Annotated in this window: 60 protein-coding genes and 2 pseudogenes (2 of these 62 running past the window's edge); 32 read left to right on the top strand and 30 right to left on the bottom strand. The window is 73.9% G+C overall.

Annotated elements, in window-relative coordinates:
- Both ACWEPF_RS06835 and ACWEPF_RS06830 read left to right on the top strand, forming a co-directional pair.
- On the top strand, positions 1–167 hold the 3' end of the coding sequence (locus tag ACWEPF_RS06835) for a TetR family transcriptional regulator (RefSeq protein WP_452171715.1). 424 nt of this gene lie to the left of the window's left edge; only the last 167 of its 591 coding nucleotides appear in the window; its start codon lies beyond the left edge, outside the window; its stop codon occupies positions 165–167.
- Between the two features lie 114 nt (positions 168–281).
- Entirely contained in the window at positions 282–1,169 is an 888-nt protein-coding gene (locus ACWEPF_RS06830) for an ADP-ribosylglycohydrolase family protein (protein WP_449794617.1), read from the top strand.
- A gap of 72 nt (positions 1,170–1,241) precedes the next feature.
- Here ACWEPF_RS06830 and ACWEPF_RS06825 read toward each other — a convergent pair whose 3' ends face one another.
- On the bottom strand, positions 1,242–1,508 hold the full coding sequence (locus tag ACWEPF_RS06825; protein ID WP_345279203.1) for a GlsB/YeaQ/YmgE family stress response membrane protein: 267 nt from the start codon (positions 1,506–1,508) through the stop codon (positions 1,242–1,244).
- A 170-nt stretch (positions 1,509–1,678) separates the two neighbouring features.
- Here ACWEPF_RS06825 and ACWEPF_RS06820 point away from each other — a divergent pair, with 170 nt between their 5' ends.
- The 7 genes and pseudogenes from ACWEPF_RS06820 to ACWEPF_RS06790 all read left to right on the top strand — a co-directional run bounded on the left by ACWEPF_RS06820 (position 1,679) and on the right by ACWEPF_RS06790 (position 7,268).
- Entirely contained in the window at positions 1,679–2,395 is a 717-nt protein-coding gene (locus tag ACWEPF_RS06820) for a hypothetical protein (RefSeq protein WP_452171714.1), read from the top strand.
- 322 nt (positions 2,396–2,717) lie between these two features.
- Positions 2,718–3,215 (top strand): cysteine dioxygenase, encoded by a 498-nt coding sequence (locus tag ACWEPF_RS06815; RefSeq protein ID WP_345279207.1) that lies wholly within the window; start codon positions 2,718–2,720, stop codon positions 3,213–3,215.
- A pseudogene (locus tag ACWEPF_RS06810) lies at positions 3,212–3,598 on the top strand (rhodanese-like domain-containing protein); the annotation flags it as partial. The gene ACWEPF_RS06815 and the pseudogene ACWEPF_RS06810, both read left to right, overlap by 4 nt.
- 239 nt (positions 3,599–3,837) lie before the next feature.
- The gene (locus ACWEPF_RS06805; protein WP_452171713.1) at positions 3,838–4,914 is read left to right on the top strand and encodes an ABC transporter ATP-binding protein; all 1,077 of its coding nucleotides are present in this window, start codon (positions 3,838–3,840) and stop codon (positions 4,912–4,914) included.
- Entirely contained in the window at positions 4,904–5,575 is a 672-nt protein-coding gene (locus ACWEPF_RS06800; protein WP_345279213.1) for an ABC transporter permease, read from the top strand. Before ACWEPF_RS06805 ends, ACWEPF_RS06800 begins: the two co-directional genes overlap by 11 nt.
- A complete protein-coding gene (locus ACWEPF_RS06795; RefSeq protein WP_452171712.1) occupies positions 5,572–6,252 on the top strand; it encodes an ABC transporter permease in 681 nt (226 codons plus the stop codon). Before ACWEPF_RS06800 ends, ACWEPF_RS06795 begins: the two co-directional genes overlap by 4 nt.
- A 77-nt stretch (positions 6,253–6,329) precedes the next feature.
- Entirely contained in the window at positions 6,330–7,268 is a 939-nt protein-coding gene (locus ACWEPF_RS06790; RefSeq protein WP_345279215.1) for an ABC transporter substrate-binding protein, read from the top strand.
- Positions 7,269–7,345: 77 nt separating this feature from the next.
- Here the strand turns inward: ACWEPF_RS06790 and ACWEPF_RS06785 are convergent, their stop codons facing one another.
- Entirely contained in the window at positions 7,346–7,942 is a 597-nt protein-coding gene (locus tag ACWEPF_RS06785; protein ID WP_452171711.1) for an aggregation-promoting factor C-terminal-like domain-containing protein, read from the bottom strand.
- A gap of 446 nt (positions 7,943–8,388) precedes the next feature.
- Here ACWEPF_RS06785 and ACWEPF_RS06780 point away from each other — a divergent pair, with 446 nt between their 5' ends.
- Entirely contained in the window at positions 8,389–9,444 is a 1,056-nt protein-coding gene (locus tag ACWEPF_RS06780) for a hypothetical protein (RefSeq protein WP_452171710.1), read from the top strand.
- Between the two features lie 168 nt (positions 9,445–9,612).
- On the opposite strand, the gene ACWEPF_RS06775 is transcribed toward ACWEPF_RS06780, so the two are convergent.
- From ACWEPF_RS06775 to ACWEPF_RS06745, 7 genes are all read right to left on the bottom strand, one after another.
- Positions 9,613–9,789, bottom strand: a complete 177-nt coding sequence (locus tag ACWEPF_RS06775) for a hypothetical protein (RefSeq protein ID WP_452171709.1) — start codon at positions 9,787–9,789, stop codon at positions 9,613–9,615.
- Entirely contained in the window at positions 9,786–10,283 is a 498-nt protein-coding gene (locus ACWEPF_RS06770) for an SsgA family sporulation/cell division regulator (protein ID WP_452171708.1), read from the bottom strand. The genes ACWEPF_RS06775 and ACWEPF_RS06770 overlap by 4 nt, the downstream gene beginning before the upstream one ends.
- Positions 10,280–10,531, bottom strand: coding sequence for a hypothetical protein (locus ACWEPF_RS06765; RefSeq protein ID WP_452171707.1), 252 nt, complete (start codon positions 10,529–10,531; stop codon positions 10,280–10,282). Before ACWEPF_RS06765 ends, ACWEPF_RS06770 begins: the two co-directional genes overlap by 4 nt.
- Before the next feature lie 115 nt (positions 10,532–10,646).
- Positions 10,647–11,894 carry a multidrug effflux MFS transporter gene (locus tag ACWEPF_RS06760; RefSeq protein WP_452171706.1) on the bottom strand — a complete coding sequence of 416 codons (1,248 nt, stop codon included), beginning with the start codon at positions 11,892–11,894 and terminating at the stop codon, positions 10,647–10,649.
- Positions 11,895–12,013: 119 nt separating this feature from the next.
- Positions 12,014–12,475: a hypothetical protein gene (locus tag ACWEPF_RS06755; protein WP_345279224.1), complete on the bottom strand. Its 462-nt coding sequence runs from the start codon at positions 12,473–12,475 to the stop codon at positions 12,014–12,016.
- A 177-nt stretch (positions 12,476–12,652) separates the two neighbouring features.
- The gene (locus ACWEPF_RS06750; RefSeq protein WP_452171705.1) at positions 12,653–13,033 is read right to left on the bottom strand and encodes a hypothetical protein; all 381 of its coding nucleotides are present in this window, start codon (positions 13,031–13,033) and stop codon (positions 12,653–12,655) included.
- A gap of 87 nt (positions 13,034–13,120) precedes the next feature.
- Positions 13,121–14,296 carry an acyl-CoA dehydrogenase family protein gene (locus ACWEPF_RS06745; protein WP_452171704.1) on the bottom strand — a complete coding sequence of 392 codons (1,176 nt, stop codon included), beginning with the start codon at positions 14,294–14,296 and terminating at the stop codon, positions 13,121–13,123.
- Between the two features lie 121 nt (positions 14,297–14,417).
- On the opposite strand from ACWEPF_RS06745, the gene ACWEPF_RS06740 reads away from it, so the two are divergent.
- Entirely contained in the window at positions 14,418–14,945 is a 528-nt protein-coding gene (locus ACWEPF_RS06740) for a GNAT family N-acetyltransferase (RefSeq protein WP_452171703.1), read from the top strand.
- Between the two features lie 16 nt (positions 14,946–14,961).
- Here the strand turns inward: ACWEPF_RS06740 and ACWEPF_RS06735 are convergent, their stop codons facing one another.
- Entirely contained in the window at positions 14,962–15,276 is a 315-nt protein-coding gene (locus ACWEPF_RS06735; protein ID WP_452171702.1) for a hypothetical protein, read from the bottom strand.
- A gap of 184 nt (positions 15,277–15,460) precedes the next feature.
- The gene (locus ACWEPF_RS06730; RefSeq protein ID WP_452171701.1) at positions 15,461–15,892 is read right to left on the bottom strand and encodes a YybH family protein; all 432 of its coding nucleotides are present in this window, start codon (positions 15,890–15,892) and stop codon (positions 15,461–15,463) included.
- Between the two features lie 72 nt (positions 15,893–15,964).
- Here ACWEPF_RS06730 and ACWEPF_RS06725 point away from each other — a divergent pair, with 72 nt between their 5' ends.
- Complete coding sequence (locus tag ACWEPF_RS06725; protein ID WP_452171700.1) at positions 15,965–16,324, top strand: winged helix-turn-helix transcriptional regulator; 360 nt, start codon at positions 15,965–15,967, stop codon at positions 16,322–16,324.
- Here the strand turns inward: ACWEPF_RS06725 and ACWEPF_RS06720 are convergent.
- The gene (locus ACWEPF_RS06720) at positions 16,267–17,589 is read right to left on the bottom strand and encodes an MFS transporter (protein ID WP_452171699.1); all 1,323 of its coding nucleotides are present in this window, start codon (positions 17,587–17,589) and stop codon (positions 16,267–16,269) included. The two genes, ACWEPF_RS06725 and ACWEPF_RS06720, sit on opposite strands and share 58 nt — an antisense overlap.
- A gap of 218 nt (positions 17,590–17,807) precedes the next feature.
- Between ACWEPF_RS06720 and ACWEPF_RS06715 the strand changes: the two genes are divergently transcribed.
- Positions 17,808–18,305, top strand: coding sequence for an iron chaperone (locus ACWEPF_RS06715; RefSeq protein WP_345279237.1), 498 nt, complete (start codon positions 17,808–17,810; stop codon positions 18,303–18,305).
- A 22-nt stretch (positions 18,306–18,327) separates the two neighbouring features.
- Here the strand turns inward: ACWEPF_RS06715 and ACWEPF_RS06710 are convergent, their stop codons facing one another.
- Entirely contained in the window at positions 18,328–19,173 is an 846-nt protein-coding gene (locus ACWEPF_RS06710; protein WP_452171698.1) for an NmrA family NAD(P)-binding protein, read from the bottom strand.
- Between the two features lie 48 nt (positions 19,174–19,221).
- On the bottom strand, positions 19,222–20,148 hold the full coding sequence (locus ACWEPF_RS06705) for a helix-turn-helix transcriptional regulator (protein ID WP_452171697.1): 927 nt from the start codon (positions 20,146–20,148) through the stop codon (positions 19,222–19,224).
- 65 nt (positions 20,149–20,213) lie between these two features.
- On the opposite strand from ACWEPF_RS06705, the gene ACWEPF_RS06700 reads away from it, so the two are divergent.
- Both ACWEPF_RS06700 and ACWEPF_RS06695 read left to right on the top strand, forming a co-directional pair.
- The gene (locus tag ACWEPF_RS06700) at positions 20,214–20,936 is read left to right on the top strand and encodes an SDR family NAD(P)-dependent oxidoreductase (RefSeq protein ID WP_452171696.1); all 723 of its coding nucleotides are present in this window, start codon (positions 20,214–20,216) and stop codon (positions 20,934–20,936) included.
- A gap of 77 nt (positions 20,937–21,013) precedes the next feature.
- Positions 21,014–21,397: a ribosomal maturation YjgA family protein gene (locus tag ACWEPF_RS06695; RefSeq protein ID WP_452171695.1), complete on the top strand. Its 384-nt coding sequence runs from the start codon at positions 21,014–21,016 to the stop codon at positions 21,395–21,397.
- On the opposite strand, the gene ACWEPF_RS06690 is transcribed toward ACWEPF_RS06695, so the two are convergent.
- The 3 genes from ACWEPF_RS06690 to ACWEPF_RS06680 are packed head-to-tail and all read right to left on the bottom strand — an operon-like array spanning position 21,349 to position 22,972.
- Positions 21,349–22,320, bottom strand: a complete 972-nt coding sequence (locus ACWEPF_RS06690; protein WP_452171694.1) for an NAD(P)-dependent alcohol dehydrogenase — start codon at positions 22,318–22,320, stop codon at positions 21,349–21,351. The two genes, ACWEPF_RS06695 and ACWEPF_RS06690, sit on opposite strands and share 49 nt — an antisense overlap.
- A complete protein-coding gene (locus tag ACWEPF_RS06685) occupies positions 22,317–22,643 on the bottom strand; it encodes a helix-turn-helix transcriptional regulator (protein WP_452171781.1) in 327 nt (108 codons plus the stop codon). The genes ACWEPF_RS06690 and ACWEPF_RS06685 overlap by 4 nt, the downstream gene beginning before the upstream one ends.
- Complete coding sequence (locus tag ACWEPF_RS06680) at positions 22,544–22,972, bottom strand: hypothetical protein (RefSeq protein ID WP_452171693.1); 429 nt, start codon at positions 22,970–22,972, stop codon at positions 22,544–22,546. Before ACWEPF_RS06680 ends, ACWEPF_RS06685 begins: the two co-directional genes overlap by 100 nt.
- Positions 22,973–23,094: 122 nt before the next feature.
- Between ACWEPF_RS06680 and ACWEPF_RS06675 the strand changes: the two genes are divergently transcribed.
- Both ACWEPF_RS06675 and ACWEPF_RS06670 read left to right on the top strand, forming a co-directional pair.
- Positions 23,095–23,274 carry a hypothetical protein gene (locus ACWEPF_RS06675; RefSeq protein WP_345279251.1) on the top strand — a complete coding sequence of 60 codons (180 nt, stop codon included), beginning with the start codon at positions 23,095–23,097 and terminating at the stop codon, positions 23,272–23,274.
- A gap of 52 nt (positions 23,275–23,326) precedes the next feature.
- A complete protein-coding gene (locus ACWEPF_RS06670; protein ID WP_452171692.1) occupies positions 23,327–24,712 on the top strand; it encodes a class II fumarate hydratase in 1,386 nt (461 codons plus the stop codon).
- A 63-nt stretch (positions 24,713–24,775) separates the two neighbouring features.
- On the opposite strand, the gene ACWEPF_RS06665 is transcribed toward ACWEPF_RS06670, so the two are convergent.
- Entirely contained in the window at positions 24,776–25,228 is a 453-nt protein-coding gene (locus tag ACWEPF_RS06665; RefSeq protein ID WP_345279254.1) for an SPW repeat protein, read from the bottom strand.
- An 83-nt stretch (positions 25,229–25,311) separates the two neighbouring features.
- Positions 25,312–26,301, bottom strand: coding sequence for a winged helix DNA-binding domain-containing protein (locus ACWEPF_RS06660; protein ID WP_452171691.1), 990 nt, complete (start codon positions 26,299–26,301; stop codon positions 25,312–25,314).
- Positions 26,302–26,427: 126 nt separating this feature from the next.
- Between ACWEPF_RS06660 and ACWEPF_RS06655 the strand changes: the two genes are divergently transcribed.
- The 7 genes from ACWEPF_RS06655 (at position 26,428) to ACWEPF_RS06625 (ending at position 36,149) form a co-directional block, all read left to right on the top strand.
- Positions 26,428–27,732, top strand: a complete 1,305-nt coding sequence (locus tag ACWEPF_RS06655; RefSeq protein WP_452171690.1) for a hypothetical protein — start codon at positions 26,428–26,430, stop codon at positions 27,730–27,732.
- 74 nt (positions 27,733–27,806) lie between these two features.
- Complete coding sequence (locus ACWEPF_RS06650; RefSeq protein WP_452171689.1) at positions 27,807–29,090, top strand: ALF repeat-containing protein; 1,284 nt, start codon at positions 27,807–27,809, stop codon at positions 29,088–29,090.
- A gap of 91 nt (positions 29,091–29,181) precedes the next feature.
- A complete protein-coding gene (locus ACWEPF_RS06645; protein WP_452171688.1) occupies positions 29,182–30,765 on the top strand; it encodes an ALF repeat-containing protein in 1,584 nt (527 codons plus the stop codon).
- A gap of 99 nt (positions 30,766–30,864) precedes the next feature.
- Positions 30,865–32,172 carry a cytochrome P450 gene (locus ACWEPF_RS06640; protein WP_452171687.1) on the top strand — a complete coding sequence of 436 codons (1,308 nt, stop codon included), beginning with the start codon at positions 30,865–30,867 and terminating at the stop codon, positions 32,170–32,172.
- Positions 32,173–32,249: 77 nt separating this feature from the next.
- Complete coding sequence (locus ACWEPF_RS06635) at positions 32,250–33,758, top strand: DUF4246 domain-containing protein (protein ID WP_452171686.1); 1,509 nt, start codon at positions 32,250–32,252, stop codon at positions 33,756–33,758.
- Positions 33,759–33,880: 122 nt separating this feature from the next.
- Positions 33,881–34,426 carry a PadR family transcriptional regulator gene (locus ACWEPF_RS06630; RefSeq protein ID WP_452171685.1) on the top strand — a complete coding sequence of 182 codons (546 nt, stop codon included), beginning with the start codon at positions 33,881–33,883 and terminating at the stop codon, positions 34,424–34,426.
- A 22-nt stretch (positions 34,427–34,448) separates the two neighbouring features.
- On the top strand, positions 34,449–36,149 hold the full coding sequence (locus ACWEPF_RS06625; RefSeq protein WP_452171684.1) for an acyl-CoA dehydrogenase family protein: 1,701 nt from the start codon (positions 34,449–34,451) through the stop codon (positions 36,147–36,149).
- Between the two features lie 105 nt (positions 36,150–36,254).
- Here the strand turns inward: ACWEPF_RS06625 and ACWEPF_RS06620 are convergent, their stop codons facing one another.
- Positions 36,255–37,613, bottom strand: coding sequence for a M28 family metallopeptidase (locus ACWEPF_RS06620; protein ID WP_452171683.1), 1,359 nt, complete (start codon positions 37,611–37,613; stop codon positions 36,255–36,257).
- A 307-nt stretch (positions 37,614–37,920) separates the two neighbouring features.
- Here ACWEPF_RS06620 and ACWEPF_RS06615 point away from each other — a divergent pair, with 307 nt between their 5' ends.
- Complete coding sequence (locus ACWEPF_RS06615; RefSeq protein ID WP_452171682.1) at positions 37,921–39,723, top strand: multicopper oxidase family protein; 1,803 nt, start codon at positions 37,921–37,923, stop codon at positions 39,721–39,723.
- Positions 39,724–39,804: 81 nt separating this feature from the next.
- Positions 39,805–40,611 (top strand): alpha/beta fold hydrolase, encoded by an 807-nt coding sequence (locus ACWEPF_RS06610; RefSeq protein WP_452171681.1) that lies wholly within the window; start codon positions 39,805–39,807, stop codon positions 40,609–40,611.
- Positions 40,612–40,687: 76 nt separating this feature from the next.
- Here the strand turns inward: ACWEPF_RS06610 and ACWEPF_RS06605 are convergent, their stop codons facing one another.
- The 10 genes from ACWEPF_RS06605 to ACWEPF_RS06560 all read right to left on the bottom strand — a co-directional run bounded on the left by ACWEPF_RS06605 (position 40,688) and on the right by ACWEPF_RS06560 (position 48,658).
- The gene (locus ACWEPF_RS06605; RefSeq protein ID WP_452171680.1) at positions 40,688–40,879 is read right to left on the bottom strand and encodes a hypothetical protein; all 192 of its coding nucleotides are present in this window, start codon (positions 40,877–40,879) and stop codon (positions 40,688–40,690) included.
- Positions 40,880–41,000: 121 nt separating this feature from the next.
- The gene (locus ACWEPF_RS06600; RefSeq protein ID WP_452171679.1) at positions 41,001–43,013 is read right to left on the bottom strand and encodes a sensor histidine kinase; all 2,013 of its coding nucleotides are present in this window, start codon (positions 43,011–43,013) and stop codon (positions 41,001–41,003) included.
- Between the two features lie 118 nt (positions 43,014–43,131).
- Complete coding sequence (locus ACWEPF_RS06595) at positions 43,132–43,773, bottom strand: response regulator (protein WP_452171678.1); 642 nt, start codon at positions 43,771–43,773, stop codon at positions 43,132–43,134.
- Positions 43,774–43,877: 104 nt separating this feature from the next.
- Positions 43,878–44,990 carry an NAD(P)-dependent alcohol dehydrogenase gene (locus ACWEPF_RS06590; protein ID WP_452171677.1) on the bottom strand — a complete coding sequence of 371 codons (1,113 nt, stop codon included), beginning with the start codon at positions 44,988–44,990 and terminating at the stop codon, positions 43,878–43,880.
- A gap of 3 nt (positions 44,991–44,993) precedes the next feature.
- Positions 44,994–45,527, bottom strand: coding sequence for a VOC family protein (locus ACWEPF_RS06585; RefSeq protein ID WP_452171676.1), 534 nt, complete (start codon positions 45,525–45,527; stop codon positions 44,994–44,996).
- Positions 45,524–45,916: a hypothetical protein gene (locus ACWEPF_RS06580; protein ID WP_452171675.1), complete on the bottom strand. Its 393-nt coding sequence runs from the start codon at positions 45,914–45,916 to the stop codon at positions 45,524–45,526. Before ACWEPF_RS06580 ends, ACWEPF_RS06585 begins: the two co-directional genes overlap by 4 nt.
- The gene (locus ACWEPF_RS06575) at positions 45,913–46,242 is read right to left on the bottom strand and encodes a hypothetical protein (protein ID WP_452171674.1); all 330 of its coding nucleotides are present in this window, start codon (positions 46,240–46,242) and stop codon (positions 45,913–45,915) included. The genes ACWEPF_RS06580 and ACWEPF_RS06575 overlap by 4 nt, the downstream gene beginning before the upstream one ends.
- Positions 46,243–46,356: 114 nt before the next feature.
- Complete coding sequence (locus ACWEPF_RS06570) at positions 46,357–46,755, bottom strand: hypothetical protein (protein ID WP_452171673.1); 399 nt, start codon at positions 46,753–46,755, stop codon at positions 46,357–46,359.
- The gene (locus tag ACWEPF_RS06565) at positions 46,752–47,501 is read right to left on the bottom strand and encodes a cupin domain-containing protein (RefSeq protein ID WP_452171672.1); all 750 of its coding nucleotides are present in this window, start codon (positions 47,499–47,501) and stop codon (positions 46,752–46,754) included. The genes ACWEPF_RS06570 and ACWEPF_RS06565 overlap by 4 nt, the downstream gene beginning before the upstream one ends.
- Positions 47,486–48,658 (bottom strand): sedoheptulose 7-phosphate cyclase, encoded by a 1,173-nt coding sequence (locus ACWEPF_RS06560; RefSeq protein ID WP_452171671.1) that lies wholly within the window; start codon positions 48,656–48,658, stop codon positions 47,486–47,488. Before ACWEPF_RS06560 ends, ACWEPF_RS06565 begins: the two co-directional genes overlap by 16 nt.
- Before the next feature lie 188 nt (positions 48,659–48,846).
- On the opposite strand from ACWEPF_RS06560, the pseudogene ACWEPF_RS06555 reads away from it, so the two are divergent.
- The 6 genes and pseudogenes from ACWEPF_RS06555 to ACWEPF_RS06530 all read left to right on the top strand — a co-directional run.
- Positions 48,847–49,470, top strand: a pseudogene (locus tag ACWEPF_RS06555) (phosphoribosyltransferase); the annotation flags it as partial.
- A gap of 224 nt (positions 49,471–49,694) precedes the next feature.
- Entirely contained in the window at positions 49,695–50,831 is a 1,137-nt protein-coding gene (gene hppD / locus ACWEPF_RS06550) for a 4-hydroxyphenylpyruvate dioxygenase (protein ID WP_380150549.1), read from the top strand.
- 24 nt (positions 50,832–50,855) lie between these two features.
- On the top strand, positions 50,856–52,052 hold the full coding sequence (locus tag ACWEPF_RS06545; protein ID WP_452171670.1) for a cupin domain-containing protein: 1,197 nt from the start codon (positions 50,856–50,858) through the stop codon (positions 52,050–52,052).
- Positions 52,049–52,813: a hypothetical protein gene (locus ACWEPF_RS06540; RefSeq protein WP_452171669.1), complete on the top strand. Its 765-nt coding sequence runs from the start codon at positions 52,049–52,051 to the stop codon at positions 52,811–52,813. The genes ACWEPF_RS06545 and ACWEPF_RS06540 overlap by 4 nt, the downstream gene beginning before the upstream one ends.
- Positions 52,810–54,021 (top strand): fumarylacetoacetase, encoded by a 1,212-nt coding sequence (fahA, locus tag ACWEPF_RS06535; RefSeq protein WP_449794588.1) that lies wholly within the window; start codon positions 52,810–52,812, stop codon positions 54,019–54,021. Before ACWEPF_RS06540 ends, fahA begins: the two co-directional genes overlap by 4 nt.
- 275 nt (positions 54,022–54,296) lie before the next feature.
- On the top strand, positions 54,297–55,011 hold the 5' portion of the coding sequence (locus ACWEPF_RS06530) for an enoyl-CoA hydratase/isomerase family protein (protein WP_452171668.1). It continues 329 nt past the right edge of the window; the window shows 715 of its 1,044 coding nt (coding positions 1–715); the start codon lies at positions 54,297–54,299; its stop codon lies beyond the right edge, outside the window.

Raw genomic sequence — 55,011 nt, 5'->3', positions numbered from 1 at the left:
GCACCGGCGAGTTCCGTCCGATGGACACCGACGCCACCGCCCGGGCGGTCTTCCAGGCCACCGCCCACTTCCACGACCCGGTGTTCGCGGGCGAGTGGTCCGACCCGCGCTGCGAGGCCGACTTCGAGTCGGTCTGGGCGCTGCTGCTCTCCGGTCTGGCGGCCTGACGGGCCGTCACGGCGGGCGCCCGGCCGCCACGGCGGATATTCGGTCGCCGGGCGGTGCCCCGGACCGGGACGATGGTGGCTCCTGACCACCGCGTCCCGAAGGAGAGCCGCACCATGTCCGTACCCCTGGAGAGCCTGCACGCCCTGGCCCTCGGCGACGCCTTCGGCGACCGCTGGTTCCAGGTGATCGCGGACGAGGCCGCCGCCGAACTGACGTCCCGTCGGATCCGCCCGGCGCCCTGGCACTGGACCGACGACACCGCGCAGGCCGTGGTGCTGTACCGGCACCTCGTGGAGTACGGCGAGGTCGAGCCGGACGCGCTGGCGGCCGCTTTCGCCGCCGAGTACACCGCGTACCCGGGTCGGAAGTACGGCGGGTCCATGCACCAGGTGCTCCGGGCGATCCACGAGGGCGCCGACTGGCGGAGCGTCACCTCGGGGATGTTCGAGGGCCAGGGCTCCTGGGGGAACGGCGCCGCGATGCGGGTCGCCCCGCTGGGGGCCTGGTTCGCCGGGGACCTGGCGGTCGCCGCCGAGCAGGCCCGGCGCTCCGCGCTGGTCACCCACTTCCACCCGGAGGCGGTGGCCGGGGCGGTCGCCGTGGCGGTGGCGACGGCGCTGGCCGTGCGCTCCCGCGGCGGTGCGGCGCCGGAGCCGGCCGACTTCCTCACCGAGGTGGCCGGCCACCTGCCGGAGAGCGACGTGCGCTCCGGTCTGCTGATCGCCGCCCGGCTCCCGGACGGGACCTCGGTGCGGCACGCCTCCGTGGTGCTCGGCTCGGGCCGGCAGATGTCCGGGCCGGACACGGTGCCCTTCGCCCTCTGGTCGGCGGCCCGCTGGCTGGACCGGCTGCCGGAGGCGATCTGGTGCACCTTGGAGGGCTGGGGCGACATGGACACCACCTGCGCCATCACCGCCGGGGTGGTGGCCGGGCGCACCGGCCTGGACCAGGTGCCCGGGCCGTGGTGGGACGCCCGCGAGGCACTGCCGGACGGCCTCTGACGGTCCGTGAACGACGCCGCGCCCCGGCACCGGAACGATCCGGTGCCGGGGCGCGGTGCTGCCGGGGCGCGTTCAGTCCCGGGAGTTGCCGAACAGGATGCGGTAGGCGACCAGGAGCACGAAGGAGCCCGCTATCGCGGCAATCCAGGTGGCCGGGTCGTAGAAGCTGGTGGCCACCGGCCGGTCCAGGACGGCGCTGGAGAGCCAGCCGCCCACGAAGGAGCCGGCGATGCCGATCAGCGTGGTGACGACGATCCCACCCGGGTCCCGCCCCGGCAGGATGAACTTGGCGATGGCCCCGGCCACCAGGCCGAGGATGATCCAACTGATGATGCCCATGGTGTGGTCCTGCCCTTCCCCGTCACCGCCCATGCGCGGCGGTCCGTGGAAGAGGACGCGCCAACCGCCGCGCGGGTTCCCGGAGCTGACCGGAGATCAGTTTGAACGTGTTCAACTCCTCTGTCATGCTGGTGACCTGACACCGTCCCAGCTTTCCGGGGGGAAGCACCGTGGCACCGTTCCGTCTCCGCGCACTGCCGGCCGTCCTCGTCCTGGCGGCCACCGCCTGCACCCAGGCCGCCCCGTCGCCGGCGCCGCCCGCCGCTCCGACCGTCTCCGCCACCGCCGGGCTCTCCGCCCCGGAACTGGCGAGCCTCGCGGGACGGAACGCGGCGGCCCGGGGCACCGTCACGGCCCGCCTCGACGCCATGGTGACGGGCCGACGGGTGACCGGCACGGTCTCGGTCAAGCTGGACGGCAGCCGGTGCACCCACGACCTCGAGACGGACGACGGCGGTCGGATGGTGCTGATCCAGATCGCCGACCGCTACTGGACGAAGGGCACCACCGGCAGCACGCCCCCGGCTGACCTGCGCCTGGCGGAGGCCTACGTCCGCTTCACGGCGGACGAGTACCCCTCCGCCGGCTTCTTCTGCCGCTCCGTCATCGGGCAGGCCACGCTGGCTCGTGCCCTGGAGGATCCCGGGCAGCTGCGCCGGGACGGCGGGAGCGAGGGCCGGATCCGGCTGACCGACCGGCACGGCGCCCTGGTGGAGCTCTCCGACACCGCCACCCCCGTGCCGCTGCTGGCCCGATCGGGAAACAACTCGGAGTACTACGAGCTCACCTTCTCCACGTACGGCTTCCCGGTCGAGCCGGTCGAGCCGTCGCCCGCGTGGACGGTGGACCTCGCCGACCTCGACCTCGACGGGGAAGGCGCCGCCTGAGCTTCCGGGCCGCCGGACCGTCCTCCCAGGCGGTCCGGCGCCGCTCTCAGCAGGCGGGACGTGCTTGACTCCGTCGCCGACCGCCGTCAGGATCACTTCCATGGACACCGGCACCACCCTGGTCTGCCGCCTGCACGTCGATCTGCGACGCCAGGCGAGCGACATGTGTGCCTGCTGACGCGTTCCGCCCCGTCGCGTCACCCTTCCCCCGCCCTGTGAAGACCCCCAGGGCCGCGGCACGCCCCGCAGCACCCGCACACCGCTCCGCCTTCACGGCCGGCCACCGCATGGGCCGGCCGCATTCGGCTACCCGAGGACCGCCATGACCGTCGAGCTCGACCACGCCCCGCACGGCACCGCCAAGCCGCTCTCCCTCACCGAACTGCGCACCATCGTCAGCGAGTTGGCCGAACGCCCGGCCGGCTGGCTGCCCCGGGTGCGGCTCTCCGCCGAGCAGCGCTGGTACGAGCGGCTCGCGCTCACCGAGGACCACGAGGTCTGGCTGATCAGCTGGCTGCCCGGCCAGTCCACCGGCTTCCACGGCCACGGCGGCTCGCGCGGGGCGTTCACCGTGGCGCTCGGCGAGCTGGCCGAGCTCTCCCTCTCCGGGCCCGAACACGACCTCCAGGTGCGGAACCTGAGCGCCGGGACGGTGCGCTCCTTCGGCCCGGACTTCCTGCACGACGTGCGCAACACCGGCAACGGCCCGGCGGTCACCATCCACGCCTACTCGCCCCCGCTGAGCGAGATGGCCCGCTACGAGCTCCGGGCCGGCGGCCTGGTGCAGACGGCGTACGAGCGCAAGGAGGAGTGGGCATGAGCGAGGACCTCCCCACCAGCGGCATCGACGCCCTGCTGGCGCGCAGCCGCGAGGGCGTGCACCGCCCCGGCCCGGCCGAGGCGTCGGCGGCGCAGCGGCGCGGAGCGCTGCTGGTCGACATCCGGCCGCAGGCCCAGCGGGCCCGGGAGGGCGAGATCCCGGGCGTGCTGCTGATCGAGCGGAACGTGCTGGAGTGGCGGCTCGACCCGGCCGGCAGCCACCGGATCCCGGAGGCCACCGGGCCGGAGCTGGAGGTGATCGTGCTCTGCTCGGAGGGGTACACCTCCAGCCTGGCGGCGGCCGCGCTGCGCGAGATCGGGCTGCCCCGGGCCACCGACCTGGACGGCGGCTTCCGGGCCTGGGCCGCCGCCGGACTGCCCACCGTCCGGGGCGGCAACCCGTCCCTGGACGAGGCCCGGCTGCTCGCCGAGGAGGCCTCGGGACCTGACGGAGTGGCACCCGACCGATCCCCTTCGACCTGACGGGACGCCAGCTGACCAGCCATGCTCTGTCCGACTGCGGGGTTTACCTCCCGGACGGGCAGGGCAAGGGTCAGTGTCCTCATGATCGACAGACAGCCGGCGCCCGACGGCCGGGCGCCACGACTAGGAACTGCAACCCCGTGATCAGATTCGACGGCGCGGCCAAGCGCCACCCCGACGGCACCCTTGCCGTCGAGGGCCTGGACCTGGAAGTGCCCGCCGGCCGGATCACCGTGCTGGTGGGCCCGTCCGGCTGCGGCAAGACGACCATCCTGCGGATGGTGAACCGGATGGTCGAGCCGACCGGCGGCCGGGTGCTGCTGGACGGCGCCGACGTGGCCGGGCTGGACGCCGCGAAGCTGCGCCGGGGCATCGGCTACGTGATCCAGCAGGCGGGGCTCTTCCCGCACCGCCGGGTGATCGACAACGTGGCCACCGTGCCGTACCTGCTCGGCTGGGACCGCAAGCGGGCCCGGGCCCGGGCGGCCGAGCTGCTGGAGCTGGTCGGCCTCCCGCCGGAGACCGCCAGACGCTACCCGCACCAGCTCTCCGGCGGGCAGCAGCAGCGCGTGGGCGTGGCCCGGGCGTTGGCGGCCGACCCGCCGGTGCTGTTGATGGACGAGCCCTTCAGTGCGGTCGACCCGGTGGTGCGGGCCGGGCTGCAGGAGGAACTGCTGCGCCTGCAGGGCGAGTTGCACAAGACCGTGCTGTTCGTCACGCACGACATCGAGGAGGCCGTCCGGCTGGGCGACCAGGTGGTGGTGCTGCGCGAGCACGGCCGAATAGCCCAACTCGCCGACCCGCACACCCTGTTGACCGCCCCGGCGGACGCGGGCGTGGCCGCCTTCCTGGGCCGCGACCGGGGCCTGCGCGGCCTGGGCCTGCGCCCGGCCGGCCAGGTGGCCACCGTCCCCCTCGCCGAGCGTCGCGGCGCGGACGGCTGGCTGCTCGCACTCGACGCCGACGGACGCCCGTCGCAGTGGCGGCACCCCGAGCACGCGGCCCACTCCGCCTTCGGCTTCCACCCCGCCGCCGACACCCTGCGCACCGCGCTGGACGCCGCCGTCCTCTCCCCCGCCGGGCTGGCCGTGGTGCTGGACGCCGAGGGCCGCGCCACCGGCACCGCCGACCGGGCCGCCGTGCTGGACGCGCTCGGCCCGGCCGTGGGGCCCGCCGTGGCGCCCGCCGCGCCGGGAGGTGACGGCGGTGCCCGATGACGAACCGCTGATCCGCTGGGGCTGGCTGGCCGACCACCTCGGCTACCTGGCGCAACTCACCCTGGACCACGCACTGTTGGCGCTGCCGCCGGTGCTGGTCGGCCTGCTGCTGGCGGTGCCGCTCGGCCTGTTCTGCGCCCGCCACCCGCGGATCTACCAGCCGGTGGCGGTGGTGCTGAACGCCGTGTACGCGCTGCCCGCCCTGGCGCTCTTCGTGATCCTGGTGGCGTACACCGGGCCGGCCGAGACCAGCGCGGTGACGATCCCGCTCACCTGCTACGTGGTGGCCCTGATGCTGCCCACCACCGTCGAGGGGCTGCGGGCCACCCCGGACTCCGTCCGGCAGGCCGCCACCGCGATGGGCTACGGCCCGTGGCGCCGGCTGACCGCCGTCGAACTCCCCGCCTCCGTCCCGTACCTGGTCGCCGGGCTGCGGGTCGCCGCGGTCTCCTCCATCTCGATGGCGGCGGTCGGCGCGCTGATCGGCCGGGGCGCGCTGGGCTACCTGTTCATCGACGGATTCCAGCGGACCTTCACCACCCCGATCCTGGCCGGGATCGTCCTGGTGGTGCTGCTGGCCCTGCTGGTCGACGGCCTGCTGCTGCTGGCCCGCAGGCTGCTCGCGCCCTGGGCCACCGGGCCGGAAGGCGGGCTGCGGTGAACTGGATCGACTGGCTGCGCGCCTTCTTCACCGACCCGGCCCAGCAGAGCGGGCCGGACGCCATCACCCACCGGCTCGCCGAGCACCTCGCCTTCACCGCCGAATCGCTGGCCTGGGCCGTCCTGCTGGCCGTCCCGCTCGGACTGCTGCTCGGCTACCTGGGCCGCGGCGCCGTCCTGGTGACGGTGCTGGCCGGCACCGCCCGCGCCCTGCCCACCCTCGGCCTGGTCACCCTGGTCGTCCTGCTGGTCGGCGTCGGCAAGGCCTCCACCATCGTCCCGCTGGTGGTGCTGGCCATCCCGCCGCTCCTGGTCGGCGCGGTCGAGGGCGTGCGCGGCACCGACCCCCAACTGCGGGACGCGGCGCGGGGGATCGGCCTGACGCACCCCCAGGTGCTGCGCCAGGTCTGCATCCCCGCCGCCCTGCCCAGCCTGCTGGCCGGGCTGCGCACCGCCACCATCCAGGTGATCGCCACCGCCACCGTGGCCGCGTACGTCGGCCTGGGCGGCCTGGGCCGCTACGTCATCGACGGACTGGCGCTGCGCAAGTACTACGTGGTGGCCGGCGGCGCGGTGCTGGTGGTGGCGCTGGCGCTGGCCGCCCAACTGCTCTTCGCCCTGCTGATCCGGTACTCGCTGCCACCCGGCATCCGCCCCGTCCGCCGCCCCGCCGGCTGACCGCCCGGCCGCCCCGGGCCCCTCGACCGCACCACCGGCACGTCAACCCCAACTCACCTGCCAAGAAGGAACCTTCGATGACCACCCGTCTGCTCCGCACCGTCACGGCCACCGCGCTCCTGCTGGGCGCGGCGGCCTGCGGCTCCTCCGGCGGCAGCGACCCGCTGGCCGCCTCCAGTCCGAGCGCCGGAGGCTCCGCCGCGGCGTCCTCCGCGGCCTCGGGCAAGACCGTCGTGGTCGGCTCGGCCAACTTCCCGGAGAACGTGCTGCTCGCCTCCATCTACTCGCAGGCCCTCAAGGCCAAGGGCGTGAAGGTGGAGGAGAAGTTCAACGTCGGCAGCCGGGAGATCCTCTACGGCCAGCTGAAGAGCGGCGGCCTGACCGTGCTGCCGGAGTACAACGGCGCCCTGCTCGGCTACCTCGACCCCAAGAGCACGGCCCTGACCGGCGGCACCGAGGCGGTCAACGCCGCCCTGCACACCACCCTGCCGGCCGAGCTGACGGTGCTCGACTCCTCCGCCGCCCAGGACAACGACTCGCTGACGGTCAGCCAGGAGACCGCCGACAAGCTCGGCCTCAAGTCCATCGCGGACCTGGCCGGCAAGTCCGCGGACTTCGTGATCGGCGGCCCGCCGGAGTTCAAGAGCCGCCGCGAGCAGCAGTTCAAGGACGTCTACGGGCTGACGTTCAAGGAGTGGAAGCCGACCGGCGAGACCACCGCCAACGCCATCAAGGACGGCAGCATCCAGATCGGCAACGTCTTCACCACCGACCCCAAGGTCGTCACCCTGAAGCTCGTCCCGCTGGCCGACCCCAAGTCGGTGTTCTCCAGCCAGAACGTGCTGCCGCTGGTGAACAAGGCGGGCGTGGACGCCACCTCGACGGCCGCGCTCAACGCCGTCTCCGCCAAGCTCGACACCCCCGGCCTCACCGCGCTGATGAAGCGCGTCGCGGTCGACAAGGAGGACCCGTCGGCGGTGGCGAAGGACTGGCTGAAGGCCAACGGCCTGGTCTGACCTGACCTGATCTGCACTGACCATGCGTCGGCCCCGCACCCCTTCGAGGGGGTGCGGGGCTGACGCGTCCGCGCTGCTCAGTACCAGTGGTGGTTCTGCCAGAACGCCCAGGCGGCGTTCGGGCTGCCGTAGCGGTCGTTCATGTACGCCAGGGCCCACTTGATCTGGGTGGCCGGGTTGGTCTTCCAGTCGGCACCGGCCGAGGCCATCTTGGAGCCCGGCAGGGCCTGGGCCAGGCCGTAGGCGCCGGAGGAGGCGTTGGTGGCCTTGAAGTTCCAGCCGCTCTCGTGGCTGATGATGCTGCTGAACGCGGCGAACTGGGCGGCCGGGACGAGGTCGCGGGCCAGCTCCTTGACCGCGCTCGGCGAGGTGGCGCGGGTGGCCGCGGAGAGGTCGGAGCGCTGCTCGGACCGGGAGGCGGCCGCCTCCTGCTGCTCCTGCTTCGGCTGCTCGCCGACGGCCTGCCGGGCCTCGGGCCGGGCCTGCTGGGCCTGGGGCTGGACCTCGACCTGGACCTGGGCCTGCGCGGCCTGCTGCTCGGGCGCCGGGACGTGCGTGACCTCGACCGCCGCGGCGGCGGCCTTCTCCTCCGGGAGCGCCACGGCCACCACGGAGGCGGCACAGGCGGTCGCCAGACCGGCGGAGGCCACCACGAGGGTGGTACGACGGCGCATGACGGCAAGGAGGGAACTACGCATGGAGAGGACGACCTCAATCGTGTGGACCGACTCGGGGCACTCCGCCGCCCGGTCGGCCGATCGCCGTTCCCCTGGGCAGCCGCGCCACCGGCCGTGAGCGCCCCGGTCTGCACCGGACGCCGGACGGTGCGCTCCCCCCGGACCGGCCCGGACCCTGGGGTGGCCGGTGCGACGGGCGGGAGCGCCTTGCGACTCCACCAGTCTTAACGCGGCCCCTACCTGCCTTCAAGGGCTCCACCGACGACGCCGGGTCGTAGTGGCGCCTGCACCTTCGACCGCCGACCGCCTCACCGCACGGCGAACCCGTCCTCCTCCACCCCTCCCGCCTTCGATTCCACTGTGGCCCGCCTCACGCGCCCTGCCACGCTCCGTACCCGGACGGGTACGCGCACCGACGTTCGAATGCCCTAGGATCACGGCCCATGAGCGACGGGGTGACGGGACGGCAGCCGCAGCAGACACCGGGACCGGACACGTCCGCCCCGGCACCGTCCGCCCTCCCCTCCTTCGGCCCACCGGCCACCGGCACCGCCACCCACGGGTGGGCCCGGCCGGACGCCACCGAGCCCGACTGGTCCGCCCTCGCAGACCGGCACGAGCAGCGCCAGCGCCGCCGCCGGCAGCTCCGCAACGGCGGCGCCGTCGCCGGGGCCGTCCTCCTGGTCGGCGCCATCACCACCACGGCGATCCTCCTGGGCCGGGGAGCCGAGCCCACCGCTCCCCCGGCCGCCGCCCCGGACGCCCCGTCCGTCTCCGCCCCCGCTCCGGCTGACACTCCGTCACCCGGGACCCCGGCCCCGTCGGGCCCCTCGCCTTCGGCATCCCCCTCCCCCTCCCTCTCGGCATCCGCATCGGTCTCGGCTCCGACCACCGCCTCCGCCAAGCCCTCCGCCGCCCCTTCCGCCAAGGGCACCGCCACCGCGAGCGCCGCGGCTCCCCCCGCCCCGCCGAGCAGCACCACCCCGCCGGACCCGCTGACGGTGATCTCCTCGGCCACCACCGACACGGCCCCGCTCGACGCCAACTCCCTCTTCCCCGCCACCACCCTCGGCATCGGCGGCAGGACCTGGACCCGCCTCACCACCGCCGCCACCTCGCCCTGCTGGAACGGCACCACCGGCGGCCTGGGCAACGTCATCTCCCCCCAGGGCTGCCAGACCCTCCTGCGCGCCACCTACACCTCCGGCAACAGCGCCGTCACCATCGGCGTCGCCGTCTTCGCCGAACGCGCCAAGGCCGACGCCGCCACGGCCGCTCACACCGGCCAGATCCAGGGCCTCGTGCCCGCCGGCGCCGCCTCCTTCTGCACCTCCGCCGGCTGTACCAACACCCACGCCGCCGTGGGCCGCTACACCTACTACACGGTCTCCGGCACCGTGAAGCCCGGCGGCACCGCCGCCGACCCCACCGCCACCGCCGCCGGCCCCGACTTCGCCGCCCACGCCCGCGCCCGCCTCCTCGCCCGCGGCACCCGCTGAGGCACCCGGCCTGACGGCCGGTCAGTCGGGGCCGTCCGACGGACGCCACCCTCACAACGCCCGACGACGCGTCACTCCGGGTCGGCGAGCCCCTCACGCCAGCCGAGGCCGGGAGCAGGGCCGTCCAACACCCGCCCCCACCCACCAAGCCCCGCACCCGACGACGCGTCACTCCGGGTCGGCGAGCCCCTCACGCCAGCCGAGGCCGGGAGCAGGGCCGTCCAAGAGGCGGGTGCGGAGGGTGTCGAGGTCGACGTGGCGGGCCTCGGTGCCGGGCGGGACGAGGCGGTCGGTGTGGGCGAGGAAGGTGGTGACGGCGGGGGTGGGGCCCCGACGACGCGTCACTCCGGGTCGGCGAGCCCCTCACGCCAGCCGAGGCCAGGAGCAGGGCCGTCCAGGAGGCGGGTGAGGAGGGTGTCGAGGTCGACGTGGCGGGCCTCGGTGCCGGGCGGGACCAGGCGGTCGGTGTGGGCGAGGAAGGTGGTGACGGCGGGGGTGGGGGCGAGGAGGAGGACGGTGCCGGTGTCGCCTTCGAGGGAGAGGCAGGTGTGCCGGACGTCCTGGTCGGTGCCCGGGAAGACCGAGACGTCGCCGGTGCCGGCCCAGCCGTGCAGGCCGGTGGCGAGCAGCTCGCGGGCGAAGGTCCAGCGGACGGGCATGCCCTGCCCGAGGTGGAAGTCGAGGTGGACCGCGTACGGGTCGAGGGCCGAGTAGCGCAGGCAGGCGGCGACGGGGACGCGCAGGCCGGGTCCGGCGACCAGGGAGAGGTCGAGCGGCATGACGCAGCCGCCGGCGCTGGTGCGCTGGGCCGGGACGCGCGGAGCGCTGCGGTGGGTCATCGCCGTACCGCTCCCGCGTAGCCGGGACCGCCCGGCCCGACCGCCCACGGCCCCGGGCCGACCGGAAGGACCGGGCCGACCGGGAGGACCGGGAGGACCGACGGGTCCTGGCCCGGTGGGCGGGGCGGGCGGGCGCGGGCGGCCGGAGGGGCGGTCAGGGAGTCCCACTCGCGGTCGAGTTCGCCCGGCACCGCCCGTCCGGCCCGCCGCCACCGACCCACCAGGTCGGCGAAGATCGGGCACTCCACGAGCAGAATCGTTTCTTCACTGCTGCCGCCCACACCCCGGTTCACACTCACAACCGGAACAACGATCTCCGCCTACCCCAGGACACTCACTCGATCGTGGCTTCCTGACAGACCGTCACGCAGCCTGCCGCCAGGGCCGGCACAGCAGTGCGAAGGACAGCAGGCCCGCCACCCCGCAGCCGAGCACGACCACGCCCAGCAGCGCCACCGACGGCCGCTCGCCCAGGCTGCTGAGCGGAGCGACCACCGCACCGCAGGTGAACGTCCCGACCCCGAGCAGGGCCGAGGCCGAACCCGCCGCGTGCGGAGCCAGGGTGAGCGCCTGGACCGAGGAGTTCGGGAGCGCGATGCCCATGCCCGCCATCAGCACGAACAGCGCGGGCCAGACCGCCGGCAGGCCGAGGTGCCAGACCGTGGTGAAGAGGATCAAGGCGGTGCCGGCCAGCGCCGCCGCCGCCATGCCGGTCACCAGCAGGAGGTTCATCGACACCCGGTGCACCAGCACCCGCCCGTTGAGCTGCCCGGCGCCCACCACCGCCAGGGAGTTGACCGCGAAGATCAGGCTGTAGGTCTGCGGGGAGACCTGGTAGACGTCCTGGATCACCACCGAGGAGCCGCCGACGTAGGCGAACAGCGCGCCGAAGCTGAAGGTGCTCGTCAGCACGTAGCCGACGAAGCGCGCGTCGCGGAGCAGGCCGCCGATCGCCCGGAAGGTGCTGCCCAGGCCGTCCCGGTGCCGGCGCTCGGGCGGCAGCGACTCGGCGAGCAGGAACATCGCGGCGAGGGTGCCGACGGTGCCGTAGACCACCAGGACCGCGAAGGTGCCCCGCCAGTCGGTGAGCTTCAGCAGCAGGGCGCCCAGAGCGGGGGCGAAGATCGGGGCCAGTCCGCTGATCAGTCCGAGCGAGGCCATGAAGCGGACCATCGCCACGCCCTCGTAGCGGTCCCGGGCGATGGCACGGGCGATCACCAGGCCGGCCGCACCGGCCATCCCCTGGAGGAAGCGTCCGGCCACCAGGACGGGGATCGACGGGGCCAGCGCGCAGATCACGGTGGCCACCGTGTAGAGCGCCATCCCGGTCAGCAGCGGGCGGCGGCGCCCGTGCCGGTCGCTCAGCGTGCCGAACAGCAGCTGACCGAGCGCCAGGCCGAACAGCGAGGCGGTCATGGTGAGTTGGACGGCCGGGAAGGTGGTGCCGAGGTCCTCCCGCAACGACGGGAGGGCGGGCAGGTAGAGGTCGGTGGTCAGCGGACCGAGCGCGCTCAGGCTGCCGAGCACGACGATGGTGGCCTTGCCGGGCGCCGCCGTGGGTGTGGCGTCGTCGGTCGTGGTCCCGGGTATGGAACCGGTGCCGGTGGTCAATGGGGCTCCTTGCGAGGTGAGCGGGTGCCACCTGTCCTATCGCACCCGAACCCTCGACCGGTACCCGCCCCCACCGACTACTCCCGATCGCTCCCCGCGGCGCCCGTCCCGACCGGCCCTCACTCGGTGGTGGTCCCGGCCTTGCGGGCGGCGACCACCACGGCGTCGTCCTGCCAGCCGTAGAGCTGGTCGCCGATCAGCGCGACGTTGTAGAGCCCGCACCGCCAGTCGGCCCGGGCCACCGCCTCGTCCGGGAACCAGGAGGCCCGCAGCTTGACCGGGCCATCCGGCAGTCCCTTCTGACACTCCGCCGGCGCGGCCCCGCCCGGCACGGTGGCCCGGATCAGCCGGTCGCCGCCGGTGGTGGACATCAGGTACGAGACCCCGGTCGCCCCGTCCGGCAGCCAGCGCGGGACCGAGGCGCGGTCCTGCTTGGCGGCCGTCCCGCTGTCGTACGCGGCCTGCTGCTGGTGCCGGCCCTCGGCCCAGTCCCGCGCCATCGGCGCCGCGACCACCACTCCGGCGGTCACCACCGCTCCCGCCGCCACGATCCCGGCCGTCACCTTGCCCGCGCCACCCATGCCGCCGCTCCTCACGCTCGTCCGTCCGCCTGCGCTCTCCATCCTGTCCGGCCGCATCCGCCGGACCGTCGGCACGAGGTACCGCTCCCGCCTCCACCCCGGGACGTACGCGACCCCGCCGACCCTCAGGGGTCGACGGGGTCACGTACGGGACGAAGGTCCCGCGTCAGCGCTCGTTCAGCCGCGCGGGACCTCACCTCCGGGGCGGAACTCCCGCACCACCTCGATCCGCCCGACGATGTGGCGGTTGAACTCGTCCAGCTCCTCGGCGGGGACCCAGAGCTCCAGGATGGTCCGGCCGCCGGCCTGCTGGACGGGGTAGCGGGCCAGGAAGTCCGTCTCCACCTCGAAGCGGGTCACGTATCCGACTCCGGAGGCGGGCACGTTCCAGTCCCGGGCGATCCGGACGGCGTAGTCCTCGTTCATCACCGGGTAGAAGATCGGCTGGTCCGGCAGGCGGGGCGGCCAGGCACGCCGGCCGGCGGCCTCGACGAGCGCCAGCTCCTCGGGTCCGGTGGGGCGCCACAGCGTGGTGGTGGGCGTGGTGGTCCCGGTCATCGTTCCGCTCCTCTCCTGCTCGGGTCCGTGTGCGGCCCTCACCGTAGGCGCGGGCCACGGCGGCCGCCAGCGATTTCCGAGGGGCCGTCAGCGGTAGGCGGCCTCGCCCGTGATGGTCTCGCCGAGGACGAGGGTGTGGATCTCGGAGGTGCCCTCGTAGGTGAGCACCGACTCCAGGTTGTTGGCGTGCCGCAGCACCGGGTACTCCACCGTGATGCCGTTGGCCGCCAGGACCGTGCGGGCCGAGCGGGCCACCTCGATGGCGGTGCGGACGTTGTTGAGCTTGCCGAAGCTGATGTGGGCGGGGCGGCACTGGCCGGCGTCCTTCAGCCGCCCGATCCGGTGGGCCACCAGGTAGGCCTTCTCCACCTCCAGCATCATCTCCACCAGCTTCTGCTGCGTCAGCTGGAAGGCGGCGATGGGCCGGTCGAACTGGATCCGGGTCTTGGCGTACTCCAGCGCGGTGGTGTAGCAGTCCCGGGCCGCGCCGACGGTGCCCCAGAGGATGCCGTAGCGCGCCTCGCCCAGCGAGGAGAGCGGGCCGCGCAGACCGGTCACGCCGGGCAGCACCGCGTCGGCCGGGAGGACCACCTCGTCGAGGACCAGCTCGCTGGTGACGGAGGCGCGCAGCGAGAGCTTGCCGTGCACGTCGTTGGCGGTGAAGCCGGGGGTGCCGCGCTCCACCAGGAAGCCGCGCACGCCCTCCTCGGTCTGCGCCCACACCACGGCGACGTCCGAGATGGAGCCGTTGGTGATCCACATCTTGCTGCCGTTGAGCACCCAGTCCGTGCCCTTGCGGCGGGCCCGGGTGCGCATGTTGGCCGGGTCGGAGCCGAAGTCCGGCTCGGTCAGGCCGAAGCAGCCGATCGCCCGGCCGGCCGCCATCTCGGGCAGCCAGCGCTGCTTCTGCTCCTCCGAGCCGAAGGCGTGGATCGAGCGCATGGCCAGCGAGCCCTGAACCGAGACGAAGCTGCGCAGGCCGGAGTCGGCCGCCTCCAGCTCCATGCAGGCGACGCCGTACTCGACGGCCGTCGAGCCGGCGCAGCCGTAGCCCTCCAGGTGCATGCCGAGCACCCCGAGCTTCCCCAGTTCGGGCGCCAACTCCTTGGCGGGGAACACCCCTTGGTCGAACCACTGGCCGACGTACGGGCGGATGCGGTCGTCCGCGAACTTCCGTACGGTGTCGCGGATCAGCCGCTCCTCGTCGGTGAGCAGCTCGCCGACCGCGAGCAGGTCGGCCGGGTCGAGGGGGGTGCCTGCCATGGTGTCTCCTCGCGTACGCGTCAGGGCGTCAGGGTGCGCACGCAGTATCGCGTAACACCGGCGCAACAGGGACCTGGCAGGGTGCGAGACACTGACCACACCCCCGGAAGGCCGCCGCACCGTGCACATCACCGCCCTGACCGCCGAGCAGCTCACCGACCACGCCCAGGCCCTGGGCGGGCTGCTGGCCGACGCGGTCGAGGGCGGCGCCTCGGTCGGGTTCGAGGCCGGGCTCGGCGCGGACGCGGCGGCCGAGTGGTGGCGCGGGCTGGCCGGGCCGCTGGCGGAGGGTCAACTCCTGCTCTGGGCCGCCTTCGAGGAGGAGGACGGGGGCCGACCGCTCGGGACCGTCCAGCTCCGGCTGACCTCCTACCCCAACGGGCGACACCGGGCCGAGCTGGCCAAGCTCCTGGTGCACCGCGCCGCCCGGGGCCGGGGCGCCGGGCGGCTGCTGCTGGCCCACGCCGAAGCGGCGGCCACCGCGCGCGGGCTGACCCTGCTGCTGCTCGACACGGAGACCGACAGCCCCGCCGAGCACCTCTACCGCTCGGCCGGCTGGACCGCCCTCGGCACCGTCCCCGGCCACGCCACCAACCCGGCCGGGGAGCTGCGCCCGACCACCTTCTACTTCAAGACGCTCGCCGGATGAGCCCGTTCGGGGCGGCTCAGGAAGCCTGCTGCGCCAGCGAGTCGGAGAGCGGACTGCCGGTGCGGACGGCGGCCACCGTGTAGCCGAAGGCGTGCAGCGGGGCGTGCGCCACGGCGAGCAGGGCCCGGACGCTGATCAGGGCGCGCACCTCGGTCGCGGCGCGGACGAAGACCACCACCCCGATGCCCTCGGGAGCCGGCCGCACCCGCAGCCGCTCGACCCCGTGCTCGGGCACGGCGTGCGAGCGCAGCAGTTCGTCCACCAGGTGTGCCTCGCCATCGGTGCCGGCACCACCGCCGCGGCGGAGCAGGACGACCGTGACCATGCGCATGTGAATCTCCCGACGGGCCGATGGCAGCTTGGTACCGAGCCTGCCGTTCACGGGCCTCCAGTGGAAGGCCGGACGGCTGGCAGCATGTGGGTCCGTCACCTTGCGGCCAGCACTGGGCGACCTCGCGGCGCCCGGGGCGGCGGCAGCCGGCCCTCCGGCGGTTCCGCGTCGACCCCCGACGGAGTCAGGATGCTCCGCCGACCGCACCGAACGGGTTGTCGATGACGTACCGCCAGAAGCCGTCCGGGCCGCGGCGCGCCACGTCGGTGGCGGTGCCCTCGATGTGGACGTGGGCACCGTCCGGGCCCGCCCCGACGATGACCCAGTCCACGATCAGCAGGGCGAGCTCCCCCACCGCGTAGCAGTGCCGCAGGCTCACCGTGATCGGCACGCCCAGCGACTGGAACTCGGCACCGGCGGCCAGCAGTTCGTCACCGGTCACGGCCCGGCCGGGGCTGGGCACGAAGACGGCTCCCGGTTCGTAGACGGCGGCGAGCAGCTGGGGGCTGCCGGAGTTGAAGGCGGCCGCGAAGGCCGCGGGGTGCTGCGCCGGGTCGGTGACCAGGCCGGCGGGGATAGGGTCGTGGTCATGCGCGAGATCCATGGTGGTGTTCACGGCGGCAGTCAATCGGGCGCCGGAGTGGGTCACCAAACGGAAAGCGACGGCGGGAGTTGGGACGCCGAACTCGTGCCCTCACCGACCGGCCGCACGCTGCGGCCGGAGGCCGACTGCCCGGTGGAGACGGCGCTGGCGGCGGTCTCCGGCCGTTGGACCACCCTGGTCCTGCGCGAACTCCTGCACGCGGACCACTCCTTCGGCACCCTGCGGGAGCGCCTCCCCGAGATCAGCCCCAAGGTGCTCACCGAGCGGCTGGACGAGCTCCGCGGCCGCGGCCTGGTCGAGCGGGAGCGCCTCCCCGGCTTCCCGGTGCGCACCCGCTACGCCCTCACCGACACCGGCCGGGCCCTGCGCCCGCTGCTGATCGAGCTCTACCGCACGGGCGAGGTGCTCCGGGCCGGATCGCCCGGCGCCGCGGCGACGCCCTGAGGCTGCCGAAGCTCGGTCAACCGCCGTTCGCAGCCGCGCCGTTGGAGCACCGAGAGCCCGAGGACACCGCCGCCCAGGGCGAGCCAGCCGAGCGGGCCGGTGGTGATCACCGCTCCGGTGAGCAGCAGCGGACCGAGCGCCTTCTGCGCGGACTGGGCGATGCCGGCCACCCCGAGGTAGGAGGCCCGTGAGCGCTCGGGCGCGAGGGCGACGGCCAGCTCCCAGGAGCTGACGGAGCGCATCAGCTCGGCCCCGGAGACCAGCAGGGCGGAGAGCAGCAGCACGATCGAGGCGCTCCAGGCTCCGCCTCCGGTGCCGAGGGCCAGCAGTGCGCAGCCGGCCAGCATCGCCAGGCCGTTCAGGGTGACCGCGGCCGCCGCCCGGCGGGGGCCCTCGGCCCAGGCGGAGACGCGGAGTTGGAGCAGCACCACGAGCAGGGTGTTGAGCACCAGGAAGGCCGGGGCGAGAGCGGGCGGGGCCTCGGTGCGGGTGATCAGCCAGAGCGGCAGGCCGACGCAGAGCACGGAGTCGTCCAGGCTCATCGGGATGTCGAGCAGCACGAAGCGCAGGTAGCCCCGGTCCCGCCACGGGCTCGGGCCGGGCGCCGGTTCCTCCGCTGCCGCCTTGACGGGCATCTCGACGGCCCGGTGCTCGCCGGCCCGGTGCTCGCCGGTGCGGCGGACCAGTGCGGCCGTCACCGCGAAGGACAACGCGTTGGCCAGCACCAGGGACTGGTACGCGGGCACCGTGCCGATCGCCAGGCCGATCGCGGCGAGGCCGGCGCCGACCGCGTAGCCCGCGTTCATCGCGGTGCGGGCGAGCGCCCGGTAGGTGGAGCGCTGCCCGTCCGTGGCCCGGGTGGCGAACAGGATCTCCAGGGTCTTGGCGCCCCGCTCCGCCAGGCAGGTCACGGCCATCACCGCGAGCAGCGCGGCGAAGTCGCGGGAGACCAGCAGCAGGAGCATGGTGCCGAGCCGGAGCAGGTGACACCACATCAGCAGGGTGCGGGCCGAGTACCGCTCGGCGAGCTGCCCGGCGATCGGCGAGCCGACGATGCCGGCCACCGCCGCGACGCCCAGCAGCAGGCCGACCTGCCCGGCGTCCAGGCGGGAGACGAAGGTGAAGTAGAGCACCGAGGCCGCCGCCCACACCCCCGTCCCGAGCCGGTCCAGGAACTGCACGAGCAGCATGATCCGCCCGTCCCGCCCACCCGGCGGCCGCCGCAGCTGCGCCACCAGCCCTCCGCCGCCCCGTCCTCCGCGCATGCTCACGCCCCTGTCATCCGGTCCGTACGGAAGCAGCCTGGCGTACATTTATCTCGACGTCAAGATACTTGATATCGACAGACCTGGCGGGCCGAGGGGTGACCCTCATGGTGGTGGCCTCGGTCGAGGGTCGGTCAGTTTCGGAGAAGCGCGGAGGGGGTGCTCCTTCCTAAGGTTGGTGACAGCCCAGCCGGGACCGCGAGACCGAGGAGCACACCATGACCGCCACCGCCCGCAAGACCGCCGCCACCACCGCCGCCGCCAAGTCCTTCGACGGATTCTCCGAGGAGGAGCGGGCCGCGATGCGCGAGCACTCCAAGGACCTCAAGGCCGCCGCCCGCCGGGGCGGGAAGGCCACCAAGGCGGACGGCGAGGCCGACGTGCTGGCGAAGATCGCCGAGATGGAGGAGGCGGACCGCCTGCTCGCCGAGCGGGTGCACGCGATCGTCGCGGCCAACGCCCCCGGGCTGGCGCCCAAGACCTGGTACGGGATGCCCGCCTACGCCCGGGACGGCAAGGTGGTCTGCTTCTTCCAGAGCGCCCAGAAGTTCAAGACCCGTTACGCCACCCTCGGGTTCAGCGACCAGGCCTTCCTCGACGAGGGCGAGCTGTGGCCGGTCACCTACGCCCTCACCACCCTGAGCCCCGCCGTCGAGGCCAAGCTCGCCGAGCTGGTCCGCCGGGCCGCGGACACCTCGAACGCCGACGCCGCCTGACGGTGACGCCCCGTCAGGGGGATCAGCCCTCCCAGATCCCGGTCGCGGCGGTGGCCCGGGCGTACGCGGCGAAGTCGCGCGGCTCGCGGCCGAGGGCCCGCTGGACGCCGTCGGCCAGCGTGGCGAAGCGGTTGTCGGCGATCCAGCCGTAGAGCATCTCCAGCATCCCGGCGAAGTCCGCCGGGAGGCCCTGCGCGATGGCGTAGGCCATGAACTCCGCCGGGGAGACCGCCCGGTGGACCAGCGGGCGCCCGGTGGCCCGGCTGATCTCCTCGGCCACCTGGGCCAGGCTCAGCAGCCGTGGCCCGGAGAGCTCGTAGGCCTCCCCCGCGTGGCCGTCCTCGGTGAGCGCGGCGACCGCCACGTCGGCGATGTCGTCCGCGTCCACGAAGGGCTCCAGCCCGGCGCCGGTCGACATCACCAGTGCGCCGTCCAGCACCTGCTCCAGCCAGAACGCCTCCTCGTCGAAGTTCTGCGCGAACCAGGCCGGCTTCAGCAGGGTCCACTCGGCGCCGGACTCGCGCACCGCCCGCTCGCAGGGCAGCTTCTCCTCCCCCTCGGCCGCCACCCAGTCGCGGTGCGAGAGCAGCACCAGCCGCTCCACCCCACTGGCCGCGGCCAGCTTCGCGAAGTCCGTCATCGAGGCCCCGGCATCCGGGAGTTGGGAGTCGACCAGGTACGCGGCGCGGGCGCCGTCGAGCGCGGGCTCCCAGGTGGAGCGGTCGCTCCAGTCGAAGCGGGTGGTGCCGTTGCGCGAGGCCACGCGCACCTCATGGCCGCGCTGCCGCAGGCGGGAGACCACACGGCGGCCGGTCTTGCCGGTGCCGCCGAGGACCAGGAACGGGTGGTTCTGCTTCGTCGTCGTCATGTGTTCAGTACACCGGCGCGGGACCACCCGGGAGAATGGTCCACACGCTCACCGGGATGTCCGAGCGTCCAACCCCGTCCACCCACTCCGCTCCCCCGCCAGCCGGTAGGCCCCCGGGGGGAGGCCGTACCGTTCGCCGAAGCGCCGCGTCAGGTGCGGGTGGTCCGTGAAGCCGCTCGCCGCCGCGATGTCGGCCAGCGGAAGCGTGCTGCGGCGGATCAGCTGGGCCGCCGACTCCAGCCGTACGGCGAGCAGTTCGTCCCGGAAGGCGGTCCCCTCCGCGGTCAGCAGGCGCTGGAGCGTGCGGGAGGAGAGCCCGAGGGCCGCCGCCGCGTCCGGCAGGCGCCAGGGACGGGCCGGGTCCAGAGCGATCCGGGCGCGCAGTTCCGGGAGGGTCGCCGCGGGCGGCCCCGGTTCGGGCCAGCACAGCCGCCAACCGGCGAGCACCGGACCGGAGTCGGCGCACGCGGCCTCCGGTGTGGTGGCGCCCGAAGCGGTGAGCAGGGTCAGGGCCGGCTCGCGTCCGGCCACCAGCCCGGTCGCCACCTGGTACGCCGCCGCCACGAAGAGCGTCTCGGCGCTCGACGGCGGACCGCCGAGGTGCGGGAGGTGACGGACGGTCAGGCGGCCGGGCCCGTCGTACGCGGCGGCGGTGGTGTGCCCGACGTGGAACCAGCGCTCCAGCAGCCGTGAGCGCGCCAGGAAGTCGGCCGGGCCGCTGCTCGCCGCGAGTGCGGAGACCAAGGGGTGGCGCGGCCGGTCCAGCAGGTGCCCCGCGGCGGCCCGTACGGTCGGCCAGCCGCGCCGACGCAGCGCCAACAGCAGCTCGGCGTGGAGGAGTTCGGGCACCGGATCGCCCGCGTCGAGCAGCGCCTCGGCCCGGTCGGCGACCGGCAGCACGCCGGGCGAGCGGCGCAGCGCCCGGACGGCGGCGCGCACCAGCACGGGGTGGACGCTGCGGGCCGGACCGGTCATGGCGCCCGATCGTAGTGGCGCACCGGTACAAGCGGGAGTCCGGGTGGCGGGCCAGCATGACGGGCATGGAGATCAAGGGCAGGCGGGTACTGGTCACCGGTGGCACCTCGGGGGTCGGCCGGGCGCTGGCGGCGGAGCTGACGGAGCGCGGGGCCCGGGTGGTGGTCTGCGGACGCACGGCGGCGGGCGAGGGCCAGGTGGCGGTGGACCTCGCGGTGGCCGGCCAGGCGGAGCGGCTGGTGCGGGAGGCGGCCGAACGCCTCGGCGGGCTGGACCTGGTGGTGGCCAACGCGGGCGTCCAGCACCACGAACGGCTGACGGCGGGGGTCACCCCCGGCCTGCTGGAGCGGCTGGAGCAGGAGGTGGCGGTCAACCTGCGGTCGGTGGCGGAGCTGGCGGCGGCCGCCTGGCCGTGGCTCGCCGCCTCGCCGGAGGCGGCCTTCGTGGCGGTCACCTCCGGGCTGGCGTACGCGCCCAAGCGGAGCGCGCCGCTGTACTGCGCGACCAAGGCGGGGGTGCACGTGCTCTGCGAGGCGCTGCGCTACCAGGCCCGGACGGACACCCCGCAGGTGCGGGTCCAGGAGGTGGTGCTGCCGCTGGTGGACACGCCGATGACGGCGGGCCGCTCCGGGCCGGTGCGCAAGCTCAGCCCGGAGGCGGCGGCCCGCTCGATCGCCCGCGGGGTGGAACGCGGGTCGGCCGTCCTCCCGGTCGGCGCCTCCCGCGCCCTGTTGGTCCTGCTGCGCCTCTGCCCGCCGCTGGCCCGCCGTCTCCTGCGGGACGGCTGAGTGCCGCGGCCCGGCTGCGGGAACCGCGCGGCCCCGCGCCGGAGTCCTCGACGGGAACGACGGAACGGGGAGCGCACGTGCGGACGAAGGTGCTGGGTCTGATCGGGGCGACCGTGGCAGCCGGGCTGGTGGTGACGGTCGCCGTGCCCGGGGTGGCGGGGGACGCGCTGCGCGACGCGCTCTACACCGTCGCCTGGTACCTGGCCGTGCTGCTCGTCGCGCCCCGCACCCGGCCCGCCGTCGCGGCCTCGGCCGCCGCCGGGATCAGCTGGGCGGTGGAGCTCTTCCAGCTCACCGGGATCCCGGCCGCCCACCCCGGCTGGCGGCTGCTGCTCGGCACCGGCTTCAATGCGGCGGACCTGCTCTGGTACGCCCTCGGCGCGGCCGCCTGCCTGGCCGTGCACCGGGCGGCTCAGACCAGGACCGCCACCTTGCCCCGGACCTTGCCCTCCTCCAAGTAGCGGACGGCGTCCGGGACTTCCTCCAGGGTGAAGGTCCGGTCCAGCACCACCCGCAGCTGCCCGGTGGTCAGCAGCTCGCGCAGGTGGAGCAGGTCCTCCTGCCTGGTGCGGGCCAGCAGGCTGCGCAGCCGCTGCCGGGCGAACGGCGCGAGCGCGGCGGCGTGCAACTGCCGTGCCACACCGCCGAACCAGCGTCCGCCGCCCTCCCCGCCGGCCAGCACCAGGGTGCCGCGCGGGGCGAGCACCCGGCGCAGCCCGGCCAGCGGGTGGCCGCCGGCCAGGTCCAGGATCAGGTCGTAGGACCCGGCCGGGCCGTCGGTGCAGTCCTGGCGGGTGTGGTCGAGCACGGCGTCGGCGCCGAGCCCGCGGACCAGCTCGGCCTTGGCGGGGCCGCAGACGGCGGTGACCTCCGCCCCGGCCAGCTTGGCGAGTTGGACGGCGTAGGTGCCGACGCCACCGGAGGCGCCGATCACCAGGACCCGCTGGCCGGCGGCGATCCGCCCGACGTCGCGCAGGCCCTGGAGGGCGGTGACGGCGGAGACCGGGACGGCGGCCGCCTCGGCCGGGGTCAGCTCCGGCGGACGGAGCGCCAGCCGGTCGGCGCGGGCCCGGGCGTACTCGGCGAAGGCCCCGGCGCACTCGCCGAAGACCTCGTCGCCGACCCGGAGGCCGTGCACACCCGGGCCGACCTCGACCACCACGCCGGCGCAGTCCAGGCCGAGCACCGCCTGCCGGGGCCGCCGTATGCCGGTGAACAACCGCACCAGGTAAGGGAGCCCGGCCATCAGGTGCCAGACGCCGCGGTCCATCCCGGCGGCCGTGACCTGGAGCAGCACCTCGCCGGAGCGGGGCACGGGCCGCTCCAGTTCGCGGAGTTCGAAGACCTCGGTGGTGCCGTACCGGTGGCGGGTGATCGCTCTCACTGGGACTCCTCGGATTCGGACGGGTACTGGAAGACCTCGGTCAGCGGGGTGCCGAAGACCTCGGCGATCTGGAAGGCGAGCTCCAAGGAGGGCGAGTAGCGGCCCTGTTCGATGGCGATCACGGTCTGCCGGGTGACGCCGATCCGCCGGGCCAGTTCGGCCTGGGTCATCTCGCCGTGGGCGAAGCGCAGGGCGCGGATGGCGTTGACCACCCGGGTGGGCTTCACCACTGCGGGAGCCCCCGCCGGTAGGCGGCGAGCTTCGCCATCGCGCCGAGCACGGCGGAGAGCACGAAGGCCAGGTAGACGGCGTTGGCGATCCAGAACGGCGCGGCCTCGACCAGTGCCAGCACCAGCGCCGCCACCGCGCCGATCACCACGAAGGACTGGCCGACGTGCTCGCCGAAGCGGTGGATCTGCCGGTCCCTCAGGTCCTTGACCGCCCCCTCCTCCGGGCGGACCAGCGCGGCCGCCACGGAGAGCACGACCGAGACCACCACCGCCGCCCCGATGCTCCACAACAGCGGTGCCGCATAGGGCCGTTCGGCGATCGGCCGACTGCTCGCGGGCAGCAACAGCGCCAGCAGGTAACCCCCGTACCCGAGCACGGCCACCACCCCGGCGATCCAGGCCCGTCGTTCCTCCAGCGCCATCGCGCCACACCTCCGATGTCAAGAAAAGCTGACACGATGGAAGGTAAAGCAGACCGGACACCACGTCAAGAATCTTTGACAGAACCCGTGACCGGACCGCAGTCCCGGCGGTTGTCCCGGGCATGCGTACCGTGACCCGGCTGATCACCGCCCTCGCCACCCTGCTCGCCATCGCCGCCCCCGCCTCGGCCGTCCCGTCCGCCGACGGCCACAGCATCCCGGTCGGGGCGATCAGCGACCTCGGCAGCGTGCTCACCCTCGCCGACGTGGGCTACGACTTCGCCACCCTGCTCGGACAGTAGGAAATACCTGGGGCACCCCGGGAGCTGGCAGGGACAGGAGGTGCATGAGGCCATGCAGGAGTACCGGATCGAGCACGACTCGATGGGCGAGGTGCGGGTGCCCGCGTCCGCCAAGTGGCAGGCGCAGACCCAGCGCGCGGTGGAGAACTTCCCGGTGTCGGGCCAGCGGCTGGAGCGGGCGCACATCGCGGCGCTGGCCCGGATCAAGGCGGCCGCCGCCAAGGTCAACGGCGAGCTGGGGGTGCTGGAGCCGGAGACGGCGGCGGCGATCGCCGGGGCCGCCGAGGAGGTGGCCGAGGGCAGGTGGGACGAGCACTTCCCGGTGGACGTCTTCCAGACCGGCTCGGGCACCTCGTCCAACATGAACACCAATGAGGTGATCGCCACCCTGGCCACCGAGCGCCTCGGCCGACCGGTCCACCCCAATGACCACGTCAACGCCAGCCAGTCGTCCAACGACGTGTTCCCCTCCTCCATCCACATCGCCGCCACCGCCGCCGTCACCGGCGAGCTGATCCCGGCGCTGGAGCGCCTCGCACAGGCGCTGGAGCGCAAGGCGAAGTCCTTCGCCGAGGTGGTGAAGTCCGGCCGCACCCACCTGATGGACGCCACGCCCGTCACCCTCGGCCAGGAGTTCGGCGGCTACGCGGCCCAGGTCAGGTACGGGATCGAGCGCCTGCGCGCCACCCTGCCCCGGGTGGCCGAACTCCCGCTCGGCGGCACGGCGGTGGGCACCGGCATCAACACCCCGCCCGGCTTCTCCGCCGCCGTGATCGCCGAGGCGGCCCGGGCCACCGGGCTGCCGCTGACCGAGGCCCGCGACCACTTCGAGGCCCAGGGCGCCCGGGACGGGCTGGTGGAGCTGAGCGGCCAGCTGCGCACCGTCGCGGTCGGCTTCACCAAGATCGCCAACGATCTGCGCTGGATGGGCTCCGGCCCGCGCACCGGCCTCGGCGAGCTCAACCTGCCCGACCTCCAGCCCGGCTCCTCGATCATGCCGGGCAAGGTGAACCCGGTGCTGCCCGAGGTGGTGCTGATGGTGTCCGCCCAGGTGATCGGCAACGACGCGACCGTCACGGTGGCCGGCGCGAGCGGGAACTTCGAGCTGAACGTGATGCTCCCGGTGATCGCCCGCAACGTGCTGGAGTCCGTCCGGCTGCTGGCCAACAGCGCCCGCCTGCTGGCCGACCGGACGGTGGACGGCGTCACCGCCAACGTGGAGCGGGCCCGCGAGTACGCCGAGTCCTCCCCCTCCGTGGTCACCCCGCTCAACCGCTACATCGGCTACGAGGAGGCCGCCAAGGTCGCCAAGCAGGCGGTGGCCGAGCGCAAGACGATCCGTCAGGTGGTCGTGGAGCGCGGGTACCTGGAGGCCGGGAAGCTCACCGAGGCCCAGCTCGACGAGGCCCTGGACGTGCTGCGGATGACCCGCCCCTGATTGCTCCGCGCAGCAGACGGGGCACGGCCGTGAGCGGCCGTGCCCCGTTGCAGATACGGCTGTTCAGCCTCCGCTCGCCATCCCTCGGCGGCTCATCACACCCGCCGCCATCGACACCGCCGCCATGCCCAGGCAGACCATCAGGCCGCCGGTGATGACGTTGGTCAGGATGGTCCGCCGGACGGCGTCGGTACCGGCCGCCGCCCACGGGGCGATGACCGTCCAGGCGCCGATCATGGTCGCGGCCCAGGCGCGGGCGTGGGTGCGCTCGTACCCGGAGCCGTAGCCCGCCATCAGCGCGGCGAACGCCAGCCCGAGGACCAGATTGCTGACCGTCAGGCCGGAGAAGCCGGAGAACCCGACCACCCACGGGGAGATCGCGAGGAACAGACCGGCCGCCACGGCCAGGGCCTCGACGGCCTGGGCACGGGGAGTGGAGACGATCCGCTCGTAATGGTCACGCATCTCCAAGATGTCCGGATGGTGCTCCATGCTCATCGGAAGCTGGGTCGACACCGGGACCACCTCCTTAGCTCGCGACTTGACAGGCGCCTGCTCACTACCCATTCTGTGCCGGAATTAACGGATTTGTCCGTAATTCATCCGAGGAACTCCTCGACCGCCCCGGCCTCCGCCTCCCAGACCTCCTCCGGCAGCGGCTCGAAGGGCTCCACCACTGGCCGGCCGTCCTTCCCCCGGGCCCAGGTCCCGCGCACCCGGCCGTCCACCACCAGGGTCGGCTTCACCACCCCGCCGCCCGCGTTCACCCGCTTGGCGAAGCGCTGATCCAGCATCAGCGAGCGGTCCCGGTAGCCGAGCAGGTAGTTGTCGTAGGCGCCGAGCAGGCGCACCAGCGGCTCCCCCGCTGCCGGCCGGGAGCTCGTTGCGTACAGCCCCTCGGCGACCTCCGGGATTCCACCGAACGCCCGTCGGCCGAGCCCCTGCGGCAGCCCCGACCAGGCCGCGAAGTCCGCCACCGAGACCGGCCCGAAGGCCGCGACGTACCGTGCCGCGAGGTCGGCGGCGGCCGCCTCCGGATCCACCGCACCCGTCGCGAGCGGGACGTACCCCGGCTCGCGCGGGGCCACCTCGGCACCACGGCAGAGCAGCCCGCGCCCGGCCAGGTAGGCCGTCAGATGGGCCGGCGCCTGACCCGTCGGCTCCACCCCGACACCGCGCGCGTTCAGCCGCGCGACCAGCTCGGCCCGGCCGAGCGGCTCGGTCAGCACCTCGGGCAGCGCCCGCTCCGCCCGCGCCAACAGCTCCTCCGTCAGCCCGAGCTCGCGGCGGCGCCGAGCCCCGGCGGCGATGTTCCGCTCCCCGAACACGGCCAGCAGGGCGGGTAGTTGAGCCTTCGGTACCAGGTGCAAGGTGCCGCGCATCAGCCAACTCGCCACCACCTCCCCGGCCGCGTACGCCCGCTCCACCGCCGCCGACTCGGCCAGCCCGCGGGCCCTCAGCCCGAGCCGGGCGGCGGCCGCGTCCTGGGCCTGGATCCCCGGGGCTCGGGCGGCAATGGCGGAGACCGCGCCCCCACCGCCGAACTGACTGTGCATTCGCCACCGGAGAAGCGCGTCGTCATCGATCACGCCCCCATTCTGCGGCCGGGCCGGGGCCGGGCGGAGTGTGACGAAAACGTGTTCGTGCGGAGTGTTTAGTGCTAGTACGATCAAGGTGCCTGACTTGACCATGTGTTTGCACTTCCGGGGGACCTGTTGAACATCCGTCGTTCGCTCGCCGCTGCCGTTTTCCTGGCGACCGCCGCCGCACCCGTCGCCGCTGCCGCCCCGGCCTTCGCCGAGAGCACCCCGGCCGGACTGGAGCAGGTCGACCAGGCCGGTGCGCAGGTGGCGGACGAGGAGAACATCGCCACCATCAAGGCCCTGCTGGTCTGGCCGAATGACTACCTGATCATCGAGCCGAGCGGTTACCTGAAGGAGCGAGTCGCCGAGGTCCTCGCCGGGACCCCGGAGGACCGGGCGAAGTTCCTCGCCAAGGAGATCGCGCAGATCCGCGAGGACGACGTGCGGGTGGCGGTCTCCCGGGTCTGCTCGACCGGCGGTCCGGTGGTCCGCAAGGCGGGCGGCGAGGCACTCCACTCGCAGGACATCCCGACCATGACCGCCTTCCTGAAGGTCGGTCAGTACGTGGCCCGCGCCGAGGACGAGAACCGCGCCGCGCTCCAGAAGCTCATCGACGACCCGAACACCGGCCGCGGCGTGCGCGAAGGTGCCAAGACGGCCCTCGCGGGCAGCGGCGCCGACGTCGAGAAGTTCCTCAAGGAGACGCTGGCGAAGCTCCAGCTGGAAGACGACCGGGTCGCCGTCCTGACGATCATGCACAACGGTGGGCCGATCGTGAGGCAGGCTGGTAGCAAGGCCCTCGACGGCTCGCACGACGACATCCGCGCCTTCCTGAAGACCGGTCAGTACGTCGCGCGCGCCGAGGACGAGGGCCGCGCCGAGCTCCGCCGCCTCCTCGAGGACCCGAAGACCGGACCCACGGTCCGCGAGAGCGCGGCCAAGGCGCTCGCCGGCTCCGCCGAGGACGTGGAACGCTTCCTGAAGAAGGACCTGGCCCGGGCCTCGGAGGCCGACGACCGGCTCCTGCTCACCCAGATCATGTCCCGGGGCGGCCCGGAGGTGAAGGCGGCCGCGGGCAAGGCGATGCTCGGCAGCATCGAGGACGTCCGGGCCTTCCTGAAGGAGGGTCAGTACGTGGCCCGCGCCAAGGACGAGGCCAACGCCAAGGCCGCCGCCGAAGCCGAGGCCGCCAAGAACAAGCCCACCAACGGCAACGGCACCACCGTCGTGACCCCCACCAACGACACCACGCCCGTCACCCCGGTCACCCCCGTCGTCCCGGTCACCACCACCGACAACCAGCCCGTCACCGGCGGACGCCTCGCCTACACCGGCACCGACGCCCCCCTCGGCCAGCTCGGCGCCCTCGGCGCCGCCGCCATCGCCCTCGGCACCGGCGCCGTCATCGCCACCCGCCGCCGCACCACCCAGAACTGACCCACCCCACGACCATCGGACCCGGCGCGTTCCCCCACGCCCGGCCCGCTCAACTCCGTTTCACCGAGGTACCGTTGAACATCCGTCGTTCGCTCGCCACCGCCGTCTTCCTCGCGACCGCCGCCGCACCCGTCGCCGCTGCCGCCCCCGCCTTCGCCGAGGGCACCCCGGCCGGACTGGAGCAGATCGACCAGGCCGGCGCCACCGTGGCGGACGAGGAGAACATCGCCACCATCAAGGCCCTGCTGGTCTGGCCGAACGACTACCTGCTCACCACCCCGAGCAAGTACCTGCGCGACCGCGTCGCCGCAGCCCTCGCCGGAACCCCCGAGGGCCGCGCCGAGTTCGTCACCAAGGAGATGGCGCAGATCCGCATGTCCGACGCGCGGGTCGCGATCGTCCGAACCCTCAACGGCGCGGGCCCCGTCCTCCAGAAGGCCGCCCGGGCCGCGTTCGACTCACACGACCTCGAGATGTTCCGCGCGTTCCTGGAGACCGGCCAGTACGTGGCCCGCGCCGAGGACGAGAACCGCGCCGAGCTCCAGAAGATCATCGACGACCCGAACACCGGCCGCGGCGTGCGGGACGGCGCCAAGGCGGCCCTCGCGGGCACCGGCGCCGACGTCGCGAACTTCCTCAAGGACGGCATCAAGGCCGCCCAGCTGGAGGACGACCGCGTCGCCGTCCTGACGATCATGCACTCGGGCGGACCGGCCGTGAAGAAGGCCGGCAGCGACGCCCTCAACGGCACCGTCGAGGACATCCGCGACTTCCTGAAGACCGGTCAGTACGTTGCCCGGGCCGAGGACGAGGGCCGCGCCGAGCTCCGCCGCCTGCTGGAGGACCCGAAGACCGGGCCCGCGGTCCGCGCGGCTGCAGCCAAGGCGCTCGCCGGGTCGGCGGCCGACGTCCAGGCCTTCCTCACCAAGGATCTGGCCCGGCTCGCGGAGGCCGACGACCGGCTCCTGCTCGCCCAGATCATGACCCGTGGCGGCCCGGAGGTGAAGGATGCCGCGAACACCGCGATGAACGGCAGCGTCGAGGACGTCCGCCGGTTCCTGAAGGAGGGTCAGTACGTGGCCCGCGCCAAGGACGAGGCCAACGCCAAGGCCGCCGCCGAAGCCGAAGCGGCCAAGAACAAGCCCACCACCGGCACCACCGTCGTGACCCCCGCCACCGACACCACCCGCACGGTCACCACCCCCACTGTGACCGACGGCCAGCCCGTGGCCGGCGGACGCCTCGCCTACACCGGCACCGACGCCCCCCTCGGCCAGCTCGGCGCCGCCGGCGCCGCCGCCATCGCCCTCGGCACCGGCGCCCTCATCGCCACCCGCCGCCGCACCAACCAGTCCTGACCCACCCTCACCACCACCGCCCGGCTCCACCGGCCTCCAGGCCCCGGGGCCGGGCGCTCGCTCACTTCTCTTTCCTTTCTCCGGGGGATCCTTGAACATCCGTCGTTCGCTCGCCACCGCCGTTCTCCTGGCCACCGCCGCCGCGCCCCTGGCCACCACCGCCCCGGCGTTCGCCGAGGGCAACCCGGCTCCGGCCGGTCAGGAGCAGGCCGACGACGCCGGCACCAAGCTCGACCAGGAGAACACCGCGGCCATCAAGGCGCTGCTCGTCTGGCCGAACGACTACCTGTTCACCGAGCCGAGCGACGACCTGCGCGAGCGGGTCGCCGAGGTCCTCGCCGGGACCCCGGAGGACCGCGCGAACTTCCTCGCCAAGGAGGCCCCGCGGATCCGCGTGGAGGACGCGCGGGTCGCGATCGCCCGGATCAGCGAAGGCGCCCGCAACACGTCCCCGATCCTGGAGAAGGCCGCCGAGGCCGCGTTCAGGTCGCGCGACGACGAGACCATGCGCGTCTTCCTGAAGACCGGGCAGTACGTCGCCCGCACCGAGGACGAGAACCGCGCCAAGCTCCAGAAGATCATCGACGACCCGGCCACCGGCTGGGGCGTCCGCGAGGGCGCCCGGAAGGCCCTCGCCGGCACCGCCGCCGACGTCGAGAAGGCCCTCAACGGTGGGCTGTCCGGGGCCGCCGAGCACGACGACCGGATCCTGCTCATGCAGATCCTGTCCGTTGGCGGCCCGGCGGTGCGGGACGCCGCGAACAAGGCCATGTCCGGCACCATCGAGGACGTCCGCCGGTTCCTGAAGGTCGGCCAGCACGTGGCCCGTGCCGAGGACGAGAACCGCGCCAAGCTCCAGAAGATCATCGACGACCCGGCCACCGGCTGGGGCGTCCGCGAGGGCGCCCGGAAGGCCCTCGCCGGCAGCGCCGCCGATGTCGAGAAGGCTCTCAACGGAGGGCTGTCCGGGGCCGCCGAGCACGACGACCGGATCCTGCTCAGCAACATCATGTACCGCGGCGGCCCGGCAGTGCAGGACGCCGCCAACAAGGCCATGTCCGGCACCATCGAGGACGTCCGCCGGTTTCTGAAGGAGGGTCAGTACGTGGCCCGTGCCGAGGACGAGGGCCGTGCCGAGCTCCGCCGCCTCCTGGAGGACCCGCAGACCGGCCCGCATGTCCGGAAGGGCGCGGCCAAGGCCCTCGCCGGGACCGCCGCCGATGTCGAGAAGTTCCTCAAGGAGGGGCTGGCCACCCTGCGCGACACCGACGACCTGGTCCTGATCACCCAGATCGCCTCGAACGGCGGCCCCGAGGTCAGGAAGGCCGCCGACGCCGCGTTCAACAGCGGGTCGCTCGAGCAGGTCCGGGCCTTCCTGAAGGAGGGTCAGTACGTGGCCCGCGCCAAGGACGAGGCCAACGCCAAGGCGGCCGCCGAAGCCGAAGCCGCCAAGAACAGGCCCGCCACCGGCACCACCGTCGTGACCCCCGCCACCGACACCACCCGTACCACCACCACGGGCACCGTCACCGACGGCCAGCCCGTCGCCGGCGGACGCCTCGCCTACACCGGCACCGACGCCCCCCTCGGCCAGATCGGCGCCGCCGGCGCCGCAGCCGTCGCCCTCGGCGCAGGCGCCCTCATCGCCACCCGCCGCCGCACCGACCAGTCCTGATTCACGCTCAGCACGGCCCGGTCCCGGGAGGGGCCGGGCCGTGCTGCGTTTCCGGGGCGGGCCGGGCTCGTTGGGTGGGGTGTGGGCGACTCTCCGTTCGTGTCCGGGCCGCGTGGGCTGCCGTTGGTGGGGTGTCTGGCGAGGTTCGGGCGGGATCCGTTGGGGTTCCTGGAGCGGCTGCACCGGGAGTACGGGGACGCGGTGAGCTGGCGGTTGGGGCCGCTGCGGATCCTGTCGCTGGCCGATCCGGCCGCGATCGCCGAGGTGCTCGGGTCGGAGCTGGACCACGGGGTGCTGGACATCGGGTGGATGTTCCGGCAGTTGGTCGGGGACAGCGTGATCCGCAGCGAGGGCGCGGGGTGGCGGCGCAAGCGGGCGCTGGTGCAGCCGGCCGTACGGCCGCGGCAGGTGCGGGCGTTCGCGCCCGCGATGGCGGAGTGCGCGGCGGAGCACCTGGCGGGGTGGGCGGCCGGCCAACGGGTCGACGTGCTGCGGGAGATGACGCTGCTGACGCAGCGGATCGCGGTGCGCACACTCTTCGGGTCCGAGCTGGGGGCGCGGGCCGGGGCCCTGGCCGGGGCGATGACGGAGGCCGCGCACGAGATCGGGGTGGAGCTGCGCGGCCCGGGGGTGCTGCTGCCGGGGTGGGTGCCGACGCCCGCGCGGCGGCGGATGCGGCGGGCGGTCGGGGTGATCGACGCCGAGCTGGGGGCACTGGTGGCGGCCCGGGCGGCGAGCGGGCAGCAGGGGGAGGACCTGGTCGGGCGGCTGTTGGCGGCGCGGGACGCGCAGGGGCGGGCGCTGACGGCGCGTGAGGTGCGGGACGAGGCGGTCACGCTCTGGGCCGGTGGCCACGAGACGACCGCGACGGCGCTGACCTGGGCCTGGTGCCTGCTGGCCGGCTCCCCTGCCGCACGGGCCGGGCTGGACCGGGAGCTGGCACAGGTGCTGGGTGGGCGGGCACCGGAGTACGCGGACCACGAGCGGCTGCCGTGGACCCGACGGATCGTCAGCGAGACGCTCCGCCTCCACCCACCGGTCTGGCTGGTGCCGCCCCGGGTCGCGGTGCCGGGCACCACCGTGGGCGGGCGGCCCGTGCCGGTCGGGACGGCGATCTGGTGCAGCCCGTGGGTGACCCAGCGGGACGCCCGCTGGTTCCCCGACCCCCTGGCCTTCCGCCCGGAACGGTGGGGCACCCCGGCCGCCGACGAACGCGCCCACTTCCCCTTCGGCGCCGGCCGGCGGGCCTGCCTCGGCGCCCGCTTCGCCCAGGTCGAACTGGTCCTCCTGCTGGCCACCGTGGCCCAACGCTTCCACCTGGAGGTGCAGGGAAGCACCCCTCCCCCGCTCCCCAGCCTGGTCGCCCACCCCGCCACCCCGGTCCTGGCCACCCTCCGCCGCCCCTGACCGGCCCGTGGCGGGGGTGTCCGCGCGCCGGACTATTCTTCCCGGCTACGCACACCGACCGTGAGGACCCATCAGCAGTGACCGGCCTGTCCGCCTTCCCGCTTCCCTTCCAGAGCACCCCCTCCTCGGCGTTCGCGACGCCCCGGACACTGCGGGAGCTGCAGATGATGCAGTGCAGTGCGCAGTTGCGCGCCAAGCCCGCGTGGTTCGACAAGAGGAACGACGCCGACATCGCCGCCCGGTGGACGCGGGAGGCCGTGGCACAGGGCATGACCGAGGCTCAGGTGCGCTACGTCCTGGCGGAGTTGGGGCACTACGCCGCCCTGCGGGACGCGCGCACCGGCATCGAGGTCTCCGCGGTCGACGGCGTCTGGCAGTCGGACACCCTCGTCGACGAGCGGCTCAGGACCCGGCTGCGCGACGCGGTCCGGGTCCTGGAGGAGGTCCCCGAAGCGGAGCGCGACTGGCACCCCGGGTCCGACGGCCAGGTGCTGGACCTCGTCCACCCCTCCCTGTTCTGTCTGGTGCGGGAGGTGAGCGGAGGTCCCGAGCAGGCCTGGCAGAACCCGGCGAAGCACTACGCGAAGTACGAGTTCTCGGAGCGGTTCCAGTGGCTGCCCACGGACGTCGAGGTCGGCGAGGACGGAGCCGTCGCCTTCCGCTCGTACGTCAACAACGTCCACCCCGAGGAGCACCGCGCGCTGGAGTCCGTCCTGCCGGACCTCTTCGCGCGCCTGCTCCCGCTGTTCGAGAACGTGCTCACCGATCTGCGGCACCCGCGGCCGCTGCGGATCGAGGCCGACCCCTACGGCTGGTACGACTCCGAGCCGGAGTACCCGCACAGGTCGTCCTACCCCGACGACGACACCTACGCGAAGGCCCGCTCCGCCTGGAGCGAGGCATACGACGAGTGGTCCGAGAACCGCCGCCCGATCGTCCCGGACGCCCCGGAGTTCAGCCCGCCCGCCCTGCCCGACGCCTCCGCCCGCGTCGACCTGCGGGGCCGCAGCCTCCAGGTCATCGTCAAGCTGGCCAACGTCCACCTGACCCCGGAGCAGCCCGAGTACGCCGGCGGCTCCTGGCACGTCGAGGGCATGCTGAACGAGCGGATCGTCTCGACCGGCATCTACTACTGGGACAGCGAGAACGTCACCGAGAGCCGGCTGGGCTTCCGCGCCGCCCTCGACGACCCGTACTACGAGCAGAACGACGACGCCGGGGTACGCGAGGTCTACGGCCTCCGGGACGAGGACGCCCTGAACCAGCCGCTGGGCGCGGTACCGACCCCGGAGGGCCGCTGCCTGGCCTTCCCCAACGTCCTCCAGCACCGCGTGGACGCCTTCCGCCTGGCGGACCCGGCCCGCCCGGGCCACCGCAAGATCCTCGCGTTCTTCCTCGTCGACCCGTCGCAGCGGATCGTCTCGACCTCGGACGTACCGCCGCAGCAGCCCTGGTCCGCCACCACGACCATGACCCTGGAGCAGGCCGAGGCGTACCGCGAGGAGCTCATGAAGGAGCGGAAGTTCTTCGTGGACGAGCACAACGAGCAGCTCTACGAGCGCGAGTTCTCCCTCTGCGAGCACTGAGCCCCCCGACGGCGGGGCGGGGAACCGGGTCCCGGTTCCCCGCCCCGCCGTCGGCGTGATCCGCGTCTCACCGCGGCGCGGCGGCGTTGCCTATGCAACTCGTTGCATAGCAGGATGCCCTCATGGCACTGGAGCACGCGATCCTCGTCTCTCTGCTGGAGCAGCCCGGCTCCGGGTACGAGCTGGCCCGGCGGTTCGACCGTTCGATCGGGCGGTTCTGGACCGCGACGCACCAGCAGATCTACCGGGTGCTGCGCCGGATGGAGGCGGACGGCTGGATCACCGCCCAGGAGGTGCCGCAGGACGGCCGGCCGGACAAGAAGGTGTACGCCGTGGCCGCCGACGGGCGGTCGGTCCTCGGGGACTGGCTGCGCGAGCCGGTGGAGGCCGAGACCGTGCGGCACGAGCTGGCGGTGAAGATCCGGGCCGCCGCCTTCGACGACCCGGGCGCGCTGATCTCCGAGGTGGAGCGGCACCGCACCGCCCACGCCGCCCTGCTGGAGCGGTACCTGACGGGCGAGCAGCGCGACTTCCCGAGCGACCCGGCGGAGCAGAGCCCGCAGCAGCAGCTGCAGCACGTGGTGCTGCGCGGCGGCATCGAGTTCGAGCGGATGACCCTCGCCTGGTTGGACGACGTGCTGACCACCCTGAACCGCCTTGCCAACTGACCCTCACCCCACAGGACTTCACATGCTGTTCAACCCGAGCACGTACGACCCGAAGCAGTTCGACGACACCACCCGCCGACTGCTGCGCGCCACCGTGGACTGGTTCGAGTCGCGCGGCAAGAAGGCGCTGATCGACACCTACATCGACCGCGCCTGGTACGGGGACTTCCTGGAGTTCGCGGCCAAGGAGGGCCTGTTCGCGGAGTTCCTGACCCCGAGCAGCGCCGACGCCGACAAGCGCTGGGACACGGCCCGGATCGCCGAGCTGAACGAGATCCTCGGCTTCTACGGCCTCGGCTACTGGTACACCTGGCAGGTCACCATCCTCGGCCTCGGTCCGGTCTGGCAGAGCGAGAACGAGGCCGTCCGGGCCCGCGCCGCACAGCTGCTGACGGAGGGTCACGTGATGGCCTTCGGGCTGTCCGAGCGCAGCCACGGCGCGGACATCTACTCCACCGACATGATCCTCACCCCGACCGAGGACGGCGGCTTCACCGCCACCGGCCCGAAGTACTACATCGGCAACGGCAACGTGGCCGGCCTGGTCTCGGTCTTCGGCCGCCGCTCGGACGTGGAGGGCCCGGAGGGCTACGTCTTCTTCGCGGTCGACAGCCGCCACCCCTCCTACCACCTCGTCAAGAACGTGGTGAACGCGCAGATGTACGTCTCCGAGTTCCGCCTGGAGGAGTACCCCGTCCGGGCCGAGGACGTGCTGCACACCGGCAAGGCCGCCTTCGACGCCGCGCTGAACACCGTGAACGTCGGCAAGTTCAACCTCTGCACCGCCTCGGTCGGCATCTGCGAGCACGCGATGTACGAGGCCGTCACGCACGCCCACAACCGGGTGCTCTACGGCCGCAAGGTGACCGACTTCCCGCACGTGCGCCGGGAGTTGGCCGACGCGTTCCTGCGCCTGAACGCGATGAAGCTGTTCAGCGCCCGCGCGGTGGACTACTTCCGCACCGCCTCCCCCGAGGACCGCCGTTACCTGCTCTTCAACCCGATGACCAAGATGAAGGTCACCACCGAGGGCGAGAAGGTCATCGACCTGATGTGGGACGTCATCGCGGCCAAGGGCTTCGAGGCGGACACCTACTTCGACAAGGCCGCCAAGGACATCCGCGGCCTGCCGAAGCTGGAGGGCACGGTCCACGTCAACCTGGCGCTGATCCTCAAGTTCATGGCCAACTACCTGTTCGCGCCCACCGACTACGCCCCGGTGCCGAGCCGGCTGGACGCGGCGGACGACGAGTTCCTGTTCCGCCAGGGCCCGGCCCGCGGCCTGGGCGCGATCCGCTTCCACGACTGGCGGACCGCCTACGACGCGCACGCCCACCTGCCGAACGTGGCCCGCTTCCGCGAGCAGGCCGACGGCCTGTGCGCGCTGCTGCTGCAGCACGCGCCGACCGCCGAGCAGGCGCAGGACCTGGACTTCCTGCTGGAGATCGGCCAGCTCTTCGCCCTCGTCGTCTACGGTCACCTGGTGCTGGAGCAGGCCGAGTTGACCGGCACCGAGGCGGACGTGCTGGACGGGATCTTCGACTTCCTGGTCCGGGACTTCTCCGCGCACGCCACCGAGCTGCACGGCAAGACCTCCACCAGCGAGGAGCAGGCCGCCTGGGCGCTCACCCAGGTGCGCCGTCCGGTGGCGGACGCCGAGCGCAACGCCAAGGTCTGGGCCCGGGTCGAGGCGCTCTCCGGCGCGTACGAGATGCGCCCGTAGCGGCAGCGGTACGCGCCCCAACTGCGGGTGCGGGCCCCGGCTTTCACGCCCCGGGGCCCGCACCTCTCACCTGTCCTCCACGGCCTCAGGGACCGTCGGCTCCGCTCAGAAGGTCAGCTTCCAGCTGTTGATGTAGCCGGTGTCCTGCGCGGCCACGTCCTGGACCTTGAGCTTCCAGACGCCGTTGGCGAGCTCGCTGGAGGCGTTCACGGTGTAGTCGGCGATCACGTTGTCGGCCGAGTCGCTGGTGCTGGAGTTCTTCAGGCGGTAGGCGGAGCCGTCCGGGGCGACCAGGTCGAGCACCAGGTCACCGCGGTAGGTGTGCTTGATGTCCACGCTGACCTTGAGGGTGGCGGGGGCGTTGCCGGTGATGCCGCTGACGGTGACCGAGGAGGTGACCGCCGCGCCGTTGTCGGGGATCTGCACGTCGGCGGTGTTCTCGAAGACGGTGCCGGGCAGCGGCGGGGCCTCGGTGCCCAGGGCCCAGACGGCGTAGGCGATGGAGTCGGCGCCGCGGTCCAGCGAGGTGTCGCTGATGTTGGCGCTGGTGTCGCAGGAGGCGTGGTAGCAGGCGTCGAAGGCCCGGCCCGAGGTGCCGCCCCACTTGGTCGCCTGGGCGGCCGTCTTGATCTCGTCGCCGCCGGTGTAGAGACCGCCGACCTTGATGCCGACGTTCTTGAACGGGGCGTGGTCGGAGCGGCCGTCGCCGTTGGTCTCGATCTCGGTGGGGACGTTGACGCTCGCGAAGTAGTTCTTCAGCACGCCTTCGAGCTTGGGGTCGTCGTCGTAGACGAAGTAGCCCGGGTTCGGCGAGCCGATCATGTCGAAGTTCATGTAGGCGTCGATCTTCGCCCGCTCGGCGGTGGGCAGGTTGTTGACGTAGTACTTGGAGCCGATCATGCCGAGCTCCTCCGCCCCCCACCAGCCGAACCGCAGGTGCTTGGTGGGCTGCAGGCCGGCCCGGGAGACGGCCAGCGCGGCCTCCAGGACGCCGGCCGTGCCGGAGCCGTTGTCGTTGATGCCGGGACCGGCCGTCACCGAGTCCAGGTGGGCGCCGGTCATCACCACGTGGTTGGCGTCGCCGCCCGGCCAGTCGGCGATCAGGTTGTAGCCGGTGGCGCCGCTGCTGGTGAAGGTCTGCACGGTGGTGGTGAAGCCGGCCGCGTCCAGCTTGCCCTTCACGTAGTCGAGCGAGGCCTTGAACCCGGGCCGCCCGTGGGCGCGGTTGCCGCCGTTGGCGGTGGCGATGGACTGGAGCTGGTTGATGTGCGCCTTGACGTTGGCCACCGGGATGTCCGGCGCCGCGGCCAGGGCGGCCGCGGCCGGTGCGGGCGCCGGGGCGGCCTCTGCCAGGGCGGCGGGTGCCGCGAAGCCCGCGGTGAGGGCGAGGGCGGCGGCGGTCACGAGGGCGGAGCGGTGCGGGCGGGATCGCCGCTGGGCACGCTGCTCGGCATGCTGGGACAAGGGGAGCTCCAGATTCTGGTGGGGCAGAACGGAACGTACGGGGCCCGCCGGGCCGGGTGTCCGGTCGGCGAGGGTGTGCTGACGTGCCCATGATGATTGGGTGAAGGGCAAGAGCGCGTCAAGGGGTTCAACCACCGCTCCCGGAACGGTTCCTGACGGCCCAAGGGCCGTCCGCCCACGGAGCGCCGCGAGTTGACACGGGTCGGCAACACCGGTGACACGGGACGGCCCGGGACCGCTGCCTCATGCGACCGGGACCGTCGGGCCGCCAGGCTGGGACGTACACCGACCGACGCGGAGGCCACCCGTGCCCGAAACCACCCCTCCCCCGACCACCGACCTGACCAAGTTCCTCGACCCGCTGCGCATCCCCGAGGTGCTCCGCCCGGGCCCCGACGGGGAGCTGACCGTCCGCCAGGTCTCCGCCGAGGTGCAGCTGCACTCCCAGCTGCCGCCCACCCCGATGTGGACCTACGAGGGCACCTTCCCCGGCCCGACCATCGAGGTCCGGCGCGGCGAGCGGCTCCGGGTGGACTGGCAGAACCGGGTCAGCACCCGCTACCCGGCCCTGGTCGGCCACCTGCCCGAGGTCACCCTGCCCCCGGCCGAGAACGAGCCCGGCATCGACCCGGCGCTGCTGAACCCCGCCGGCCCTGAGCTGCCGCCCTGGCTGGTGGTCCACCTGCACGGCGCCGTCACCGACGGCGGCAACGACGGCTGGACGGACAACGCGGTGCACACCGGCCGCTCCCAGCTCTCCGAGTACCCGAACGACCAGGCCTCGATGACGCTCTGGTACCACGACCACGCGATGGGCGTCACCCGGCTCAACGTGCTGGCCGGCCTGGCCGGGATGTACCTGGTGCGGGACGAGGAGGAGGAGCGGCTGCGGCTGCCCTCCGGCGAATTCGAGGTGCCGCTGGTGCTCTGCGACCGCAACCTCGCCACCGGCCCCGACGGCGCCCCGACCGGGCAGCTGCTGCACAAGACCGTCGGCCCGCTGCCCTTCTGCGGCCGCTACACCCTGGTCAACGGCGTGATCTGGCCGCACCACGCGGTGCAGCCGCGCTGGTACCGCTTCCGGGTGCTGAACGCCGCCAACTCCCGCCCCTTCCGGCTGCACCTGGTGGACCAGGAGAACCGGCGGGTGCCGGGGGTGGTCTGGCAGATCGGCAGCGACGCGGGCCTGTTCGGCACGCCGGTGCCGGTCGGCGGCACCGGCCTGAGCCTGGCCCCGGCCGAACGGGCCGACCTGCTGGTCGACTTCACCGCCCTGGGCGGCCGCACCCTGCGGCTGGTCAACTCCGCCCCGGCGCCCGCCGAGGGCGAGCGGATCGGCGAGGAGGACCCGGTCGGCGTGCCGGACCCGGCGAACCGGCTGCCCGACCCCGAGGTGATGGAGTTCCGGGTCGCCGAACGGGCCGACTGCGCCGAGCCGTTCGCACTGCCCGCGGTGCTCTCGCCGAGCTTCCGGCGGCTCAGCCACGACGACATCCCGCACGACCACGGGCACCGGATGCTGATGATCCACCAGACCCCGCAGAACATGTTCGAGTTCTGGGAGATGGAGGAGGTGCCCGCCGCCGAGGTGCCGCCGCCCGGCACCGTCGTGGACGGCCTGGTCCAGCTGCGCCAGGACGGCCAGGCGGAGCGGACGTACCGGCGCGTCGCACGGGAGTTCAACGACCGGCTGAACTGGCGGATCATGGAGGACGCCTGGGAGCAGTGGACCGTCGTCAACCTGGGGCCGAGGGCGCTGCACCCGGTGCACGTCCACCTGATCCAGTTCCAGATCCTCACCCGGGCCGCCTGCGACATCACCACCATGGACCGGGCGGCCGGCGGCACCCCGGTCGGCAAGCCGGTCACCTGGGGCACGCCCTCGGTGATCGAGCCCGCCGAGCAGGGCTGGAAGGACACCGTCACCGTCGCCCCCGGCGAACTCGTCCGGATCGCCGGGCAGTTCACCGGCGCCACCGGCAAGTACATGTACCACTGCCACATCCTCGACCACGAGGACGACGGCATGATGCGGCCCTTCACCGTCTCCCCGATGGCCGTGATGGCGCTCGACCCGAGCATGGGCGACATGGGCGGCCACCACCACTGACCGCCAATTCACTGGCACCCGACCCGGGGGCTCTGTTCAGCTGGTCCGGCCCACGGCCGACCCTTCCGAACGGAGCCCCCTTTGACGACCCCTCAGGACCTGGTGGTCCCGGTCCCCGGCGGCGAGCTCTTCAGCACCCGGGCCGGGACGGGCCCGGACCTGGTGCTGCTCAACGCCGGCTCGGTGGACCTGCGGATGTGGGAGGGCAACCTCCCCGCACTCCTCCCGCACCGCCGGGTGACCAGGTACGACGACCGCTCGGTCGGCCGCCGCTCCGCCCGGGCCACCGTGCCCTGGTCCTTCACCGCCGACCTGCTGGCGGTCCTGGACGCCCACGGGATCGAGCGGGCCACCCTGGCCGGCTCCTCCGACGGCGGCCGCAAGGCGCTGGACTTCGCCCTCGCCCACCCCGAGCGGGTCGAGCGCCTGGTGCTGGTCGGCTGCGCGATGCACCTGCCCGCCCCCGACCCGGCCGAACAGGCCGACCTGGACGCCGTGTTGACCGCCCTGGCGCCGCGCGCGGAGGCGGTGCGGCGGGGCGACCAGCAGGCGGCCGCGCTGGCCGACCTCGACGTCTGGGCACCACGGGCGACCCCGGCCCAGCGGCTGCGGCTGGCCCGGCTCTACGCCGACTCCCCCGACTTCCTGCTCGGCACCCCCGCCGAGCCGCTGGAGCCCGCCCGCCCCGGCATCGCCCACCTGGCCGAGGTGACGGCTCCGACCCTGGCCGCGGTCGGCGAGCACGACCTCCCGTACACCCACCGCTGCGCCGCCCGGATCGCCGCCGGCGTGCCCGGCGCGGAGCTGGTCACGGTGACCGGGGCCGACCACTTCCTCAACCTCTCCCGGCCGGACCGCTTCGCCGAGCTGGTGCTGCGCGCGCCCTGAGCGCGCGGAAGGGCCCGGCCGGGGGTGCCCGGCCGGGCCGCTCGGTACTGTTCCCAGTGGGTCCCGGAGCGCGCGCTCAGCGCACTTCGGGTTCCTCGTCCGGCTTGGGCTCGTCGTCCGGCTTGGGCTCCCCCTCCGGCTTGGGCTTGTGCGGGCGGCGCGGGATGCCCGGCCGGCAGGTGATCCGCAGCGGCGCGTCGGTGCCCGGCGCGTACGTGCTTGGCACGGGACGCGGCCCGGGGATCGGCAGGGTCTTCACGGTGGTCATGCGATCGCCTCCGGTGTGGCGGCCCGCCGGGGAGCGGGTCCTCCACCACCCTGCGCCCGGAACGGTCCCGTCCGCATGGGCCGCTGGTCCCCGCGAGGTCCCGGAAGCCCGCCGGGAGCGCTCAGACCTGGGCCCGCGGGAAGACCGCGCGGACCCGGGCGCCGCCGGAGTCGTTCACGGCCGTGAAGGTGCCGCCCAGCTCCTCGGCCCGCTCGGCCATCGACCGCAGGCCGACCCCGGCGATCGAGTGGTGGGCCGGGAATCCCGCGCCGTCGTCCGCCGCCTCGACGGTGACCTCCTCGGGGCCGACCCGCAGGCTGAGCCGGACCGAGGAGGCCCCGGAGTGGCGCACCACGTTGTTCAGCGCCTCGCCGCTGATCCGGTAGAGCGCCACCTCGACGGCGGCCGGCAGCGGCGGCAGCGGGTCCGGATCCAGGTCCAGGGTGACCCGCAGGGCGCGGTGGCCCAGCCCGTCGGCCAGCCCGCGCAGCGCCCCGGACAGGCCCTCGCCGTCCAGCGCGGCGGGCGCCAACCCGTCGGTGATCCGGCGCAGTTCGGTGATCGCACCGCCGATCCCGGCCGAGGCGGCGGTGAGCGAGCCGGCCACCGTCGAGCCGGGCGGCACACCGGTCTGCGCCGCGTCCACCTGGAGCCGCAGGCCGGAGAGCGCCGGGCCGAGCCCGTCGTGCAGGTCGTGCCGCAGCCGCCGCCGCTCCTCCTCCCGGGCCAGCACGATCCGCTTGCGGCTGTCCTGGAGGTCCTCGTACAGGCCGATCGCGGCGATCGAGGGCGAGGCCTGGTCGGCCAGCAGCCGGAGCACCTCGCGGTCCTGCCGGTCCAGCTCGCGCTGGCCCGAGCGCGGAGAGACCGTCAACTGCCCGATCACCGCGCCCTCGTAGCTCAGCGGGAAGCTCTCGGCGGACGGGCCCGGGCTCCCCAGCCGGGCCAGCTCGCGAGCCCCGGCCCTGGTCTCCACCTGGACCAGGGCCCCGGGCAGGCCGAGCGCCTCCACCACCGTCCGGCAGAGCAGCGGCGGCGCCTCGGCGGGGCTGACGGTGTGGCTCATCCGCTCGGCCAGACCGCGCGCCAGCTGGTAGGGCTGGGCCCGCTCGCCGTAGTAGTAGCGGTCGACCAGCCGGGTCATGGAGTGGGCCGCCGGCTGGAGCAGGGCGCCGAGCGCGCCGACGCTGATCAGCAGCGCCCAGCGGGCACCGGCCGAGCCGCCGGGCAGCAGCAGCTGGGCCAGCACGGCGGCGGCCGTGACCACCACGAAGAGCAGCGTGCCGAAGGCGTACCCGACCAGGTAGCGGCGGGTGGCCCGGTCCAGGGCGAGCGAGTGGTCCCGCCGGAAGGCGGCGGCCGGCACCAGGGCCCAGGCCACCACCCCGGCCAGGAAGGTGGCGTAGACGAGCCAGTCGGCCTGGAAGTCGACGTAGTACGGGACGGTGACCAGCACGTTCCACAGCAGGTAGGCGGCGACCAGCTCGCGCTGGAAGGGCTGCGGCCCGGGCGAGCGGTACCAGCGGACGGCCGCGACCAGCAGCGTCAGGCAGGTGGCGCCGAGCAGCACGTGGTACGAGACCGCCAGGGTGAACCAGGAGTCCAGCCAGGCGTACAGGGAGCTCTCGGCGTACGGGTTGGTCCGGCCGTAGACGGTGGGGTTCAGGCAGACGTTGACCATCCCGATCGGCAGGGCCAGCAGCAGCACGCCCGGCAGCGCCCACCGCGCGCGGGCGGGCAGGCGCATGCCCGGCAGCCAGAGCGGCAGTGCGATCAGCAGTGCCATGAAGCAGACCTGGGAGGCGAAGGCCACCGAGGTCGAGGCCCACACGGCGGCCGGCCCGGCCTCGGCCAGCCCGGTCACCAGCTCGGCGGCCGCCCCGGCCGGGATCAGCAGCCCGGAGAGCAGCAGCATGACGCCGAGGCCGACGGCGTTGCGGTTGAGCACCAGCGCCACGCCGCAGAGCGCCAGGGTGAGCCCGAAGGCGACCCAGCCGCCGTCGTAGAAGTACTGCTGGTCGAAGCCCAGCCCGGGGTTGGCGATGGCCAGCCCCGCCCAGAGCAGGGCCGCCAGGAGGGCGAGCCCGGACACCGCGAGGGCCCGGGCGGTGCTGGTGCTCTGAGGTTCGCTCATCGGCTGTGCTCCTCGCCCGTGACCCACGTGGGGCTGCCCATGCTCCCCCGTCCGCTGTCCCGGTCGCACGGGCCGCTGGTCCCGTCCCGGCCCCGGGCCGGTCCCGCCCGACGGTGCGTCAGTCGTCGCCCAGCCCCATGTCCCGGGCCCGGGCCACGGCCTCGGCCCGGGTGGCCACGTGGAGCTTCTCGAAGATGTGGGTGACGTGGTTGCGCACGGTCTTCTCGGCCACCACCAGCTCGCGCGCGATCCGGCGGTTGTCCAGGCCCTTGGCGACCAGGTTGAGCACCTCGGCCTCGCGGGCGGTCAGGGTCGGGAAGAGCTGCCCGGCCTCGCGCAGCTTGGTGCCGGCCAGCAGGGCGGTGATCCGGGCGGCGATGTCGGAGCCGAAGACCGCGCCGCCGGCCGCGACGGTGCGCACCGCGTGCAGCACCTCGTCGCGCCCCGCGCCCTTGACCAGGTAGCCCCGGGCTCCGGCCTGGAGGGCGGCCAGCAGGCTGCCGTCGTCGTCGGCCATGGTCAGCATCAGCACCGGAGCGGTCGGGGTCTGGGCGGCCAGCAGCCGGGCCGCCTCCAGGCCGGAGCCGTCCGGCAGCGAGAGGTCGAGCACCACCACGTCGGGCAGCAGGTCGGCCACCGCCCCGGGGACGGCGGCCACCGTCTCGGCCTCGCCCACCACCTCGATGCCCTCGGCGCTCTGCAGGGCGGCCTTCAGCCCCTCCCGGAAGAGGGGGTGGTCATCGACGATCAGTACACGCACGGATCCGGCGTCCCTCTGCTGCTCATCCACCCGGCCGACACTACCAGTGGTGAATGTATGACTTAGCGTGACATGCTGGTGGGTCGGCCCGGGTTGACGGCGCGTCAGCCCATCACCAGCACCGGCTTGACCACCTCGCCGCCCGCCGCGGCGGCCGCGGCCCGCTCGACCTCGGCGAACGGGAAGGCCCGCACCAGCCGGTCCACCGGCAGCCGGCCGGCCCGGAAGAGCTCCACCAGCGCGGGCAGGAATCGCCCGGGCAGGCTGGCGCCCTGGTTGACGCCGACGATCCTCGGCGTGCGGTCCAGCAGGACCGCCGCGTCCAGGGCCAGCTCGCTCCCCCGGGGCGGGGCGCCCACCACCGCGCAGGTGCCGCCGGCCGCCAGCGCGCCGACCGCCTGCCCGAGCACGGTCGGCTGCCCGCTGGTCTCCAGGGCGTACCCGGCGCCCCGGCCGCCGGTCAGCTCGCGCACGGCCGCCACCGGATCCCCGGCGGTGGCGTCCACCACGGCGGTGGCGCCCAGCTCGCGGGCCAGCGTCAGCCGCTCCGGCCGGACGTCCACCGCGACCAGCCCGGTGGCCGGGGTGAGCCGGGCCGCCAGCAGGGCGGCCAGCCCGACCGCCCCGGCACCGAACACCACCAGGGTCGAACCCGGCTCCGGGCGCAGCACGTTGAGCACCGCCCCGGCCCCGGTCTGCACCCCGCAGCCGAACGGCGCCAGCAGCTCCGGCGGCAGGCCGCCGGGCACCGGGATCGCGTTCCGCTCCGTCACCAGCGCGTGGGTGGCGAAGGAGGACTGGCCGAAGAAGTGCCCGTACAGCGGCGAGCCGTCGGCCGCGCGCAGGGTCGGGCTGCCGTCCGCGCGGGCCCCGCCGAACAGGTTGAGCCGGGGCCAGTGCTCGCAGCGGACCGGCCGCCCCGTGCGGCAGTCGGGGCACCGCCCGCAGGAGGTGAAGGTCAGCACCACCGGCTGGCCGGGCCGCAGGCCCGTCACCGCGCTCCCGACCCGCCGCACGGTGCCGGCCCCCTCGTGGCCGAGCACGGCCGGCAGCGGGCCGGGGGTGTGGCCGGCCCGGACGCTCAGGTCGGTGTGGCAGATCCCGGCGGCGGCCACCTCGACCAGCACCTCGTCCGGCCGGGGCTCGTCCAGCAGCACGGGTTCGAGCCGGAAGGGCTCCCCGGGGCCGCGGACCACCGCGGCGGTGGCGCTGATCATCGGTCAACTCCAGTCGGTGTCGGGGTGGTAGAGCCGGGCGGTGGTGGTCCGCTCGTACGGCAGGCCGCGCGGCAGGTCGATCAGTTCCAGCTGGAGGCCCCAGGGGGCGCGGAAGTAGACCCAGCGGTCGCCGTCGATCGGGCCGCCCTCGGCGACCGTCTCCGGTTCGCCGAGCACCTCCACGCCGTTGGCCCGCAGGTACGCGGCCGCGGCGTCCACGTCGGCCACCGCGATGGCCAGGTGGTGGCCGCCCCAGTCGCTGTTGCGCGGGAGCTCGCGGCGCTGGCCCGGGGCCTCGTACTGGAAGAGTTCGAGGTTGCCCACCGGGCCCAGGCGCAGCATCGCGATGTGCGCCACCGCCCTCGGATGGACGCCGAGTTGACGCTCCATCCAGTCCCCGTCCGGGTCCTGGACCGGGCCGGTGCGGTAGACCAGCTCGGCGCCGAGCAGCCCGGTGAAGAAGGCCACGGCCTCCTCCAGGTCGGGGACGGTGTAGGCGACGTGGTGGACGGCGCGGGCGCCGGGGAGGGCGGTCACGGCCGGACGGCCTTCCGCAGCCGCGGGTGGCGCCGGGGCCGCCGGGCCGCGCCGAGCGTCAGGCAGAGCAGCTCGGCGCCGAGCGGGCCGGCCCGCAGGGTGAGGTCCTGGCCGGCCGGGACCAGCAGCAGGTCACCGGCGTCGGCCAGGTGGTGGGCCTCGCCCGGATGCTGGTCCGCGAGGACCGGGCCGCGCAGCACGTACCAGGCGGTCTCGGTCTCCCGGCGGCCGGTCCGCGCGTGGGTGGCGCCGGGGCTGAGCCGCAGGTGCTCGAAGGACTCGCAGTCGGCCCGGACCAGGTCGCGGCGGGCCAGGGTGGAGACCCGGGTGCGCTCGCTGCCGGGGCCGACCACGGTCATCGCCGAGGCGGAGGCGGTGGTGACGATCATCGGGGTTCATCTCCCGGGTCGGTGGGGACCGCGAGCACGGCGTGGAAGTACTCCAGGCCGGACTCGCCGGCGGTGAGGGCGAGTCGGCCGCCCAGCGGCAGCGTGACGGCGGTGCCCTCGGCGAGCGGCACCTCGGTCTCCTCGGTGGCGGCCTCACCACCGCCGGCGGTGACGTAGAGCGTGTGCTCGACCCCGTCGGAGGTGAGCTCGACGCTCTCGCCGGGGTCGAGCCAGGAGAGCCCGACGCCGCGCAGCGGTCCGGTGAGCACCCGGCCGGGGTCGACGGCGCGGCCCCGGCGGAGGGCGGTGATCGCGGTGCTGGTCATCTCGGACGCTCCTTGCTCGGTCTCGATGCTTCGACGATGTCCCGCCCGCTGTCCCGGGCGGCAGGGCGCGGGGTCCCGTTCCGGCCCTGCCGTGGCCCCGGGAGGCGGTGTCGGTCAGCCCTCGCGAACCAGCAAGTCGGGCTTGCGGGACGGGAGTTGGCCGCTCACGGCGGCCGGGGTGAGGGTCAGGCAGAGCAGCTCGGCGCCCAGTGGGCCGCCGTGCAGGTGGACCCGGCCGCCCTCGGGGGCGAGCAGCAGGTCCCCCTCGGTCAGGGTGCGCAGCGGCTGCTCGGGGCAGTCCAGCAGCGCGACCGGGCCGCGCAGCACGTACCAGGCGGCCTCGGTGCCGCCCCGGCCGGTGAGGTCGTAGCAGGCGCCGGGGCTGAGCCGGACGTGGTCGACGGCCTCGGTCTCGCTGTGCAGCATGCCCCGGCGGGCCAGGCAGCGGGTGCGGACCCGCTGGGTGCCGGGGCCCAGGTGCACGGCGGCGTGCGCGGTGTCGCTGACGATCATTCGGGTTCGCCTCCGGTGGCGGGCGGTGCCACGAGCAGCACCGCGTGGACGTACTCCAGCCCGTCCGGCCCGGCGGTGAGGGCCGCCGAGCTGCCGAGCGGGAGGGTGACGGAGCGTCCGGGCTCCATCGGGACCCGGACGTCCCCGGCGGCGGCCCGGCCGCGGCCGGCCGTCACGAAGACGGTGTGCTCGACGCCGTCGGCCACCAGCTCGGCCCGGGCGCCCGGGGCGAGCCGGGCCACCTCCAGGCGGACCAGCGGCCCGGTGAGCACCACGCCGGGGTCGATCGGGCCGACCCGGCGGAGGTTGGTGACCACCGCGTGCCGCATGATCGGCGTGCGGGGGCGGGGCAGGTGGGCGGGGTGCCGGTCGGGCAGTCGGCCGGGGTGCGGTGCGGGCATTTCGATCACCAGCCAGTCCAGCGCTTCGGCCCCGGTGTTGCGCAGGCCGTGCGTGGTGCCGAGCCCGGTGAGGATGACGTCACCGGCCTCGACGGGATGGGGGTGGCCGTCGAGCGTGACTTCGCCGCGGCCGGTGAGGAGGACGTAGACCTCCTCGGTCCTGGTGTGCAGGTGCTCCCCGCTGACCCCGCCCGGCGGCAGGCTGGCCCACTCGACGGCCTCCCAGCCGCCGTGCAGGCCGGGCCGGCGGGCCAGGCAGGTCCAGTGGGTGAGCCCGTGGGTGCCGTGCACACCGTGCACGTCGGCCGCCCCCCGGGTGTCGGCCACGATCACCGCGCTGCGCATGCCAGCTCCTCCAACTCGGCGGCGGCAGAGGCGATCTCGGCGGCCGTGACGTCGTCGGCGAAGCAGCCGGCCCCGATGCCGACCGGGAGCGGGAAGCGCTGCCGGCCGTCGCGGTGCCGGACGGTGTCGGCCAGCGCGTCGGCGAGCGTCGCGGCGTCCAGCAGCCGGTGCCAGAGCGGCAGCCGCAGCTTGCGCATGACCGTCAGCACCCGGTCCCGCTCGGCCCGTTCGACCAGTCCCCTCCGCTGGGCGAGCACGGTGGTGAGCGCCATGTCGAGGCAGACCGCCTCGCCGTGCAGCAGCTCGGGCAGCGCGCGCATCTCGACGGTGGGGCTGAACGAGTGCCCGTAGTCCATCGAGCGCTCCAGGCGGTGCTCCCAGAGGTTGGGCTGGAGCTCCTGGAGCATCCCGTGCACCGCCCGCACCAGCACCTCCCCGCCGGGGGTCGGGCCCTGGAAGCGCTGCTCGATCAGCTGCTCGCCGGTGCGGTCCAGCAGCTCGAACAGCCGCTTGTCCTTGATCAGCGCGACCTTGAGCACCTCGGCCAGCCCGTTGCTCAGGTGCCGCTGGTCCAGGGTGGCCAGGAAGGCCGGGTCGAGCAGGGTGACCGCGGCCGGGTGGTAGGTGCCGAGCCGGTTCTTGTGCGGGCCGAAGTTGACCCCGGTCTTGGCGCCGACGCCGGCGTCCACCAGGCCGATCAGGGTGGTGGGCACCCGGACGAAGGGGGTGGAGCGCCGGTAGAGGCTGCAGGCCAGGCCGACCACGTCCATCAGCACGCCGCCGCCCATCGCGATCACCGGCTCGTGCCGGCGGGAGACGCCGAAGCGGTCCATCTGCTCCGCGACCAGGAAGACCGAGTCCATGGTCTTCACCTGCTCGTGGGCCGGCAGCACGCAGAGCGCGGCCGTCAGGCCCCGGGCCTCGAAGTAGGCGCGGATCCGGTCCCCGTACAGCCGGTGCACGGTCTCCTCCACCACCACCAGACGCCGTCCGGCGGGCGCCCCGGCATGGGCCAGCGCGGGGTTGGCCGGGCCGAGGATCTGCGGGGTGAAGGCCACCTGGTAGGTGACGGGGAGCGCGGTGCTGACCGTCCAGGCGCTGATCGGCTCGCCGGTGGTGAACAGGCCGTGCGCGGGGGTGTTGGTCTTGGCGGCCACGGGTGGGCCTCCCTCGGTGCGTACTGGATTCGGAGCTCCAAGGTCCCCGGCCCGCCGTCCCGGACGCACGGGCGCTGCGCCTCCACCCGGTCCCGGCGCCCGGCCCCCTTCGTCCCGGAATCCGGCCCCCGTTGTCCCGGCCGGTGCCCGGGACCGGCGGACGTACGGTGGGAGGAGGAGGCGGGACCGTGCACTTCACCGACCGCAGGGACGCCGGGCGCCGGCTGGCCGCCGCGCTGGGGCCGCGCCCGGGTGCGGTGGTGGCCGGGCTGCCGCGCGGCGGGGTGCCGGTGGCCGCCGAGGTGGCCGCCGCGCTGGGGGCCCCGCTGGACGTCTGCGTGGTGCGCAAGCTCGGGGTGCCCTGGCAGCCGGAGCTGGCGATGGGCGCCGTCGGCGAGGACGGCGCCCTGGTGCTGGACCAACAGGTGCTCCACGCCGCCCGGGTGACGCCGGATCAGCTCGCCGCCGTGGAGCGGGCCGAGCGCGCCGAGCTGGCCCGCCGGGCCGCCCGCTACCGGGGCGGCCGCCCGCCCCGGCCGCTGGCCGGGCGCACCGTGGTCGTGGTGGACGACGGCCTGGCCACCGGCTCCACCGCCCGGGCGGCCTGCCGGACGCTCCGTCAGCGCGGCGCCGCCCTCCTGGTGTTGGCCGTCCCGGTGGCCCCGGCCGGCTGGCGGGCCGAGCTGGCCGGGGAGGCCGACGAGCTGGTCTGCCCGTACGAACCGGAGCGCTTCGGGGCCGTCGGCGCGTTCTACGCGGACTTCGGGCAGACCTCGGACCGGGAGGTGCTGGAGATCCTGGCAAGGGGAGCCTGACCGGCCACCACTGGGCAATCTGTCCAGCCGCACCGGCCGACCCCTGCCCACCTTGTACACACTGCGCAGCCCACGGGCGACCTGTTGCCCAACCGACCGGACGGGAGCAAGCTCAGCGCACCGCATGCCTCGACGTGGAGGAACCACCCATGACCACCAACGCCGTTGAACTGACCCCCGAGGAGCTGGAGGCCGGGCTCGACGCGGAGCAGCTGCGCCGCCTGGTGGGTCTGGTCGAGCACGACGCCGCCGGTGACCCCTTCCCGGTGACCGCCCAGGACGCGGTCGTCTTCGTGGTGGGCAACGCCACCCAGACGGCGCAGTTCTACCAGGCCGTGTTCGGCATGGAGCTGGTCGCCTACTCCGGCCCGGAGACCGGCCGCCGCGACCGCAAGGCCTACGTGCTGCGCTCCGGCTCCTGCCGCTTCGTCATCAAGGGCGGCGTCTCCCCGGAGAGCCCGCTGCTGGACCACCACCGCCGCCACGGCGACGGCGTGGTCGACCTGGCCCTCGAGGTCCCGGACGTGGACAAGTGCATCGCGCACGCCCGCGCCACCGGCGCCACCGTGCTGGAGGAGCCGAACGACGTCTCGGACGAGAACGGCACCGTCCGCCGCGCCGCCATCGCCACCTACGGCGAGACCCGGCACACCCTGATCGACCGCTCCCGCTACCAGGGCCCGTACCTGCCCGGCTTCGTCGCCGCGCAGACCCGGGTGCAGCGCCCGGAGGGCCACCCCAAGCGCCTGTTCCAGGCCCTGGACCACGCGGTGGGCAACGTCGAGCTCGGCAAGATGGACGAGTGGGTGGCGTTCTACAACCGGGTCATGGGCTTCGAGAACATGGCCGAGTTCGTCGGCGACGACATCGCCACCGAGTACTCCGCCCTGATGAGCAAGGTGGTCGCCAGCGGCAACCACCGGGTGAAGTTCCCGCTGAACGAGCCGGCCATCGCCAAGAAGAAGTCCCAGATCGACGAGTACCTGGAGTTCTACGGCGGCCCGGGCTGCCAGCACCTGGCGCTGGCCACCAACGACATCCTGACCACCGTGGACATCCTGCGCGCCAACGGCGTCGAGTTCCTCTCCACCCCGGACTCGTACTACGACGACCCGGAGCTGCGCGAGCGCATCGGCAAGGTGCGCGTCCCGGTCGAGGAGCTCAAGAAGCGCGGCATCCTGGTCGATCGTGACGAGGACGGCTACCTGCTGCAGATCTTCACCAAGCCGCAGGGCGACCGGCCGACGGTGTTCTTCGAGTTCATCGAGCGGCACGGTTCGCTGGGCTTCGGGAAGGGCAACTTCAAGGCGCTCTTCGAGTCCCTGGAGCGCGAGCAGGACAAGCGCGGAAACCTCTGAGACCGGCCCAGGAGGAGCAGGACGATGGCGCACTACCGGCAGCTCGGCAGCATCCCGCCGAAGCGGCACACCCAGCACCGCACGCCCGAAGGGGCGCTCTACTACGAGGAGTTGATGGGTGAGGAGGGGTTCTCCTCGGACTCCTCGCTGCTGTACCACAAGGGCATCCCGTCCGCGATCCTGGACGCCGCCCCGTGGGACCTGCCGAGCCAGTCGACCGTGCCCAACCTGCCCCTCCTGCCCCGGCACCTGAAGCTCCACGAGCTCTTCCCGGGCGAGGAGTGGAAGGACGTCGACGCCGTCGCCGGGCGCCGCCTGGTGCTCGGCAACGGCGACGTCCGCCTCTCCTACGTGGCGGCCGGCGCGCCGAGCGAGCTGTACCGCAACGGGCTCGGCGACGAGTGCGTCTACGTGGAGTCCGGCACCGGCGTGCTGGAGACGGTGTTCGGCTCGCTGGAGGTCGGCGAGGGGGACTACGTCATCATCCCCCGTGCCACCACGCACCGTTGGGTCCCCACCGGGGACGCCCCGCTGCGCGCCTACTGCATCGAGGCGAACAGCCACATCACCCCGCCCAAGCGCTACCTCTCGCGCTTCGGCCAGCTGCTGGAGCACGCCCCGTACTGCGAGCGCGACCTGCGCGGCCCGGTCGGCCCGCTGCTGGCCGAGCACGACGGCCCGGTGGACGTGCTGGTCAAGCACCGCGGCCCGCAGGGCGTGGTGGGCACCCGCTACACCGTGCCGCACCACCCCTTCGACGTGGTGGGCTGGGACGGCTGCCTCTACCCGTACGCGCTGAACATCAGGGACTACGAGCCGATCACCGGCCGGATCCACCAGCCGCCGCCGTCCCACCAGGTCTTCGAGGGCAACAACTTCGTGATCTGCAACTTCGTGCCGCGCAAGGTGGACTACCACCCGCTCTCCATCCCGGTGCCGTACTACCACGCCAACGTGGACAGCGACGAGGTGATGTTCTACTGCGGCGGCAACTACGAGGCCCGCAAGGGCTCGGGGATCGGCCAGGGCTCGATCTCGCTGCACCCGGGCGGCCACACCCACGGCCCGCAGCCGGGCGCGTACGAGCGCTCGATCGGCGCGGAGTTCTTCGACGAGCTGGCGGTCATGGTGGACACCTTCCGCCCGCTGGAGCTCGGCGAGGGCGGCACCGCGACCGACGACGGCACGTACGCCTGGAGCTGGTCGGGGGGCCGCAAGTGACGGTGCCCGCGCTGTTCCGAGGACTCTTCGACGACGCGTCGGTCTTCCCGCCGGGAGACCTTCCGCTGGGCGAGGCGGTGCCCGCCCACCACGGGCACCGCCTGGCCTGGTACGCCGAGGCCGTGGGCCCCTTCCTGTGCGGGGCGGGCCGGGCCGGCGAACTGGCCGCGCTGCGGCCGGAGTTCCCCGTCGCGCTGGTGCTGGCGCCGGGCACCGAGCGCTTCACCCCGGTGGCCGGGCTGGACGTCGTCGGCGTCGAGGTGGCCGCCGCCGAGCTGCCCTCGGGGCTGCCCGAGGGCGTCGTCGCCGCGCTCGAACTCCCCTACGGGGACCTGCTGTTCAAGCAGCTCGACCAGCTGGTGGGCACCCGGCACCGGGCCAAGTTCCGCACCGGCGGGCTGGCCGCCGAGGCCTTCCCGACCGAGGCCCAGCTGGCCGCCTTCCTGGCCGGCTGCGCCGAGCGCGGCATCCCGTACAAGCTCACCGCCGGGCTGCACAACGCCGTCCGGCACACCGACCCGGAGACCGGCTTCGAGCACCACGGCTTCCTCAACGTGCTGCTCGCCGCCGCCGACCCGGACCATGCCGCCGACCACCTCGCCGAGCGGTCGGGGGGCCGACTCGCCGAGGTGGTACGGCAGTTGACGGACACCCAGATCGCCACCGCCCGACGGTCGTTCACCGCCTTCGGCACCTGCTCCATCGCCGAGCCGCTCGCCGACCTGGCCGAGCTCGGCCTGCTCACCCGGGAGAAGTCTTGACCAGCTGGCTCGCCTCCGCGCAGGACTCGCCGTTCGGCCTGCACAACCTGCCCTACGGCGTCTTCTCGACCGCCGAGGAGCCCGGCCGCCGCCGGATCGGCGTGGCCGTCGGCGACTTCGTGCTGGACGCCGGCGCCGCCGCCCGGGCCGCCGGGGACCCGTCGGTGCTGCTGGACGCCGACACGCTCAACCCGCTGCTGGCGGCCGGGCGTCCGGCCTGGACCGAGGTCCGGGCCGCGCTCACCCGCTGGCTGAGCGAGGAGTCCTACCGCGCGGCGCTCTCCCCGCACCTGTACCCGGCGGCGGAGGTCACCCTCCACCTGCCGTTCGAGGTGGCCGACTACGTCGACTTCTACGCCTCCGAGCACCACGCCACCAACCTGGGCAAGATCTTCCGCCCCGGCACCGAACCGCTCACCCCCAACTGGAAGCACCTGCCGATCGGTTACCACGGCCGCTCCGGCTCGATCGTGGTCTCCGGCACCGAGGTGGTCCGCCCGCACGGCCAGCGCAAGGCCCCCACCGACGAGCTGCCGTCCTTCGGCCCGAGCCGCCGCCTGGACATCGAGGCCGAGGTGGCCTTCGTGGTCGGCGCCGGCTCCGAGCTCGGCAAGCCGGTCTCCCAGGCCGACTTCCGCGAGCACGTCTTCGGCGTCTGCCTGCTCAACGACTGGTCCTCGCGCGACCTCCAGGCCTGGGAGTACGTGCCGCTCGGCCCCTTCCTCGGCAAGTCCTTCGCCACCTCGCTCTCCCCGTGGGTGGTCCCGCTGGACGCCCTGGAGGCGGCCCGGGTCGCCCCGCCGGCCCGGACCTTCGAGCTGCTCCCCTACCTCGCCGACCGGGAGGACGAGCCCTGGGGCCTGGACATCTCCCTGACGGTCCGTCTGAACGGCCAGGTGATCTCGCGCCCGCCATTCGCCGGGATGTACTGGACCGCCGCCCAGATGCTGGCCCACATGACCGTCAACGGCGCCTCCGTCCGCCCCGGCGACCTGTTCGCCTCCGGCACCGTCTCCGGCCCGGAGCCGGAGACCCGCGGCGCCCTGATCGAGCTCACCTGGAACGGCCAGGAGCCCGTCAAGCTCGACGACGGCACCACCCGCAGCTACCTGGAGGACGGCGACACCGTCACCATCACCGCCACCGCCCCGGGCCCCGACGGCACCGTGATCTCCTTCGGCGAGGTCACCGGCCGCATCGTCCCGTAGCACCTCCGCCACGGCCCCCGTCCGGTCTTCCGGGCGGGGGCCGTGGCATGTGCACGGGCCTGCGATGATCGCTGGGGCCGTCCTGCCGCTCAGGTCGGATCAGGCCGCGGCGTCTGGGTGCGTGCCTCGGCGGCGCCGAGGAGGGAGTCCATGCGGAGCATCGGCGACCGACGAGAAGCCGGCGAGGTGCGTGCCCAGACGCCGCGGCCCCGGCCTGAGCGGCAGGACGGCCCCAAGGGCGACCGGAACGACGACGAACGGAGAGTGCGCTCCACATGGCGACGACGACGGATGTGCTGATGGCCCGGGACGGCCGGGCCGGGCGGATCATGCTGAACCGGCCCCGGGCGCTCAACGCGCTCACGCACGGGATGCTGCTCGCGGTCCGCGACAGGCTGACCGAGTGGGCCCAGGACGACGCGGTGGAGACCGTGGTGCTGACCGGGGCGGGCGACCGCGGGCTGTGCGCCGGTGCGGACATCCGCGCGCTGCACGACGACGCCAAGCTCGGCGGCGCCGGGGCCCGGGCCTTCTTCCGGGACGAGTACCTGACCAACCACCTGATCTCCCGTTACCCCAAGCCCTACGTGGCGGTGATGGACGGGATCACCATGGGCGGCGGGGTCGGCCTCTCCGTGCACGGCAGCGTCCGGGTGGTCAGCGAGCGCACCACGGTGGCCATGCCGGAGACCAGGATCGGCCTGGTGCCGGACGTCGGCGGCAGCCTGCTGCTGGCCCGCGCCCCCGGCGAGCTCGGCACCCACCTGGCCCTCACCGCCGCCACCATGGGCCCCGGCGACGCCCTGCTCCTCGGCTTCGCCGACCACTTCGTACCGGGCGCGGCGCTCTCCTCCTTCACCGCCGCCCTCGCCGAGGTCACCCCCGCCGAGGCGCTGGCCGCCCACGCCGCCGAGGCCCCGGCCGCAGAACTGGCCGCCCAGCGCGAGTGGATCGACCGCTGCTACGCCGCCGGCACGGTGGAGGAGGTGC

This window comes from Kitasatospora sp. NPDC004289 (genome assembly GCF_053602875.1).
The sequence above is the reverse complement of the archived record's forward strand: the minus strand, read 5'-3'. Positions and strand labels throughout refer to the sequence as shown.

Coding starts and splice junctions, on each gene's coding strand:
- ACWEPF_RS06830 (WP_449794617.1), top strand. CDS start 282: ATGTCCGTACCCCTGGAGAGCCTGCACGCCCTGGCCCTCGGCGACGCC.
- ACWEPF_RS06825 (WP_345279203.1), bottom strand. CDS start 1,508: ATGGGCATCATCAGTTGGATCATCCTCGGCCTGGTGGCCGGGGCCATC.
- ACWEPF_RS06815 (WP_345279207.1), top strand. CDS start 2,718: ATGACCGTCGAGCTCGACCACGCCCCGCACGGCACCGCCAAGCCGCTC.
- ACWEPF_RS06790 (WP_345279215.1), top strand. CDS start 6,330: ATGACCACCCGTCTGCTCCGCACCGTCACGGCCACCGCGCTCCTGCTG.
- ACWEPF_RS06785 (WP_452171711.1), bottom strand. CDS start 7,942: ATGCGCCGTCGTACCACCCTCGTGGTGGCCTCCGCCGGTCTGGCGACC.
- ACWEPF_RS06780 (WP_452171710.1), top strand. CDS start 8,389: ATGAGCGACGGGGTGACGGGACGGCAGCCGCAGCAGACACCGGGACCG.
- ACWEPF_RS06770 (WP_452171708.1), bottom strand. CDS start 10,283: ATGACCCACCGCAGCGCTCCGCGCGTCCCGGCCCAGCGCACCAGCGCC.
- ACWEPF_RS06755 (WP_345279224.1), bottom strand. CDS start 12,475: ATGGGTGGCGCGGGCAAGGTGACGGCCGGGATCGTGGCGGCGGGAGCG.
- ACWEPF_RS06750 (WP_452171705.1), bottom strand. CDS start 13,033: ATGACCGGGACCACCACGCCCACCACCACGCTGTGGCGCCCCACCGGA.
- ACWEPF_RS06745 (WP_452171704.1), bottom strand. CDS start 14,296: ATGGCAGGCACCCCCCTCGACCCGGCCGACCTGCTCGCGGTCGGCGAG.
- ACWEPF_RS06735 (WP_452171702.1), bottom strand. CDS start 15,276: ATGCGCATGGTCACGGTCGTCCTGCTCCGCCGCGGCGGTGGTGCCGGC.
- ACWEPF_RS06720 (WP_452171699.1), bottom strand. CDS start 17,589: ATGCGCGGAGGACGGGGCGGCGGAGGGCTGGTGGCGCAGCTGCGGCGG.
- ACWEPF_RS06715 (WP_345279237.1), top strand. CDS start 17,808: ATGACCGCCACCGCCCGCAAGACCGCCGCCACCACCGCCGCCGCCAAG.
- ACWEPF_RS06710 (WP_452171698.1), bottom strand. CDS start 19,173: ATGACGACGACGAAGCAGAACCACCCGTTCCTGGTCCTCGGCGGCACC.
- ACWEPF_RS06705 (WP_452171697.1), bottom strand. CDS start 20,148: ATGACCGGTCCGGCCCGCAGCGTCCACCCCGTGCTGGTGCGCGCCGCC.
- ACWEPF_RS06700 (WP_452171696.1), top strand. CDS start 20,214: ATGGAGATCAAGGGCAGGCGGGTACTGGTCACCGGTGGCACCTCGGGG.
- ACWEPF_RS06680 (WP_452171693.1), bottom strand. CDS start 22,972: ATGGCGCTGGAGGAACGACGGGCCTGGATCGCCGGGGTGGTGGCCGTG.
- ACWEPF_RS06675 (WP_345279251.1), top strand. CDS start 23,095: ATGCGTACCGTGACCCGGCTGATCACCGCCCTCGCCACCCTGCTCGCC.
- ACWEPF_RS06670 (WP_452171692.1), top strand. CDS start 23,327: ATGCAGGAGTACCGGATCGAGCACGACTCGATGGGCGAGGTGCGGGTG.
- ACWEPF_RS06630 (WP_452171685.1), top strand. CDS start 33,881: ATGGCACTGGAGCACGCGATCCTCGTCTCTCTGCTGGAGCAGCCCGGC.
- ACWEPF_RS06625 (WP_452171684.1), top strand. CDS start 34,449: ATGCTGTTCAACCCGAGCACGTACGACCCGAAGCAGTTCGACGACACC.
- ACWEPF_RS06605 (WP_452171680.1), bottom strand. CDS start 40,879: ATGACCACCGTGAAGACCCTGCCGATCCCCGGGCCGCGTCCCGTGCCA.
- ACWEPF_RS06600 (WP_452171679.1), bottom strand. CDS start 43,013: ATGAGCGAACCTCAGAGCACCAGCACCGCCCGGGCCCTCGCGGTGTCC.
- ACWEPF_RS06590 (WP_452171677.1), bottom strand. CDS start 44,990: ATGATCAGCGCCACCGCCGCGGTGGTCCGCGGCCCCGGGGAGCCCTTC.
- ACWEPF_RS06580 (WP_452171675.1), bottom strand. CDS start 45,916: ATGATCGTCACCACCGCCTCCGCCTCGGCGATGACCGTGGTCGGCCCC.
- ACWEPF_RS06575 (WP_452171674.1), bottom strand. CDS start 46,242: ATGACCAGCACCGCGATCACCGCCCTCCGCCGGGGCCGCGCCGTCGAC.
- ACWEPF_RS06570 (WP_452171673.1), bottom strand. CDS start 46,755: ATGATCGTCAGCGACACCGCGCACGCCGCCGTGCACCTGGGCCCCGGC.
- ACWEPF_RS06565 (WP_452171672.1), bottom strand. CDS start 47,501: ATGCGCAGCGCGGTGATCGTGGCCGACACCCGGGGGGCGGCCGACGTG.
- ACWEPF_RS06545 (WP_452171670.1), top strand. CDS start 50,856: ATGGCGCACTACCGGCAGCTCGGCAGCATCCCGCCGAAGCGGCACACC.